General features: G+C 61.5%; 53 protein-coding genes (2 of these 53 only partly in view). 28 read left to right on the forward strand and 25 right to left on the reverse strand.

What is annotated here, in order from left to right; all coding sequences use genetic code 11:
* The 4 genes from ACFOZ5_RS17010 to ACFOZ5_RS17025 form a co-directional block, all read left to right on the forward strand.
* Positions 1-681 carry the 3' portion of a DUF484 family protein gene (locus tag ACFOZ5_RS17010; protein ID WP_379889512.1) on the forward strand. The gene continues 42 nt to the left of window position 1, outside the view, so the window shows 681 of its 723 coding nt (coding positions 43-723); its start codon lies beyond the left edge, outside the window; its stop codon occupies positions 679-681.
* A 66-nt stretch (positions 682-747) separates the two neighbouring features.
* Entirely contained in the window at positions 748-1,728 is a 981-nt protein-coding gene (xerC, locus tag ACFOZ5_RS17015) for a tyrosine recombinase XerC (RefSeq protein ID WP_379889514.1), read from the forward strand.
* An 81-nt stretch (positions 1,729-1,809) separates the two neighbouring features.
* On the forward strand, positions 1,810-3,480 hold the full coding sequence (locus tag ACFOZ5_RS17020; protein WP_379889516.1) for a diguanylate cyclase: 1,671 nt from the start codon (positions 1,810-1,812) through the stop codon (positions 3,478-3,480).
* On the forward strand, positions 3,480-6,269 hold the full coding sequence (locus tag ACFOZ5_RS17025) for an ATP-binding protein (RefSeq protein WP_379889519.1): 2,790 nt from the start codon (positions 3,480-3,482) through the stop codon (positions 6,267-6,269). Before ACFOZ5_RS17020 ends, ACFOZ5_RS17025 begins: the two co-directional genes overlap by 1 nt.
* Positions 6,270-6,287: 18 nt before the next feature.
* Here ACFOZ5_RS17025 and ACFOZ5_RS17030 read toward each other — a convergent pair whose 3' ends face one another.
* Entirely contained in the window at positions 6,288-6,653 is a 366-nt protein-coding gene (locus ACFOZ5_RS17030) for a hypothetical protein (protein WP_379889521.1), read from the reverse strand.
* 460 nt (positions 6,654-7,113) lie between these two features.
* On the opposite strand from ACFOZ5_RS17030, the gene ACFOZ5_RS17035 reads away from it, so the two are divergent.
* Entirely contained in the window at positions 7,114-7,728 is a 615-nt protein-coding gene (locus ACFOZ5_RS17035) for a hypothetical protein (RefSeq protein WP_379889523.1), read from the forward strand.
* Positions 7,729-7,769: 41 nt separating this feature from the next.
* Positions 7,770-10,025 carry a patatin-like phospholipase family protein gene (locus ACFOZ5_RS17040; RefSeq protein ID WP_379889525.1) on the forward strand — a complete coding sequence of 752 codons (2,256 nt, stop codon included), beginning with the start codon at positions 7,770-7,772 and terminating at the stop codon, positions 10,023-10,025.
* A gap of 26 nt (positions 10,026-10,051) precedes the next feature.
* Here the strand turns inward: ACFOZ5_RS17040 and cls are convergent, their stop codons facing one another.
* Positions 10,052-11,482, reverse strand: coding sequence for a cardiolipin synthase (gene cls / locus ACFOZ5_RS17045; RefSeq protein WP_379889527.1), 1,431 nt, complete (start codon positions 11,480-11,482; stop codon positions 10,052-10,054).
* A gap of 123 nt (positions 11,483-11,605) precedes the next feature.
* On the opposite strand from cls, the gene ACFOZ5_RS17050 reads away from it, so the two are divergent.
* The 4 genes from ACFOZ5_RS17050 to ACFOZ5_RS17065 all read left to right on the forward strand — a co-directional run bounded on the left by ACFOZ5_RS17050 (position 11,606) and on the right by ACFOZ5_RS17065 (position 15,147).
* Positions 11,606-12,397 (forward strand): alpha/beta fold hydrolase, encoded by a 792-nt coding sequence (locus ACFOZ5_RS17050; protein WP_379889530.1) that lies wholly within the window; start codon positions 11,606-11,608, stop codon positions 12,395-12,397.
* A gap of 46 nt (positions 12,398-12,443) precedes the next feature.
* A complete protein-coding gene (locus ACFOZ5_RS17055) occupies positions 12,444-13,553 on the forward strand; it encodes an SMP-30/gluconolactonase/LRE family protein (protein ID WP_379889532.1) in 1,110 nt (369 codons plus the stop codon).
* 20 nt (positions 13,554-13,573) lie between these two features.
* Positions 13,574-14,056: an acyl-CoA thioesterase gene (locus ACFOZ5_RS17060; protein ID WP_379889534.1), complete on the forward strand. Its 483-nt coding sequence runs from the start codon at positions 13,574-13,576 to the stop codon at positions 14,054-14,056.
* Between the two features lie 119 nt (positions 14,057-14,175).
* Positions 14,176-15,147 (forward strand): NADP-dependent oxidoreductase, encoded by a 972-nt coding sequence (locus ACFOZ5_RS17065; protein WP_379889536.1) that lies wholly within the window; start codon positions 14,176-14,178, stop codon positions 15,145-15,147.
* Positions 15,148-15,195: 48 nt separating this feature from the next.
* Here the strand turns inward: ACFOZ5_RS17065 and tcdA are convergent, their stop codons facing one another.
* The 4 genes from tcdA to speA form a co-directional block, all read right to left on the reverse strand.
* On the reverse strand, positions 15,196-15,993 hold the full coding sequence (gene tcdA / locus ACFOZ5_RS17070) for a tRNA cyclic N6-threonylcarbamoyladenosine(37) synthase TcdA (RefSeq protein WP_379889539.1): 798 nt from the start codon (positions 15,991-15,993) through the stop codon (positions 15,196-15,198).
* 118 nt (positions 15,994-16,111) lie between these two features.
* Positions 16,112-16,747, reverse strand: coding sequence for a ChrR family anti-sigma-E factor (locus ACFOZ5_RS17075; RefSeq protein WP_379889541.1), 636 nt, complete (start codon positions 16,745-16,747; stop codon positions 16,112-16,114).
* Entirely contained in the window at positions 16,744-17,343 is a 600-nt protein-coding gene (locus ACFOZ5_RS17080) for a sigma-70 family RNA polymerase sigma factor (RefSeq protein ID WP_379889649.1), read from the reverse strand. The genes ACFOZ5_RS17075 and ACFOZ5_RS17080 overlap by 4 nt, the downstream gene beginning before the upstream one ends.
* Positions 17,344-17,492: 149 nt before the next feature.
* Entirely contained in the window at positions 17,493-19,394 is a 1,902-nt protein-coding gene (gene speA / locus ACFOZ5_RS17085) for a biosynthetic arginine decarboxylase (RefSeq protein WP_379889544.1), read from the reverse strand.
* A gap of 159 nt (positions 19,395-19,553) precedes the next feature.
* Here speA and speE point away from each other — a divergent pair, with 159 nt between their 5' ends.
* Complete coding sequence (speE, locus tag ACFOZ5_RS17090) at positions 19,554-20,435, forward strand: polyamine aminopropyltransferase (RefSeq protein WP_379889546.1); 882 nt, start codon at positions 19,554-19,556, stop codon at positions 20,433-20,435.
* A 107-nt stretch (positions 20,436-20,542) separates the two neighbouring features.
* Here the strand turns inward: speE and ACFOZ5_RS17095 are convergent, their stop codons facing one another.
* Together ACFOZ5_RS17095 and glnK are read right to left on the reverse strand one after the other, a co-directional pair.
* Complete coding sequence (locus ACFOZ5_RS17095) at positions 20,543-21,811, reverse strand: ammonium transporter (RefSeq protein ID WP_379889548.1); 1,269 nt, start codon at positions 21,809-21,811, stop codon at positions 20,543-20,545.
* A 73-nt stretch (positions 21,812-21,884) separates the two neighbouring features.
* Positions 21,885-22,223, reverse strand: a complete 339-nt coding sequence (gene glnK, locus ACFOZ5_RS17100) for a P-II family nitrogen regulator (protein WP_004578958.1) — start codon at positions 22,221-22,223, stop codon at positions 21,885-21,887.
* 420 nt (positions 22,224-22,643) lie between these two features.
* Here glnK and ACFOZ5_RS17105 point away from each other — a divergent pair, with 420 nt between their 5' ends.
* The 3 genes from ACFOZ5_RS17105 to trmB all read left to right on the forward strand — a co-directional run bounded on the left by ACFOZ5_RS17105 (position 22,644) and on the right by trmB (position 25,280).
* Positions 22,644-22,910: an accessory factor UbiK family protein gene (locus tag ACFOZ5_RS17105; protein WP_379889550.1), complete on the forward strand. Its 267-nt coding sequence runs from the start codon at positions 22,644-22,646 to the stop codon at positions 22,908-22,910.
* Positions 22,911-22,982: 72 nt separating this feature from the next.
* Entirely contained in the window at positions 22,983-24,521 is a 1,539-nt protein-coding gene (locus ACFOZ5_RS17110; protein ID WP_379889552.1) for a YifB family Mg chelatase-like AAA ATPase, read from the forward strand.
* A 33-nt stretch (positions 24,522-24,554) separates the two neighbouring features.
* Entirely contained in the window at positions 24,555-25,280 is a 726-nt protein-coding gene (gene trmB, locus ACFOZ5_RS17115; RefSeq protein ID WP_379889554.1) for a tRNA (guanosine(46)-N7)-methyltransferase TrmB, read from the forward strand.
* 22 nt (positions 25,281-25,302) lie between these two features.
* Here trmB and ACFOZ5_RS17120 read toward each other — a convergent pair whose 3' ends face one another.
* The 10 genes from ACFOZ5_RS17120 to ACFOZ5_RS17165 form a co-directional block, all read right to left on the reverse strand.
* Positions 25,303-25,839 (reverse strand): hypothetical protein, encoded by a 537-nt coding sequence (locus ACFOZ5_RS17120; RefSeq protein WP_379889556.1) that lies wholly within the window; start codon positions 25,837-25,839, stop codon positions 25,303-25,305.
* Positions 25,836-26,984: a radical SAM family heme chaperone HemW gene (hemW, locus tag ACFOZ5_RS17125; protein WP_379889558.1), complete on the reverse strand. Its 1,149-nt coding sequence runs from the start codon at positions 26,982-26,984 to the stop codon at positions 25,836-25,838. Before hemW ends, ACFOZ5_RS17120 begins: the two co-directional genes overlap by 4 nt.
* A complete protein-coding gene (rdgB, locus tag ACFOZ5_RS17130; protein ID WP_379889560.1) occupies positions 26,981-27,577 on the reverse strand; it encodes an RdgB/HAM1 family non-canonical purine NTP pyrophosphatase in 597 nt (198 codons plus the stop codon). Before rdgB ends, hemW begins: the two co-directional genes overlap by 4 nt.
* Positions 27,578-27,596: 19 nt before the next feature.
* Positions 27,597-28,046 (reverse strand): DUF4426 domain-containing protein, encoded by a 450-nt coding sequence (locus ACFOZ5_RS17135; RefSeq protein WP_379889562.1) that lies wholly within the window; start codon positions 28,044-28,046, stop codon positions 27,597-27,599.
* Positions 28,047-28,048: 2 nt separating this feature from the next.
* The gene (gene metW / locus ACFOZ5_RS17140; RefSeq protein ID WP_379889564.1) at positions 28,049-28,648 is read right to left on the reverse strand and encodes a methionine biosynthesis protein MetW; all 600 of its coding nucleotides are present in this window, start codon (positions 28,646-28,648) and stop codon (positions 28,049-28,051) included.
* Positions 28,645-29,793 (reverse strand): homoserine O-succinyltransferase MetX, encoded by a 1,149-nt coding sequence (metX, locus tag ACFOZ5_RS17145; RefSeq protein ID WP_379889566.1) that lies wholly within the window; start codon positions 29,791-29,793, stop codon positions 28,645-28,647. The genes metW and metX overlap by 4 nt, the downstream gene beginning before the upstream one ends.
* A gap of 195 nt (positions 29,794-29,988) precedes the next feature.
* Positions 29,989-31,953 carry a dynamin family protein gene (locus ACFOZ5_RS17150; protein WP_379889568.1) on the reverse strand — a complete coding sequence of 655 codons (1,965 nt, stop codon included), beginning with the start codon at positions 31,951-31,953 and terminating at the stop codon, positions 29,989-29,991.
* A gap of 249 nt (positions 31,954-32,202) precedes the next feature.
* On the reverse strand, positions 32,203-32,772 hold the full coding sequence (locus ACFOZ5_RS17155; protein WP_379889570.1) for a YggT family protein: 570 nt from the start codon (positions 32,770-32,772) through the stop codon (positions 32,203-32,205).
* Positions 32,773-32,820: 48 nt separating this feature from the next.
* On the reverse strand, positions 32,821-33,657 hold the full coding sequence (proC, locus tag ACFOZ5_RS17160; RefSeq protein ID WP_379889572.1) for a pyrroline-5-carboxylate reductase: 837 nt from the start codon (positions 33,655-33,657) through the stop codon (positions 32,821-32,823).
* 72 nt (positions 33,658-33,729) lie between these two features.
* Complete coding sequence (locus ACFOZ5_RS17165) at positions 33,730-34,434, reverse strand: YggS family pyridoxal phosphate-dependent enzyme (RefSeq protein WP_379889574.1); 705 nt, start codon at positions 34,432-34,434, stop codon at positions 33,730-33,732.
* Positions 34,435-34,546: 112 nt separating this feature from the next.
* On the opposite strand from ACFOZ5_RS17165, the gene ACFOZ5_RS17170 reads away from it, so the two are divergent.
* The 3 genes from ACFOZ5_RS17170 (at position 34,547) to ACFOZ5_RS17180 (ending at position 38,384) form a co-directional block, all read left to right on the forward strand.
* Positions 34,547-35,581 (forward strand): type IV pilus twitching motility protein PilT, encoded by a 1,035-nt coding sequence (locus ACFOZ5_RS17170; protein ID WP_379889576.1) that lies wholly within the window; start codon positions 34,547-34,549, stop codon positions 35,579-35,581.
* 71 nt (positions 35,582-35,652) lie between these two features.
* On the forward strand, positions 35,653-36,774 hold the full coding sequence (locus tag ACFOZ5_RS17175) for a PilT/PilU family type 4a pilus ATPase (protein ID WP_379889578.1): 1,122 nt from the start codon (positions 35,653-35,655) through the stop codon (positions 36,772-36,774).
* A 236-nt stretch (positions 36,775-37,010) separates the two neighbouring features.
* Entirely contained in the window at positions 37,011-38,384 is a 1,374-nt protein-coding gene (locus ACFOZ5_RS17180; RefSeq protein WP_379889580.1) for an OmpP1/FadL family transporter, read from the forward strand.
* A gap of 67 nt (positions 38,385-38,451) precedes the next feature.
* On the opposite strand, the gene ACFOZ5_RS17185 is transcribed toward ACFOZ5_RS17180, so the two are convergent.
* Both ACFOZ5_RS17185 and polA read right to left on the reverse strand, forming a co-directional pair.
* Positions 38,452-38,826 (reverse strand): hypothetical protein, encoded by a 375-nt coding sequence (locus ACFOZ5_RS17185; RefSeq protein WP_379889582.1) that lies wholly within the window; start codon positions 38,824-38,826, stop codon positions 38,452-38,454.
* 225 nt (positions 38,827-39,051) lie between these two features.
* Positions 39,052-41,775, reverse strand: coding sequence for a DNA polymerase I (gene polA / locus ACFOZ5_RS17190; protein ID WP_379889584.1), 2,724 nt, complete (start codon positions 41,773-41,775; stop codon positions 39,052-39,054).
* A 136-nt stretch (positions 41,776-41,911) separates the two neighbouring features.
* Here polA and ACFOZ5_RS17195 point away from each other — a divergent pair, with 136 nt between their 5' ends.
* On the forward strand, positions 41,912-42,259 hold the full coding sequence (locus ACFOZ5_RS17195; protein ID WP_379889586.1) for a DUF2782 domain-containing protein: 348 nt from the start codon (positions 41,912-41,914) through the stop codon (positions 42,257-42,259).
* Positions 42,260-42,309: 50 nt separating this feature from the next.
* Here ACFOZ5_RS17195 and ACFOZ5_RS17200 read toward each other — a convergent pair whose 3' ends face one another.
* Positions 42,310-43,035 carry a fibronectin type III domain-containing protein gene (locus tag ACFOZ5_RS17200; protein ID WP_379889588.1) on the reverse strand — a complete coding sequence of 242 codons (726 nt, stop codon included), beginning with the start codon at positions 43,033-43,035 and terminating at the stop codon, positions 42,310-42,312.
* 382 nt (positions 43,036-43,417) lie between these two features.
* On the opposite strand from ACFOZ5_RS17200, the gene ACFOZ5_RS17205 reads away from it, so the two are divergent.
* Positions 43,418-43,969, forward strand: coding sequence for a hypothetical protein (locus ACFOZ5_RS17205; RefSeq protein WP_379889590.1), 552 nt, complete (start codon positions 43,418-43,420; stop codon positions 43,967-43,969).
* Positions 43,970-44,080: 111 nt separating this feature from the next.
* Here the strand turns inward: ACFOZ5_RS17205 and ACFOZ5_RS17210 are convergent, their stop codons facing one another.
* A complete protein-coding gene (locus ACFOZ5_RS17210; protein ID WP_379889592.1) occupies positions 44,081-44,731 on the reverse strand; it encodes a DUF4124 domain-containing protein in 651 nt (216 codons plus the stop codon).
* A 126-nt stretch (positions 44,732-44,857) separates the two neighbouring features.
* Positions 44,858-45,496, reverse strand: a complete 639-nt coding sequence (gene pyrE / locus ACFOZ5_RS17215; protein WP_379889595.1) for an orotate phosphoribosyltransferase — start codon at positions 45,494-45,496, stop codon at positions 44,858-44,860.
* Positions 45,497-45,578: 82 nt separating this feature from the next.
* Between pyrE and ACFOZ5_RS17220 the strand changes: the two genes are divergently transcribed.
* Positions 45,579-46,388: an exodeoxyribonuclease III gene (locus tag ACFOZ5_RS17220; protein WP_379889598.1), complete on the forward strand. Its 810-nt coding sequence runs from the start codon at positions 45,579-45,581 to the stop codon at positions 46,386-46,388.
* A gap of 92 nt (positions 46,389-46,480) precedes the next feature.
* Here the strand turns inward: ACFOZ5_RS17220 and rph are convergent, their stop codons facing one another.
* A complete protein-coding gene (gene rph, locus ACFOZ5_RS17225; protein ID WP_379889600.1) occupies positions 46,481-47,197 on the reverse strand; it encodes a ribonuclease PH in 717 nt (238 codons plus the stop codon).
* A gap of 179 nt (positions 47,198-47,376) precedes the next feature.
* Here rph and ACFOZ5_RS17230 point away from each other — a divergent pair, with 179 nt between their 5' ends.
* The 5 genes from ACFOZ5_RS17230 to ACFOZ5_RS17250 all read left to right on the forward strand — a co-directional run bounded on the left by ACFOZ5_RS17230 (position 47,377) and on the right by ACFOZ5_RS17250 (position 52,199).
* Complete coding sequence (locus ACFOZ5_RS17230; protein WP_379889602.1) at positions 47,377-48,243, forward strand: YicC/YloC family endoribonuclease; 867 nt, start codon at positions 47,377-47,379, stop codon at positions 48,241-48,243.
* A 142-nt stretch (positions 48,244-48,385) separates the two neighbouring features.
* Positions 48,386-49,027, forward strand: a complete 642-nt coding sequence (gmk, locus tag ACFOZ5_RS17235; RefSeq protein WP_379889604.1) for a guanylate kinase — start codon at positions 48,386-48,388, stop codon at positions 49,025-49,027.
* Between the two features lie 101 nt (positions 49,028-49,128).
* Positions 49,129-49,341, forward strand: a complete 213-nt coding sequence (gene rpoZ, locus ACFOZ5_RS17240) for a DNA-directed RNA polymerase subunit omega (protein ID WP_379889606.1) — start codon at positions 49,129-49,131, stop codon at positions 49,339-49,341.
* 193 nt (positions 49,342-49,534) lie between these two features.
* Positions 49,535-51,700 (forward strand): RelA/SpoT family protein, encoded by a 2,166-nt coding sequence (locus tag ACFOZ5_RS17245; RefSeq protein WP_379889609.1) that lies wholly within the window; start codon positions 49,535-49,537, stop codon positions 51,698-51,700.
* 112 nt (positions 51,701-51,812) lie between these two features.
* Positions 51,813-52,199 (forward strand): RidA family protein, encoded by a 387-nt coding sequence (locus ACFOZ5_RS17250; protein ID WP_379889613.1) that lies wholly within the window; start codon positions 51,813-51,815, stop codon positions 52,197-52,199.
* 15 nt (positions 52,200-52,214) lie between these two features.
* Here ACFOZ5_RS17250 and ACFOZ5_RS17255 read toward each other — a convergent pair whose 3' ends face one another.
* A complete protein-coding gene (locus ACFOZ5_RS17255) occupies positions 52,215-53,111 on the reverse strand; it encodes an NAD-dependent epimerase/dehydratase family protein (RefSeq protein ID WP_379889616.1) in 897 nt (298 codons plus the stop codon).
* Positions 53,112-53,163: 52 nt separating this feature from the next.
* On the opposite strand from ACFOZ5_RS17255, the gene ACFOZ5_RS17260 reads away from it, so the two are divergent.
* The 3 genes from ACFOZ5_RS17260 to ACFOZ5_RS17270 form a co-directional block, all read left to right on the forward strand.
* Complete coding sequence (locus ACFOZ5_RS17260) at positions 53,164-54,126, forward strand: hydrogen peroxide-inducible genes activator (RefSeq protein WP_379889619.1); 963 nt, start codon at positions 53,164-53,166, stop codon at positions 54,124-54,126.
* A gap of 9 nt (positions 54,127-54,135) precedes the next feature.
* Complete coding sequence (gene recG, locus ACFOZ5_RS17265; protein ID WP_379889622.1) at positions 54,136-56,211, forward strand: ATP-dependent DNA helicase RecG; 2,076 nt, start codon at positions 54,136-54,138, stop codon at positions 56,209-56,211.
* A 129-nt stretch (positions 56,212-56,340) separates the two neighbouring features.
* Positions 56,341-56,465: the beginning of an HDOD domain-containing protein gene (locus ACFOZ5_RS17270; protein ID WP_379889625.1), read on the forward strand. It continues 1,243 nt past the right edge of the window; only the first 125 of its 1,368 coding nucleotides appear in the window; the start codon lies at positions 56,341-56,343; its stop codon lies off the right edge, out of view.

Here is a 56,465-nt window from a genome sequence, read left to right on the forward strand (position 1 = left end):
CAGAATAATCCGGATTTCTTTGTTGGCCGGGACGAGCTGCTGCGCTCCCTGACACTGCCCCACGACAGTGGTCGGGCGATTTCCCTGGTGGAACGTCAGGTGCACCTTTACCGTGAGCAGCGGGATACCCTGCGCCATGAACTGGTGGAACTCGTGTCCATTGCCCGTCATAACGACCGCCTGTTCGAGAAAAGCAAGCGCCTGCTGATGCAGGTAATCGAAGCCCGCAACCTGACGGAGATGGCCTCCGCCATTGATGACAGCATCCGCGGTGATTTCGGCCTCGACGCTGCCTCCCTGATGCTGGTGGGAGATTCGCTGCCGGCGGGCAGTACCACCGGTGCCCTGCATGTGGTGACCGAGGAAGAGGCGGACAAGCAGCTGGGTTCCCTGCTTGGTGGTGAGCGTGCGGTTTGCGGTCAGTTCCGCGAGACCGATCGCAACTTCCTGTTTCCCGGTCGCGATGAGCCGGTGGCCTCGGTGGCGCTGGTGCCCCTGCGTACGGATCGCCTGGTGGGTGTGTTCGCTGTGGGAAGCTGCCAGCCTGGCTATTTCGACCAGAGCATGGGGTCCCTGTTCCTGAGCTATATCAGCGACACCCTGAGCCGTCTTCTGCCACCATTGCTGCAACGCCACCGCCAGGTGGAGCCGGTACTGGATGCGGTGGCCGAATCCCGCTGATATCTGCCGGGCGGTGGCCTATGCCCGGTGGTTCCAGATCTGGGTGCCGGGCATCCGGAGGACACGATGAGCCGCAATGAATCCGGCAACGATTCCCTGCCTGACAGCCTGACCGGCGCCGTGGCTGCCTTCCTGCACTACCTGTCTGCCGAACGTCGTCACTCTCCCCATACCCGCGAGGGCTATCAGCGGGATCTGACCCGGTTGATGCACTGGGCCACGGTTCAGTCGCCGCCGGTGGAACAATGGGAGCAGCTGACCGTCCCGGATGTGCGCCGTTACGCGGCCACCCTGAACCGGGATGGGCTGTCCGGCCGGAGTATTGCCCGGGCACTGTCGGCCATCCGGCGGTTCTACGACTACCTGATACGGGAGTATCGTGTCAGGAGCAATCCGGCCCTCGATGTACGTGCCCCGAAAAGTGGTCGCCGGCTTCCGGTGGCAGCGGATGCCGACCAGCTTGGCTACCTGCTGGATGCCCGCCCTGGAGATCCCCTGGAAGTGCGGGACCTGGCCATGTTCGAGCTGTTGTATTCTTCCGGTCTCCGTCTGGCGGAGCTGACCGGACTCGACCTCAGCCACCTCGATCTGCGCAGTGGCGAGGTGCGGGTGCTGGGCAAGGGCAACCGGGAGCGGGTATTGCCGGTGGGCCGCAAGGCCGGTAAGGCACTGAGGGATTGGCTGGCACTACGCCCTGCACTGGCGGCGACCGGTGAGAGTGCCGTATTTGTCAGCCAGCGGGGGCAGCGGCTCAGTGCCCGCAGCGTGCAGCAGCGGCTGGACCGCTGGGGCCGGCACCATGGAGCCGACCAGCACCTGCATCCGCATCTGTTACGGCATTCATTCGCCAGCCACCTGCTCGAATCCAGCGGCGACCTCCGCGCCGTGCAGGAGCTGCTCGGGCATGCCGACATTGCCACCACCCAGGTCTATACCCACCTCGACTTCCAGCATCTGGCGAGGGTATACGACGACGCCCATCCCAGGGCAAGACGGAAGAAGGCGATAGCGTCGGCTCAAGGCGATGGTAAAGGGGATTCGCTATAGTGTTCTTGCAACCTCCTGTGTTTCCGGCGTGACGGCGCCTGGAGACAGATTGCACGGAATTCAACCAGAACGGGACAGGACATGACATCCAACAAGAGCGGTCCGCAGTTTTCCGCCAGCGATGAGGCCGAGCTTCGGTATCTGGTCGAGCGTCTGCTGGCCCGTGCCAGCCTGGTATCGGAAGGGCAGGACGAGCGTCTGGACATGCTGTTGTCGGAGTTGCGCCAATACCTGCGAGGTCAGCAGCGGGACCCGGCGAGTCTGCGGGAGTTTCTTGAGCGCCTTGATGATGAACTTGCTCGTCTGGATGACCAGGTAACCAGTGAGTCCCGGGAGGCGGGGCGGATACTGTCGGGGCTGGTATCCTCTGTGGAACGCAGCGACCTGTTTCATGACGCCTCTTCCGAGCTGAAACGCCTGCGCCGGGAGTTGGGTCCCGGGGGGCTGCCCCGGCAGCAGTTGTTGCCCTGGCTTGAAACCTTTGCCCGGGTCACCGAGCAGGCCGTGGCCGGCGCGGACAGCGGATCAGGTCGCGAGCGGGGGCTATTCGGCCGACTCTTCCATCGACGTGACGACAGCGAGGTGGAAACCAGTAAGGACATGCCCGCGGAGCCACCGGGCCCGTTGCCCGAGCTCGACCTGGCCGTCAGGGGAGCAACCGCTGGTGCGTCTGAGCAGGCTGACGACGGGCAGCGTCTGCGGATTGCCCGGCGGGTCGGCGAGCTGATGGATCGGGTTATCCAGCAGGTCGAGCTACCGCCGGATACCCACAAACGCGCCATTTTACTGAAGTCGCGGCTGACTGACGAGCAGGACTGGGCCATGCTGCGACAGAGCCTGGACGAGACCGCCGACCTGGTGATTGCCGTCGTTACCCACAGCCAGCGGGAGTTCGAAAGCTTTCTTGAGCGCCTGGATGAGCGGCTGTCCTCGCTGCATGGCCACTTCAGCGATCACGCCGATGTCATGGCGGGCCGACGCACCTCGGCCTCGAAGCTGGAGGAAACCGTGCAGGCGGAGCTGTCGGAGCTGGGAGGCAGCCTGCACAGCAGCTCGGACCTGTCGCAGCTGCGCACGTCGGTGTCACGCCATATAGAGCGGATTGCCGGCACGGTCGAGGCCTTTCGCCGCCAGGAGGATGCGCGGGAACAGCAGTTGACGGATCAGATGGAGGCCATGCGGGAGAAGCTGGTGGCCATGGAAACCCATTCGGAACAGGTCCGCAAACAACTGGAGCAGGAGCGCGCCAGGGCGCTGACGGATATCCTCACGCAACTGCCGAACCGGGAAGCCTGGGACGAGCGGCTGCGTTTTGAGTATGACCGCTGGCAGCGTTACGGGCGCCCGGTAGCACTGGCCGTCATCGACATTGACCATTTCAAGCAGGTGAACGATTCGTTCGGACACAAGGCTGGTGACCGGGTGATTCAGCTGGTGGCGAAGGCGCTGCAGGCGCGCCTGCGGGCTACGGATTTCGTGGCCCGGTACGGCGGCGAGGAATTCGTTGCCGTGCTGCCGGAAACGACCCTCGATCAGGCGGTTGGCGTCGTCGATGACCTGCGTCGCCACGTGGCCGATATGCCATTCCACTTTGAGGGCCAGCCGGTGCGGGTGAGCGTTTCTGTCGGTCTGTCATGCTTCCGTGAGGGCATCGAGCCCGATGTCGTGTTCGATGAAGCCGACAAGGCTCTGTATACCGCCAAGAGCAACGGTCGTAACCGTGTGGAAATGGCCAGGGGGCTCAAGCCGTAGTGAGACAGGTTCTTTTCCTTGCACTGATACTAAGCGTACTGTTTCTGCCCCAGGCCAGTGCCGACCCGGATACTCCGTTGCCCTGGCCGGTACTGGGGGCTGATGAACTGGCCCTGCTGGAGGGTATCGACGAGCTGGCGGTCGGCGTGCGCGCCGGTCAGCCACCACTGGCCTTTACGACTGCCGAAGGCTGGCTGACCGGCACCTACGTGGATTACCTGAAGCTGATCGCCGGCAAGCTGCGGATCGGTCTTGATGTCCAGGTTCTGGGGACTACGGCCAGTGACCGGGACGAGCAGGAGACTGCCGGGCCGGAGGTGCGGGTCAGCATCCGTCGCCCCGAGGAATCGGGGCAGGAGAACTGGTTGCGATCCCGCCCGATCATGCAGCTGACCTACGGTGTCTTCGCCGACCCGGGTGACGCCGGTATTCGCCGGCTGTCGGATCTGGAGCGCCGGCGGGTCGCGCTGGTGGGCAAGGACAGCAACCAGTATGCGCTGCTGGATTCGGTCAACAACTTCACCCCGGTGCCCGTAGCCACCATCAGTGAAGCGGTCAGCATGGTCCTGTCCGGGCAGGCCGATGCGTTCGTGGCGCCAGTGCCGGTCGTGTCGGATTACCTTCAGTCGGCGCTGATCAATGGGGTGGGACTGATTGAGCTGCTGGACAGCAATCCCGTCGATGTGGTGCTGGAGGTAAAACAGGATCGGGCCGAACTGGTGCCCATACTCAACCGCACCATAGAGTCCATCAGCCACAACGAGCATCGGCGTATCCGCGCGTCCTGGTTGCCGGACCCGGTTGTAGAGCAGGGTACGGAGGAAGGCCTGGCCCTCAGTTCCATCGAAAGGGAATGGCTGCGGCAGCATGGTCCGTTACGCATAGCCTATCGCGGGAACTGGCCGCCGTTCGAGTTCACCGAGAATAACAATCCGCGGGGCCTGGTGCCGGATCTGGTGCAGCGGCTGGCGACCGGGCTGGGCACAAATGTTGACAGCCGATCGGTGTCGGACTGGGCCACGGCCGAGAAGATGCTGCGCAACGGCGATATAGACGTGCTGCCGGCTCTGCCACGAACTCCCCGCCGGGAAGAGGATTTCCTGTTTACCCGGGCCTACCTGACCCTGCCTATCGTCGTGGTGATCCGTGAAGACGGCCGGTTTATCGGTGATTTGCGGGAGCTTCGCCAGGAGCGGGTGGGGGTGGTCAGCCAGCATGCGGCCCACGATTATCTGCTGATCAACCATCCGGATCTCAACATCTACCCGGTCAACACCGTTCAGGATGGGCTGCTGGCATTGTCCAATGGCGATCTGGACGTGATGGTAACGCATATTCCGGGGGTCAGTTACACCGTCGCCAAGCTGGGGCTGTCGAACCTGCGCATTACCAGCATCACGCCCTACGAATATGAGTTCCGTATGGCGGTGAACCGCGAACGGGGGCAGCTGGTGCGTATCCTCAACAAGGGGCTGGGCACGATTGATACCACCGAGAAGGATGCCATCTACAATCGTTGGGTGTACCTGGATATCGAACAGGACCGTGACTATACCGCCATCAAGCGGGTGGTGCTGATCGCGGTAGTGGTGGTGCTGATCTTCCTGTACTGGAACCGCAAGCTGTCGCGGGAGGTGGACGAACGTATTCGCTCGGAACACGCACTGCGGCGCAGCGAGGATGAGCTCAGGGCCGCCAAGCTGGAGGCCGAGCGACTGGCGCGGGAGGCGGAGAGCGCCAATCGGGCCAAGAGCGAGTTCCTGGCCAATATGTCCCATGAGATACGCACGCCCATGAATGCGGTGATCGGCTACAGCGACCTGCTCAGCAAGACGGTTACCGACCCACGCCAGAATCACTACCTGGACGCCATACGCGCCAGCAGTCGCAGCCTGCTGATGCTGATCAACGACATCCTCGACCTGTCCCGTATCGAGGCCGGCAAGATGCGTCTGGAATACGGCCCGGTCAGTCTGCGGCGCCTGTTGCAGGACGTGCGCCATATTTTTGATCTGCGGGCCCGCGAGCACAATGTCAGCCTGGAAGTCAGCGTGGCACCGGACATGCCCGGCGGGATGATTCTGGACGAAACCCGCCTGCGCCAGGTGCTGTTCAACCTGGTGGGTAATGCTATCAAGTTCACCCATGAGGGTGGGGTTACGGTTCGGGCCGAAGTGTCGGCTACGGAGCCAGTGGGTGAGGACGAATTCTGCCGCCTGTCCATCGCTGTCACGGATACCGGCATCGGCATTGCGGACGACCAGCGGGAGCGGATCTTTGATGCCTTTGAGCAGCAGGAAGGCCAGAGCAGCCGCAAGTATGGTGGTACCGGGCTGGGCCTGGCCATCAGTCGCAAGCTGGCCCACATGATGGGGGGCGAGCTCAGTGTGGACAGTGTCCATGGCGAAGGCTCCACATTTGTACTTGTGCTGCCGGATGTCCAGGTGGTGCCCATGGAGGACGAGCCGGAGGATGAGCCGGAGGAAAACCGTGCGCCGATGACTGAAACCCTCGACATGCAGGAGCGCAGCTGGCTCAAGGAGCAGTTGCGGGAGGACTTTGGCGACGAATGGCGGACCGTGCGCGAAAGCGGCGACCCGGAACAGATGCGCTATTTCGCTGCGCGGGTGCTCACCTGGGGGCAGCGGTACCGGTCACGGGCGGTGACGCGCTATGCGGAAAAACTGATGGCCGACGTGGATGCCTTCAACCTGGATGCCGTCAACACGGCGCTGGAAGCGTTTCCCGATCTGTTGGGCAGCGAGCCGGATGCGAGAGAAGAGCCGTAAAATGCGGCTCCGGGGTTCTCAGGGGATGCAGTCGTACTGGTAGTGGCGGTCGAAGGCCACGCTTACCATGTCGTAGCCCTGCTGGGTCAGGTCACGGATCAGGTCCAGGTTGCCCAGCAGTGTCATGCAGATCTCGTGGACCCGGGCAACCTGGGTTTCGCGGGACTCGTCCCGATTGCTGCGAAAGTCGACGATCAGGTATTTGCGATCGACTCCGGATGTTGTCGGAATGTCGGTACGTTCCACGCTGTCGAAGCCGATGTAGGTGAGTTCATCCTGCGGAAACAGCCGGTTCATCAGCATGTCGATATTCTCGGCACTGGCCAGCAGGGGCATCAGACCAAGCAGCAATCCTGTCAGGTAGGTCAGTGAGCGGTTGACCATGCCGTATCTCCCGGAGTTAGTGTCCCGTCTGGTCCATTCGTTGCGGCGAATGAACCAGATGGGACACCGGCTGTTACATTCTGTTACGGAAATTATCTCAGAAAAATACGGGTAACGTCGGCAAAACGGGCCGCATTTTTCAACCTTTAACAAACTAGTGTCCCGTCTGGCTAATTCCTTAACCTACTGCTTGCCTCTGAGGGCTCTGACCAAGGCGCCAGTCTGCAGGTGTGGTGGTTCCACATCAAAGACTGGCAACACAGGCTCAGAGTCCTCAGAGGCAAGCCCTTCGGGAGCTCAGTAGGTTAAGGAATTAGCCAGACGGGACACTCGGGCCAGTTTGGCACGGCACGTGCCATTTCCGGGCGTGGAACGCTAAACTACAGTAACGGGGGCCATCAGTCATTATCGTCTGCTGGCTGGCCTGGATACGATCGACGGCAATCGCAAGGATCAGACCATGTTTCAGTTGATTTTCCGGGGCGAGTGTCAGCCCGGCACCGACATTGATACCGCCCGTAGCAACGCACGCACCCTGTTCAAGGCGTCCGTCGAGCAGGTCGACCGCATGTTCAGTGGCAGCCCGGTGGTGATTCGCAACCGGCTTGAGGAGGATCAGGCGGAAAAGTACCGTGCGGTTCTGGCCCGTCACGGCATGACGGCGTATGTGGAACCCATGCCGGAGAGCAAGCCGGCCAGCCCACCGCCAGGTCCGGAGCCGGAGGCCGCTCGGCCAGCCGGGTCTGCGGCCCAGCCTGCCGGGGCGGAAACGAGGGAGCGTCCGGCGTCCGGTGCCGGTCCACAAGTGGAGCCCGGCGATCGTCTGCCGGTTGCCGGTGACAAGGTGGATGATCTGCTGGCAGGCTCCAGCCTTGGCCTGGAGCCCACTGGCTCCAGGCTGAGTGAGGAAAGGCACGACCCGGCCCCCATGTTCCAGCATCTCGATGAATGGACCCTCGCGCCGGCCGGCACCGAGCTGGGCGTCAGGCGTGATGCGCCGCCACCGGTGGTGCCGGATGTCAGTCACCTGTCGCTGGTGGATGAGCCGAATGAGAAAGGGTCGACCGGCCAGTAGAGGAATCTTTCAGGGAAGGAACCTGATCAGGGAGTGATACCGTGCGTCATTGTTTTCGTCTGTCTATCGCCTGCGTTCTGCTGCAGTCGCTGAGTCTTTTCGTACCTGTGATCGCCCTCGGGGCTCCGGTGGCCGCCTCCCCGCCACCGGATCTGCCGGATCGGGGAGAACGGCCGGTGGTCGGACTGGTACTCAGCGGGGGTGGCGCCAAGGGCTTGGCCCATGTTGGCGTATTGCGGGTTCTGGAGGAGGTCCAGGTGCCGGTGGATATGGTGGTCGGCACCAGTGCCGGGGCCGCCGTGGGGGCTCTCTACGCCCAGGGCCTGTCGGTGGAGGAGATCGAGGACCGGTTGCTGGAGGTGGACTGGGTCTCCAGTTTTCAGGACACGCCGGGCCGCACCTATGAGCCGGTGCACCGCAAAGAGGAAGGCTGGCGATTTCCCATCCGCCCCGGCCTCGGGGTAGGCCTGGACGGGTTCCGGGTCGGGCGTGGCCTGATTTCCGGACAGAACCTGGGGTTTATTCTTAACGGTCTGACACAGGAAACGGCACTGGTCCGTAATTTCGACCAGCTTCCCATCCCCTTTCGTGCCGTAGCCACCGACCTTGAGACCGGTGAACAGGTGGTGCTCTCTGACGGCAACCTGGCCGAGGCCATACGCGCCAGCATGAGTATTCCGGGGGTTTATGCGCCGGTGTCCCTTGACGGGCGTCTGCTTGTGGACGGGGGCGTGGCCAATAACCTGCCTGTCAGCGTCGCCCGGGAGATGGGTGCTGATGTGGTGATTGTGGTGGATATTTCCGAGAAACCGGGTGAGGAGCAGTCCCTGGATCAGGCGTTCTCGGTGGTCCGTCAGCTTACCACATTGATGACCCGACGCAGCGTGGAGGAACAGCTGGCATCCCTTGACTCGGACGACGTGCTGATCAAGCCGGAACTGAGTGAGCTGAGCTCGGCGGATTTCTTTGAGGCGCCCCTGTTGATGGAACTGGGCGCCACCGCTGCCCGTGAGCAGGCAGGTGCATTGAACCGACTGGCGGTTGATGATGAGCCCTGGCGCGACGTAAAGGCGCTGCGGACCGAGCGGAGTTTCCGGCCCGGGGTCATCAGCGATGTGGTGATACGTCAGGACAGCCGCCTGGCCGACCGTTTCCTGCGGGACAGGATTCGCCAGCAGCTGGGAGAGCCACTGGATGTGCAACAACTTGAGGAAGATCTGAACCGCATCTATGGCCTGGGCTATTACGAGACCGTCAGCTACAGCCTGGCGCCGGGCGAACACGGCACGGTACTGGAAATTCTGGTGCGGGAGAAAAGCTGGGGGCCGAACTATCTGAGCTTTGGTCTGGGCTACGAGGAGAATTTTGAAAGTGATACCCGGTTCAATGTGGCTGCCTCGCTGCGCATGACAGAACTCAATCGCCTCGGCGGCGAGTGGCAGACCGGTCTGCAGCTGGGGACCCAGCCCTGGGTGAGAACGGACTGGTTCCAGCCCCTGGACTATGGCTATCGCCGGTTCCTGGTGGCGGGTGCCGAGTACAAACAGGATCAGTACAGCGTGTTCGACTCGAATGGCGACCGGACGGCGGAAGTGGATCTTACCAGCCGTCAGGTGGATCTGGCCCTGGGCAGCGAGCTGGGCGCCAACGCTGAGATCAGGGCCTCCCTGAAACGGGGTTACGCCAGCGTGGATGATCGGGTTGGCAACAGTGACGCTGGCGGCGACCGTATCCAGCAGGGTAGCTGGAACCTGCGTTATGTCTACGATTCCCTCGACGACCCGTTCCTGCCCGAGAATGGCGCCTTCGCCGGTCTTCGCGGCCGCTTCGAGCGCCCGGGGCTGGGTGCCGACAGTGATTTCGACCAGGCGGTGTTACGGCTGGCCAGCGCCGGCAATCGCGGTGACTGGGTGGTGTCCGGCGAGTTCTTTGCCAGTGTGGTGACCCGAGGGCAGGCCGGACTCGAGAACAATATATTGCTGGGCGGTTTCCGCAGGCTGTCAGCCTATGGCCAGGGTGAAATAAGCGGGCAGGATGCGGTGCTGGGCTCGGTGGTGGGGTACCACAAGTTTGGCGGTCCCATCGTACCGTTTTTCCTGGGCACCGGCGTGGAAGCGGGCAACGCCTGGGAGGATATCGGTGACGCCGGCTGGGACGATGTGCTTATGTCCGGCACTGTGTTTGCGGGCATGGACACCGTGATTGGTCCCGTTCAGGCGGCGGTTGCCTATAACAACGATGACCGCTGGGGTATCTACCTGAACGTGGGCTATTCCCTGCGGCAGCTGTTTGACTGATCACGCCCGCCAAGGCCACACCAGGGTTACAGTAGTGGCGCCATCAGACGGGCTGAGCGGCAGGCCAGCCGGAACAGCAGGGAGCGGTCCTCATAATCCGCCCGTTCCAGCACCCGGCTGCTGGCCAGGTCAGCTTCCAGCATGGCCTCCACGTCCGCTACGAAATCCGGTGCGGTGGTGAGGGCGGCAATCTCGAAGTTCAGTCGCATCGACCGGTTGTCCAGGTTGGCCGTACCCACGGCGGCATATCGCTGGTCCACCAGCACCACTTTCTGGTGCAGGAAGCCAGGCTGATACTGACAGATCTTGATGCCGCACTCGTTCGCACTTACCAGATAGGAATAGGCTGCCAGGGTGATCAGCAGATGGTCCGACTTCTCGGGAATCAGGATTCGCACGTCCACCCCGCGCATGGCGGCCAGCTGCAGGGCGTTGATGATCTGGAAATCCGGCACGAAATAGGGCGATGCGATCCACAGGCGCTCGCGCGCGTTATTGATGCAGTTGAGGAAGAACAGGGTGCAGGTTTCCCAGCGGTCAGCGGGACTGCTGGGTAAAATCAGCACCTGCTGGTCGCCCGTATCGGCACGCTGGGGCTGCCAGTTCAGTTCCGGATTCCTGTCGGCCGCCCAGTTCCAGTCCTCCAGCCAGGCCAGTTGCAGCCCCAGCACCGCCGGGCCGGAAACCCGACAGTGGGTGTCCCGCAGCATTTCCTCACCAGGCTCCGTGGCCAGGTATTCGTCGCCCAGGTTGATGCCGCCGACGAAGCCGATTCGACCATCACACACCAGAATCTTACGGTGATTACGGAAGTTGATCTGTAACCGGCGGCGGCGTACGTTGCCATTGCCGAAGGAAGCCACATTGGCGCCGGCGGTTTTCAGGGCGTTCAGGTAGCGGCCCGACAGAAACAGGCTGCCAATGTCGTCGTACAGGAAATAGACCCGCACGCCCTGGGCGAGCTTGCGGCGGAGGATGTTGAGAATCCGGGTTCCGACCCGGTCGGACCGAACAATGTAGAACTCCAGCAGTATGTAGTCAGTGGCGTTTTCCATGGCATCGAACAGGGCTTCGAAGGTGGCCTCGCCATTCTTCAGGAGCGTGCAGTGGTTGCCGCCGGTGAAGGGTTGTCTGCCCAGTTTGCTCAGCACCTGCAGTTCATCAACGCCATTGGGAAACTCCGGGTATGGAATGCCCTCGGCCTGATGCTCGTACTGGCTAAGCAGGGGCTCCAGTGTCTGGTCGTTCAGGCGCCGGGCTCGCACATAGCCCGAAAACCGGTTTCGACCGAACAGCAGGAACAGGGGCACGGCGATCCACGGCATGCCGATCAGGCTGATGACCCAGGCGATGGCACCCTGGGCGGTACGGTAGCTGAGCAGGATGCGGTAGACGCAGACCAGGGCCACGCCGTAGAACGCCGTGACAACAACGGCCAGCAGTGAAAAGTCGGGCATGTACTGTACTCTTGCGAACGGACCCTGCAACAATAGCAAACCCGGGCAGGTCCTGTATGGCCCCGTTGTATGCGATGGGTCAGCGCCGGTCCAGTCATCATCAACAGATTGAACGAGGTATCCATGAGCGTCAGGTTACACCACCGGATCACCGGCGAAGGCAGGCCACTTCTGCTGCTTCACGGGTTGTTTGGCTCCCTGGAGAACCTGGGCGGTGTCAATCAGAGGTTGCAGGCTGACTGGCAGATCCACGGGCTGGATCTGCGTAATCACGGTCGGTCGCCCCACACCGACAGCATGGATTACCCGGCCATGGCCGAGGATGTGGTTGCCTATCTGGACCAGCAGGGCATCGACCGGGCCTGCCTGCTGGGTCATTCCATGGGCGGCAAGATCGCCATGCAGGTGGCCCTTACCCACCCGGAGCGGGTGGAGCGGCTGATTGTGGCGGACATCGCCCCGGTCACTTACCGCCCCCGCCATGACGCCATCCTGGAGGGTATGAAGAACCTGGATCTCTCCACCATCAACTCCCGCGGCGACGCAGACCGGGCCTTACAGGACTACGTGGAGATCCCGGAGGTTCGCATGTTCCTGCTGAAGAACCTGATACGGGTACCAGCCGACGAGAAGGAAGACAATCCTGACAGTTTCCGCTGGCGCCTGAATCTGCCGGTCATCGACGCGTGCTACCAGAATCTGGCCGACGCCCCGGAGGGTGAGGGGCCGTATGACGGGCCGGTGCTGTTCATCAAGGGCTCTGATTCCGCCTATATCCAGCGCAAGCACCACGAGCGTATCAAAACCCTGTTTCCGGCGGCCCGAATCGAGGAAATCGAGGGGGCAGGGCACTGGCTGCATGCGGAGAAACCGGACGAATTCGCCCGACTCTGCCGGGAGTTTCTGACATCCTAGACGGGACATCCCTGGTCGCTCTTGCCATTGGTACAGGAACCGTTTCATGAAATGGCTGCTGATACTGCTACTGATCGTCTTTCTGTTGTCGGGAAGCTTCCTGCTGAGCCCTTCACCCATCGAAAGTCATGGCTGGCAGCCGCCATCGCCACCCGCCATGAACGGCCCGCTGTCTCCCAATGAGCGTCTGAGGCTGGCGGATATTCTGGCCAAAGGGCAACTGGAGCACCCCGAAGATACGGCGATGGATAGCCAGGGCCGGTTGTATACCGGTACTGCAGACGGCTGGATCCTGCGGTTGGACCCGGACAGTGGTGGTGAGCCGGAGCGCTGGGCGGATACTGGCGGACGCCCGATGGGTCTGGTGTTTGACCAGGAAGGCAACCTGATAGTGGCGGATGTCGAAAGGGGCCTGCTGGCGGTTACCCGTGCCGGCGACGTACAGAGGCTGACCCGGGAGGCCGAGGGCCTGCCGTTCAGCCTGACGGACGGGGTGGACGTGGCTCCGGACGGGATGATCTACTTTACCGATGCCAGCTCCCGTCATTCCCTCGACGACCACCAGCTGGATATGCTGGCCATGCGCCCCAATGGACGTCTGCTCAGTTACCATCCGGAAACCGGCAGGACCCGGGTTTTGCTGCGTAACCTCTATTTCGCCAATGGGGTGGTCGTATCCCCCGACGGCGCCTTTCTGCTGGTGTCAGAAACGCCTCGATACCGGTTGTTGCGGTTCTGGCTGAGCGGGCCGGAAGCAGGGCGAGCGGAAGTTTTTGCCGACAATCTGCCCGGTTTTCCCGGGAATCTGGACGTAGACAGCAAAGGACGCTACTGGGTGGCCCTGCCATCACTGCGGCGGCCATCGCTGGATTTTCTGCACCGTCAGCCCTGGCTGAAGGATGTGGTGGCACGCTTGCCTGAGCCCCTGCGGCCTGGTGCCGGCCAATACGGTCTGGTGCTGGCACTGGATAGCGATGGCAGGATCATCACCAGCCTGCAGGATACGCGGGGAGATTACCTGTGGGGTCTCACCTCGGCCCGGGTCCATGACGGCGAGTTGTTCTTCGGCAGCCTCTACAGCCAACGCCTGGGCCGGCTGCCCCTGTCCGCGGTACCGGGTCTGGAAGAGGCCACGCCGCAAACCGACAATCAGTAATCGGAAGGAGCAAACCGTTCATGACAGACGAGAAGGCCCCCCTGGCCTGGGATCTGCCCGACCCGTTCACCCTGGACATCGATGTCCGTGACGAGGATACCGATCGGCTGGGCCATGCCAACAATGTGGTCTATGTGCGCTGGCTCGAAGAGGTCAGCTGGGCCCATATCGAGAGTGAAGGCATGACCTGGGCCCTACACGAGCAGACCGGCAAGGCCATGGCCATCACCCGCACGGAAATCGACTACCTGGCCTCGGCCAATGCCGGCGACAAGCTGGTGCTGGGTACCTGGTTCACGGATTTTGATGGCCGTATCCGTTCAGCGCGGCAGTTTCAGCTGATCCGGCCGGCGGATGGCAAGACTCTGGTGCGGGCCGTCTCTACCCATGCCTGCGTCAATATGGCCTCCCAGCGACCATCCCGGGTGCCGCCGGAGTATGTGGAAATTTTCCGCCGCATACGGGTCGACGGGGGTTATACCTTCGGCGGAGCCGCGCTCTGACCGGGTTTCTGCTAGTCTGACAGATCAGGGTGCCCGGCAGGCCATCGCCAGGGTGCCAGCCCGCTCCGGCTGCGGCCAGAGTGTCATTCGATCCGGGGTATACCGGTTGGGAGGCTGTCATGGACCCACAAGATGTAACGACCATGAAACACCTGGTCTATCACCAGTTTGGCGAGCCCGACGTGCTGGCGGTGGAAGAGGCACCTGTACCGGTGCCCGGGCCCGAGGCGGTCCTGGTGCGGGTGGTGGCAGCCGGTCTCAACCCCATCGACTGGAAGACCCGGCGGGGCCTGGGTTTTGCCGCCCGCCAGATCGAGAACCGCCTGCCCTGGACGCCGGGTTACGATATGGCGGGCGAGGTGGTTGCGGTCGGGGACAAGGTGGCCACCCTGGTCTCCGGTGACCGGGTCATGGGCATGATCGGCTTTCCCGCCGACGGCGGTGCCTGTGCCGAGTACCTGGTGGCGCCCTCGGCGGAGCTGGCCATCGTGCCTGAGGAACTGGAGCTGCTATCGGCTGCGGGACTGCCGTTGGCCGGCCTCACCGCCTGGCAGGCGCTGTTCGATGTGGGCGAACTGGAGCCCGGGCAGAAGGTGCTGATTCATGCCGGTGCCGGCGGTGTCGGTCACCTGGCGGTTCAGTTTGCATTGGTGCGTGGGGCTCATGTGATCGCCACCGCATCTGCCGATAACCGCGACTTCCTGGCCGGCCTGGGGGTGCATGAGGTTATCGACTACCACCAGCTGGATTTTGCCGACGAGTGTTATGGCCTGGACCTGGTCATTGACCTGATCGGTGGCGACACCGGCCTGCGGTCACTGCATACGCTCAGCGAACACGGCGTACTGGTCACCATTCCCACGGTTACCGCCGACGAGATTGTCAGCGAGGCGGAACGCATGGGGCTGAAAGCCCATGGCATGACGGTACGGCCGGACGTGTTCCAGCTCGAGGAAATCCTGGAGCTGATCGAGGACGGCGATGTGAAGGTCCATGTGGATGGCGTTTTCCCGCTGGCTGATGCCGCTGCGGCCCACCATCTGCTTGAAGGTGGCCATGTGCGCGGCAAGTTGGTGCTAAGTGTGCCGTGAGGTTAATTCACTGACCTACTGCGAATTAACCGCACGGCACACTAGCCTTCAGGACGACTGAGCGGCCTTGCGGGCAATACGGTTGATCAGCCGTGAGGCGGCAATGAACCCGAAGCTGGCGGTAACCGGTGACGATGCGCCGAATCCCGTGGCGCAGTCGAGACGCACCGGGCCGGCGGTGTCCGGTTTCTGGTGGCAGACTTCGCCGTCCGCCGCCGGATAGATAAGCTGCTCGGTGGAATAGACGGCTTCCACCCCGAAGCGACGTTTGGGGTTGCGGGAAAAGCCGTACTCCCGCCGCAGCAGGTTGCGGATCTTGGCCAGCAGCGGGTCCTGGGTGGTGCGACTGAGGTCTGCCACTTCAATCCTGGTGGGATCGATCTGGCCACCAGCGCCACCAGCCACCACCAGTGGTATCTTGCTGCGCTTACAGTGGGCAATCAGCGCCGCCTTTGATTTGACGCTGTCGATCGCGTCCACCACGCCATCCATGTCACCGGTAATCAGGTCTGTGACATTCCTGACCGTCACGAAACCGAAGTGAACCCGGATATCCGCCATCGGATTGATGGCCCTCAACCGTTCCGCCATGACGTCGGTCTTGGTGCGGCCGTACTGGCCTTCCAGGGCATGGAGCTGGCGGTTGGTGTTGGACACACAGACATCGTCCATGTCGATCAGGGTAATGGTACCAATACCGCTTCGGGCCAGCGCTTCCGCCGCCCAGGAACCCACGCCCCCAAGGCCGGCCACCGCGATGTGGGACCGGCGGAAAGCCTCGCTGGCCCGCTGGCCGTACAGGCGTTCAATGCCGCCAAAGCGGAAGCTGTAGTCGTCACTGCTCATGGGAATGCCGTATTAACCGTTTCGTAAAAGCGCGTATTCTACAGCATGAGGGGGAGGTAACTACCGGGGATTTCACGGAGATGGGCTGGCCCCACGGTAATGGAGCCAGCCCGGCCGTTCAGCGGATGAACGGGTTCAGCAGCCGGCCAAAGGTGCCGGTGAGCTTGAGCGGGGCGCTGAGCACCGACAGTGTAATGCAGTCATCGCCTTCCAGCGCTACCGGCTTGTGCTCGTCTTCCTGGCCCAGTACCACGAAATCCCACTGGTTGAATATGCCCCGGTTGTCGGAAAAGGCGCCCTGCAGCACCACGGTGGTTTCCTCTCCGCGGTGGGTATGAGCCGGTGCCTTGCCGCCGGCGCACAGTTTCTGCAGTATCACCTGGTCTTTCTGACCGGGGAAGCGGTCGGTGATGTCCAGTACACTGACATCCCGAAGCTGACGCTTCCAGGGCAGCCCATCCAGATCGTCGCCCAGCAGCTTGCTGAGGGGAGAGCGGTGGGGAGTGTGGGGAACCGGTTTCGGCTCAGGTTCACTGTCGATCCGTGCCATGATGCTGTCAAAGGTCGAGGCCGACACGCTTACCTGAGACTGCTGCTCCATGACCACGGCCCCGAGACTGTCCAGCGCATCCACACGGCTACGACAGTGGGCGCACTTGTCCAGGTGAAGCCGGATGCACAGGGCATGGGGCTCGCTCAGGTTACCGGCGCTGTATTCCATTAACATCAGGCTGTCAGGGTGGTGGCGAGTCATACGTTCTGGTCCTGCAGTATTACCTTGAGCTTGCTCAGTGCCAGTCTGACGCGGCTTTTTACCGTACCAAGGGGAATGTCGAGTTCGTCGGCCACCATCTGGTGGGACTTCTGCTCCATGTACACCTTGGCGATCACCGTGATCTGTTCCTCGGGAAGGTGACGAAGGGAGTCTCTGACCCGGCGCTCGGACATCAGCCGGTGCAGCGAGGTCACTGGTTCGTCTTCATTGTCGCCGGGGATCTGCCACAAGTCTTCGGTTTCCACCTGCATCTCGGCACTGGTGCGCTTCATCTTGCGCAGCATGTCGATGCGCTGGTTACGGGCGATGGTGAATATCCAGGTGGATGCTGCCGCCTTGCGCCAGTCGTACAGGCAGGAACGGCGCCAGATAGATACGAACACTTCCTGCACCAGTTCCTCGGCATGGCTCGACATACCATTGGCCATGGCATAGTACTTGATCTGCGGGGCAAAGTGCTCGAACAGGGCATGGTACGCCTGACGGTCCTGGTTCTTGCCGACCTTCTCAAGAAGCTGGCTCCAGGGATCCTTACGACCCTCCGCCCGCGAAGGTTTTTGGTCCAGTGTGGTCACCGGGCGCTCCTTGACGGCATGAGCTGAAGTGTTATTCATCATGATTGTAGCACTCGTCCAGCGATTGTCAGTGACGGTTTGTACGTCATGATCTTCGTGCCGGATCAGGACAGCGACCGGATTTTACAATTCATCGTCCCGGAGGCGATCTATTCCTCCAGGTAGGTATAGCCCTGCAGCCCGGCCTCCAGTTCCTGCAGCAGCGACGCCTGTTCGTCTGCAGGCAGCCCGCTGGCCATGAAGTGGCTGCGGTAGGCCCTGATCAGGGCCTGGGGGTCGAAATTCACATAGCGCAGGATATCAGCCACGGTGTCGCCCTCCGTGGGCTGGCTGACTTCGTAACGGCCCCCACCGGTCAGGCGGACATCCACCGAGTGCGTGTCGCCGAACAGGTTATGCATATCGCCCAGGATTTCCTGGTAGGCCCCGGTCATGAAAAACCCGATCAGCAGTGGCTCAGTGTCGTCATGCTCCGGCAGGGGCAGGGTGGTTTCCACGCCCTGACCGTCCACGTAGCGATCGATACGGCCATCGGAGTCGCAGGTGATGTCCTGGATAACCCCGCGCCGGCTGATGGGCCGATTGAGGCCGCTGATGGGCAGTACCGGGAATATCTGGTCGATGCCCCAGATATCGGGCAGGGACTGGAACAGGGAGAAGTTCACGAACAGCTTCTCGGCCAGTTTTTCGTTGAGTTCATCAAGGATTTCCCGGTGGGCGCGGTTCGCACTGTTCAGCTGTTGCTGCAGCTGGCGACAGCTGGCGGTGTAGATGCGCTCGGCCTCAGCCCGGTAGGCCAGCGACAGCACACCATGGGCAAACTGGGCGTGGACGTCACTCATGGCATGCAGCAGGTCGTGGTAGATCTCGATACGGGAGCGGGCGCTGCTGTCATCGGTCAGGTGCCGGTAGTCCCGCCACAGGTCGTGCAGGGGCCCGGGGGCGTCCTCTGCCGGCTCGGAGGGAACCCGGGATTCCGGCTGCTCCCGGTCAATCACGTTGGTAACCAGTACCGCGTGGTGGGCGGTCAGGGCGCGTCCGGATTCGCTGATCAGGTCAGGATGGGGCACGCCGGCCCGGTCGCATTCTCCCTGCAGGGTGTGAATCACGTTCCAGGCGTACTCACGCATGCTGTAGTTCATGGAGCAGCTGCTGCGTGAGCGGGTGCCCTCGTAATCCACCCCCAGGCCGCCGCCGATGTCCACGGTGCCCACCGGTGCGCCGAGCTGACGCAGCTCGCTGTAGAAGCGGGCACATTCCCTCAGACCGGTCTGGATGTCCCGTATATTGGCGATTTGCGAGCCCAGGTGGAAATGCAGCAGCTGCAGGCTGTCGAGCGCGCCGGCGGCCCGCAGTCGCTCCACCACATCCAGTACCTGGCCTGCAGACAGGCCGAATTTCGATTTCTCGCCGCCCGTATTCTGCCAGTTGCCCTTGCCGATGGTGGCCAGTCGCGCGCGGACCCCTATCAGTGGCGTCACCTGCAGGCGTGCCGCCTCGTCCAGGATCAGTTTCAGTTCGGAGGGTTTCTCCACCACGATAAAGACCCGGTAGCCCAGTTTCTGGCCAATCAGGGCGGTACGCACATACTCCCGGTCCTTGTAGCCGTTGCACACGATCACGGCGCCGGCTGCTGACATCGCCAGTACCGCCATCAGCTCCGGTTTGCTGCCGGCTTCCAGGCCTATCTGGCCATTGTCTGCCGCTGGCTGAGCCTGCAGCAGTTCTTCCACCACGCCCCGCTGCTGATTTACCTTGATCGGGTAGACGGCGGTGTACCGGCCGCCATAGCCATGTTCGGCGGCGACATCATTGAACGACTGGCAGAGGGTATTCACCCGGTCATGAAGAATGTCCGTGAAGCGGATCAGTACCGGCAGCGCGATACCCTGGCCAGTCAGCTGGCGGATCAGGTCCGGCAGGCAGATATGGCTGTCCCGGGCCTGTCGATGGGGCTGGACAAGCACCTCGCCATCATCGCTGACATTGATATAACCGTCGCTCCAGTGGGGAATGTTGTAGACCTGGCTGGCGGTGGTTCTGGTGGTCATACTGATATCCTGAATTGCAGAAAGGGCATCGTTGCCGGCGCGCCTATTGTAGGCTTCATGCCCGCGCCGTGGAAACCGGGAAAGGCCGGCACCGAATTAGTGCTTTGGCTGGCGGGCGCCCGACAATACAATGGCGCCATCGATCAAGGGAGGTTTGGCATGAGTACACTGGACAACAACTGGTTCACTGAGGTCTTCCAGGACCAGGGCACGGCGTTTTCCCTGCAGGTTAAACGCAAGTTGCATGAAGAGCAGACATCGTTCCAGAAGCTGGAGGTCTGGGAAACGGAAACCTTCGGCAACCTGATGGTGCTGGATGGCTGTGTCATGCTGACCAGTCGTGACAATTTCCTCTATCACGAGATGATGACACACCCGGCACTGTTCACCCATCGTGATCCGAAGAAGGTGGTGATTATCGGCGGTGGTGACTGTGGCACCCTCAGGGAGGTGCTCAAGCACCCGGATGTGGAAGAAGCCTGGCAGGTGGAAATCGATGAACGGGTGACCAGGGTGTCCGAGAAGTACTTTCCCGAGCTGTGTGAATCCAACCGGGATCCCCGGGCCAACTTCTTCTTTGGTGACGGCATCCAGTGGGTGCGTGACCAGCCCCCGGGAACGGTGGATGTGATCATTGTTGACAGCACTGACCCGGTGGGGGCGGCGGAAGGGCTGTTTGCCCTGGATTTCTACCGTGACTGCATGATTGCGTTACGCGAGGGCGGCATCGTCGTGCAGCAGAGCGAGTCGCCACTGCTACACACGAACAGCATCATCCGCGACATCCATAGTGACATGAAGGAAGCCGGCTTCGATCATGTCCAGACCCTGGCGTTCCCGCAGCCGGTGTACCCCACCGGCTGGTGGAGCTGCACCATGGGGGGCAAGGATGTGCACACCAGCTATTTCCGGGAGGAAGACGCCGCCGACCGCCCGTTCGTGACCCGCTATTACAACGAAGGCGTTCATCGGGGTGCCCTGGCCATGCCGCAATTCATGCTGGAAGCCCTGGAGGATCCGGTCAGGCCAGCAGAGGGCTGACTCGGGACGCCCACGTTGTCGGACCGTTCCGTACACAGAAAAGGGCAGCCCGAGGGCTGCCCTTTCTGGTTGGATCCCCGGGAGGGGATCCGGCCGATCGTGCAATCTTACTGCTTGCCGGAAACGAACTCCGGATAAGCTTCCATACCGCACTCGGACAAATCGACACCTTCGTACTCTTCCTCTTCGGTGACGCGGATGCCCATGACCGCCTTGAGGATGCCCCAGACAATCAGGCTGGCCACGAAGACCCAGATGAAGATGGTCAGGGCGCCGATGATCTGGCCGCTGAATGTGGCCCCGTCATTGGTGACCGGCACCAGCAGCAGACCCAGCAGACCACAGACACCGTGGGCGGAAATCGCGCCGACGGGGTCGTCGATGCGCAGCTTGTCCAGGGTGACGATGCTCAGTACCACCAGGATGCCGCCCAGGGCGCCCCAGATGGTGGCGATCAGCGGGCTCGGGGTGGACGGCTCAGCGGTGATTACCACCAGGCCGGCGATGGCACCGTTCAGCAGCATGGTCAGGTCAGCCTTGCCGAACATCACGCGGGCGGTGATCAGGGCGGCAATGGCGCCACCGGCTGCTGCTGCGTTGGTGTTCAGGAACACCATGGCCACCGAGTGGGCGCTGGCGATGTCACCCAGCTTCAGCACGGAACCGCCGTTGAAGCCGAACCAGCCCAGCCACAGGATAAAGGTACCCAGGGCCGCCAGCGGCATGTTGGCACCCGGAAAGGCGCGAATTTCGCCGTTGGGGCCATACTTGCCTTTACGGGCGCCCAGCAGGATGACACCCGCCAGTGCTGCGGCCGCGCCGGCCATGTGCACGATGCCGGAACCGGCAAAGTCGGAGAAGCCCAGGTCGCCGAGGCTGTACATGCCAAATACCTCTGCGCCACCCCAGGTCCAGGCACCTTCCATTGGGTAGATGAAGCCGGTCATAACCACCGCGAAGATCAGGAAGGCCCAGAGTTTCATGCGCTCGGCCACGGCACCGGAGACGATGGACATGGCGGTGGCCACGAACACCACCTGGAAGAAGAAGTCGGAAGCGCCCGAGTAGATGGAGCCGCCTTCGAAGTCGCCGCGATCGACAAATTCGCCCATCACACCGCCAACGTCAATGTCGCCCATGCCGCTGAGGAAGATGTTGCCACCGTACATGATGGCGTACCCGCAAATGAGGTACATGGTACAGGCCACTGCGTACAGGGCCACGTTCTTGGTCAGGATTTCAGTGGTGTTCTTGGCACGAACCAGCCCGGATTCCAGCATGGCAAAGCCTGCTGCCATCCACATGACTAATGCGCCACACACCAGGAAATAGAAGGTGTCTATTGCGTACTGTAAATGAAATACACTGTTTTCCATTGGAAGCCCTCCGCACGAGGCTTAACAGGATGTTGGATTTTTTGCGTTGGCCTGACTGCTTAAGCGTCCGGAATCAGACGGCTTCTTCGCCGGTTTCCCCCGTCCGGATACGGATGGCCTGTTCCAGCTCGGTCACGAAAATCTTGCCGTCACCAATCTTGCCGGTATTGGCAGCCTTGGTGATGGATTCGATCACCTGATCCAGCAGGTTATCGCCGATGGCGACTTCCACCTTTACCTTGGGCAGGAAGTCCACCACGTACTCGGCTCCACGGTAGAGCTCGGTATGCCCTTTCTGGCGTCCGAAACCTTTTACTTCGGTTACGGTCACGCCCTGAACGCCAATCTCGGATAGTGCCTCACGGACATCATCCAGCTTGAAAGGCTTGATGATCGCTGTCACAAGTTTCATTGCTGTCTCCTTGGATTTAGCCGTCCCGGTTTTCTGACCACAATGTTGTGGGTTGACCGGGTTCGGGATGCTGCCACCTCGCACACCAATTGTGCGGATTGCGTGCAAGGCTCAAAGCATCGTGTGTGCCAACGCAAAAAAAGTCTTTTTAATCAGTGTATTGCAATAACGGTGAACCAAAATGGTTCCAAAGTGTGCGCCATAATGGCGCGTCGGGGTTGTGAGAGCTCCAAGTTGGTGCAAACGCTCAGAACAGGTGCGCCATCCTGGCCTCGGGCTCCCCGGCCCACACTTGTTCATAGTATGGCAGGGACCGGGCTGTGTTACACTCCCGGCAGACATATCCGGTCGCCGGAGAGGCGCCTGCGGGCGGGCTGACGGTCACCGGACAACCTCTGCGAGACATGGGAGAAACTAGCGGTGAAGATCCCCAACGATCTGCTGGGGCAGGTCCAGCAACAGTTTGGTCAGTTCGTTCCAGACATGGCGAAAGCCGCCCGGGAAGATGTTGAGAACCATGCCCGGGCCGCCGTGATGTCGGTTATCTCCAGGCTCGAGCTGGTTACACGGGAAGAGTTTGATGCCCAGCAGGCGGTATTGCTGCGCACCCGTGAGCGCCTGGAGCAGTTGGAGAAGCGGGTTGCCGAACTGGAGCAGAGTCCCGGCACCGAGTCCTCGCAGGGCTGACTCCTGCCCCACAGGACGGCACAGGCAGTACCGTCGGGGCCAATTACTGTCCTATCGTCAGGGAAGACCAGCATGCTTGCCACTATTCATACTCGTGCGCGGCTGGGTGTCAGTGCCCCGCCAGTGACCGTCGAAGTGCATCTGTCCAGCGGACTTCCGGCCCTGTCTATCGTCGGGTTGCCGGAAACCGCCGTGCGTGAGAGCAAGGACCGCGTCCGTAGCGCCCTGCTCAATGCCGGCTTCGAGTTTCCCGCCCGTCGCATTACCATAAACCTTGCCCCGGCGGATCTGCCCAAGGAGGGCGGTCGTTTCGATCTCGCTATCGCCCTTGGCATTCTGGTCGCCTCCGAGCAATTACCTCCCGACACCCTGCACCACCTGGAATGCCTTGGCGAACTGGCGCTGGACGGCACCCTGCGGCCGGTTCGGGGCGTATTGCCGGCGGTGATTGCGGCGCAGGATGCCGGCCGCCGCATTCTGGTACCGTCTGATAATGCCGCCGAGGCGTCCCTGGCCAGCGGTGATGACGTGCTGGCCACCGATCACCTGCTGCGGGTGTGCGAGCATCTGGCGGGTATCAGCAAACTGTCTCCGGTGCAGCCGATGGAGCCGGCCGACCGCCCGCCGGAGGCCCCGGACCTCGCCGACGTCAGGGGGCAGCACGTGCCCCGGCGGGCCCTGGAGATTGCTGCGGCGGGTGGTCACAACCTGCTGTTATTCGGTCCTCCGGGCACTGGCAAGAGCATGCTGGCAAGCCGAATTCCCGGCATCCTGCCGCCACTGGATGACCGCCAGGCCCTTGAGGTGGCCAGTGTGAGGTCAGTGGCCGGTCTGCCGGTGGGGGGTGACGGCTGGCGCCAGCCTCCCTATCGTTCGCCGCACCATACCGCATCAGCGGTAGCGCTGGTCGGGGGTGGCAGCAGCCCGCGCCCCGGGGAAATCTCCCTGGCCCACAATGGTGTACTGTTCCTTGACGAGCTGCCAGAGTTCGACCGCAAGGTGCTGGAAGTGCTGCGTGAGCCGATGGAATCCGGTGAGATCGTAATCTCCCGGGCGGCCAGCCAGGTCACCTACCCGGCCCGTTTTCAGGTGGTGGCCGCGATGAATCCATGCCCTTGTGGCTATCTGGGACATCCGACCATCGACTGCCAGTGCTCGCCGGTGCAGGTGTCGCGCTATCAGGCCCGCCTTTCCGGTCCGTTGCTGGACCGCTTTGATCTGCATGTGGAGGTGCCGGTGCAGGGGGGCGACGTGCTGTTGCACCCCGGCAAACCGGCGGAGAGTAGTGAGCAGGTGCGCGCCCGTGTAGAGAAGGTACGGCAGCATTCCCGTGAACGTGGTGTGGCCAACGCCGGCCTCAGTGGCCGTGCCCTGGATGAATACTGTGTTGTGGATGATGGCAGCAAGGCCATGCTGGTCAGCGCCATGGAGCGACTGGGGTTATCCGCCCGGGCGCTGCACCGGATATTGCGGGTGGCACGGACTATTGCTGACCTGGACGGACAGGCGGAGATCGGCCGGCAGCACCTGGTGGAGGCCCTGGGTTACCGCAAGCTGGACCGTAAGGCTGCCAGGAACCCCACGAATTCGACCGCCTCTGTTAAACTGTAGCAATTCAGCGAATTGGATAAACCGGGGAACATCATGACTGATCCAGACAAGACACCGGACAACGGCAACGGTGAACAGATTACCACCCGCCGAGGGGTGCGCAGTTTCGTCATTCGTCAGGGTCGCATGACCGAGGGTCAGAAGAGGGCTTACGAGGGCTTATGGCCGAAATACGGGCTTACCCGGGAGCATGGCGTGATCGACCCGCGGGAGATCTTTGGCCGCGAGGCCTGGCTGAACCTGGAGATCGGCTTCGGCATGGGTCAGTCTCTGGCAGACATGGCGGAAGCCGCTCCGGAGCAGGACTTCATCGGGGTGGAGGTGCATCTGCCCGGCGTTGGCGCCCTGCTCAAGGAAGTCGAGGAACGCGGCCTGGAGAATGTGCGTATCTATGCCATCGATGCCAATGATGTGGTTGACCTGTGCCTGCCGGATGCCAGCCTTGACCGGGTGATGGTCTTCTTTCCCGATCCCTGGCCCAAGAAGAAGCATCACAAGCGTCGTCTGATTCAACACGACTTTGTGCAGCGGTTGCGCCACAAGCTCCGGGTGGGGGGAATTCTGCATCTGGCCACCGACTGGGAAAACTATGCCGAGCACATGCTGGAAGTGATGGACGGCTCTGAAGGCTTCGTTAACAGCCAGGACGAAGGAGGGTATTCACCCCGTCCGGAGCACCGGCCTGTCACCAAGTTCGAGAAACGGGGCGAGAACCTCGGCCACGGAGTCTGGGATCTGGTTTACCGGCGGACGAATTGATCCGACACTCTCTTCGCAGCGATCAGACCCGGGAGGGATGCAGCGGGCGGCGGCGGGCCGCCCGTATCACCACCAGGCCGGCAATGCCCATCACCAGCGCCGTGTAGTTGATTAGTGCCAGCAGTGTGGCAGACAGGCTCAGCCGGTCGCTGGGGGCATCCAGATTCACCAGCATCAACGAATACTCAGCGATATGGGTCAGGCCCGCCGTGACAAAGAGCCCCCGTACCCATCGTCCGGTCTTGCGCTCCCGGATCCCGGGGCGGTCTGTCAGCAGGTGGTTGGTGAACAGGACCAGCAGCGCGCTGTACAGCATGGCGAACAGGAACCCGCTCCAGATCGAGGCCCTGGCCCAGCCCATGCCGGCATCGGCCCAGCTCTGGGCAATGGCGGCGGCATTCTCACCCGTGGTGGCCAGCTGGAAGTTCAGCATGCCCTGAGGCGCTGCCGAGGTCTGCAACGGCTGGTTCAGCCCCAGTTGCAGCGCCAGCAGGATGGCGGTGATGCCGCTCAGCCAGCGAATGTTCGCCGGGATCGGCGTTCGGGTGGTGTCGTTCATGACAGAAAGCGCTCCAGCACACTGTTCAGGTACTGTCGCCCCCGCTCGGTGGCCTGTAGGCGGCGGGATTCCAGTAGCCCTTCCTTGCGTAGTGTAGCAAGTATTTCAGCAATGGCAGACAGGGGCAAACCGGTGCGTTCCGTGAACAGGGATTCCATCACACCTTCCTGCAGACGCAGGGCATTCATCATGAACTCCAGTGGCCGTTCGTCGACCTCAACGGCCTGTGTGCCGGCGGTGCGGCTGCCGATTCGGTTCAGGTAGGCATCGGGCTGGCGGGTCTTCCAGTAACGGACGATCTCGCCACTGGCCAGCGAGGCCTTGCCATGGGCTCCGGCCCCGATCGCCAGGTAGTCGCCAAAGGTCCAGTAATTGAGGTTGTGCCTGGACGCCTGGCCGGGCCGGGCCCAGGCGGACACTTCGTAGTCCGAGAAACCGGCCTGTGTCAGCCGCTCCCGGCCAGCCTGCCAGATGGCCCAGAGGCTGTCATCCTCCGGCAGGGCCGGGGGGCGGCTGTAGAATTCGGTATTGGGTTCCAGGGTCAGCTGGTACCAGGACAGGTGCGGCGTCCGCCAGGACAGGGCCGCGTCCAGATCCGCCAGGGCCTGTTGCGGGGACTGATCCGGAAGGCCGTGCATCAGGTCAAGGTTGATGTTGTTGAACCCCGCCACGAAAGCCCCCTCGATGGCCCGGTGAGCCTCGCGGTCGTCGTGTATACGTCCGAGCCGTTGAAGCTGCTGCGGATTGAAACTCTGGATGCCGATGGACAGCCGGTTAATACCGGCTTGGCGGAAACCCCGGAAACGGGCCTGTTCCACCGTGCCCGGGTTGGCTTCCAGGGTGATCTCCGCATCCGGGCTGAAGGTCACCAGTTCGCCCAGCCGTTGGAACAGGGACTGGTAGAAGGTCGGAGACATCAGCGACGGTGTGCCGCCGCCAATGAAGACGGTGGATACCGACCGCTCCCGGACCAGTGGCAGATCGTGGCGCAGGTCCTCCACCAGGGCGTCCAGGTAGGCCTGCTCCGGAAGCTCACCGGTAAACGTATGGGAGTTGAAGTCGCAGTAAGGGCACTTGCGCACGCACCAGGGCACGTGGATATAGAGCCCCAGTGGGGGACAGGGAGCGCTGGCGTTGACGGTCACGGGTGTTCCAGCTGTTCCACCAGCTGGCGCAGGGCTCGTCCGCGGTGGCTGACCCGGCTTTTCTGTTCCCGGGTAAGCTCGGCTGCGCTGCAGCCATACTCCGGCGCGAAGAATACGGGGTCGTAGCCGAACCCGCCATCACCCTGCGCTGCGGTCAGGATGCGTCCCGGCCAGCGGCCATGGCAGATCACCGGGGTAGGGTCGTCGGCGTGACGCAGATAGACCAGCACACAGTGGAACTGGGCTGACCGTTCAGCTTCGGGTACGTCGACCAGGGCTTTCAGCAGTGCCTGCACGTTATCCCCGTCACTGGCGTCTGGTCCGGCGTAGCGTGCGGAGCGCACTCCGGGCTGTCCGTTGAGGGTATCCACGGCCAGGCCGGAATCGTCTGCCAGCGCAGGCAGGCCGGTTTCCCGGGCGGCGTGGCGGGCCTTGAGCAGGGCATTCTCCACAAAGGTAACGGCGGGTTCTTCGGCTTCGCCGACGCCCAGCTCGCCCTGGGATACCGGTTGCATCCCCAGGGGCCCCAGCAGTTCGCCGAGTTCACGAAGCTTGCCCTGGTTGTTGCTGGCCAGCACCAGTTTCCGGGTCATGTTGCCTCCGGCTCGGGAATCAGTCATTGAACAGGGCCTGGGAAAAGCGAACCTGCAGGTCTTCGTTATGCCCGCTGGGGCGCGCAGTGACATTGAAGGTCATCAGTTCGCCTTCACTGTACTGGTATTCGGCGATGAAATAGACCGCGTCGCCCTCACGGATACGTCGGAAACCCAGGAATTTCGGCTGGCCTACGTCATTGAGCGCCTTCCCCTCCACCTGGCCGGGCACCGTTGTCAGGCTGCCGTCATCGTCCCGGGTCATGATGGCGATATTGACGACACCGATGCCCCGACTGCGATTGAGGTTGTTGGCCTCGGCCACCTCGGCGGGCAGGAAGGTGCTCGGAAAGACGTTGTAATGCACTTCGTATTCTCCGAAGTCCACGTGTTTGTCGTCAGCCGTGGCGGTACCGGCCAGGCCTGCCAGCGTTATGCACAACAGCGTCAGCAAGGTGTTTGGCTTCATGATCAGTCTCCCCGTGTGATGCGGTAGATGGCTATCTGTCCCAACAGGTTTGGCCACAGGCGGCTAAGCCAGCGGTCCTGGTGGTCACCGTCCACTACCGTGCGATTACGGATACGGAAGTTTTTCTGATGACACAATGCCTCAAAATCCCTGAACGTGCACAGGTGGATATTCGGGGTATCGTACCACCGGTGTGGCAGGGTCTCGGATTCCGGCATTCTTCCCCGCCATATCAGATACCAGCGTAGACGCCAGTAGGCAAAATTGGGAAAGGTGACGATCCCCTCGCGCCCCAGTCGCATCATTTCGTCCAGTACAATATCCGGGCGCCGGACGGCCTGCAGTGCCTGGGTCATCAGCACGGTATCGAAGCTGTCGTCTTCGAAATTGGCCAGCCCCTGGGCGTCCAGGTTCTGTTCGATGACCGGCACACCCTTGCCCATGCATTCGGTAATATGGTCCGGGTTGATTTCCAGGCCAAAGCCGGTGGTCTGCTTCTCCTGTCGCAGGTACTGCAGCAGGGTGCCGTCCCCACAGCCCAGGTCCAGAACATGGGCGCCGGGGCTGATCCACTGCTGGATGATCTCCAGGTCGGCTCTCATGCGCCCACCTCCCTTGCTACCCGGTTCATGTAGGCGGTGAAGGCTGCCCTGTAACGGGGCGTTGGTATCAGGAAGGCGTCGTGGCCCCAGGGGGCATCGATCTCCGCGTAGCTGACCCTGCAGCGGGCCGCGATCATGGCATTGACGAGCTCTTCCGAGCGGGCGGGGGTAAAGCGCCAGTCGGTGCTGAAGGACAGAACCAGGAATTCACAGCGGGCTTTCGCCATGGCCTTGACCAGATCATTGTCGGTTTCGTAGGCCGGGTCAAAGTAGTCCAGTGCCCGGGTCATCAGCAGGTAGGTGTTGGCGTCGAAGGTTTCGGAAAAACGCTCGCCCTGGTAACGCAGGTAGCTCTCTACCTGGAACTCCGCATCGTAACCGAACTTGTAGGCCTGGTCCCGCAGTTCACGGCCGAACTTCTCCCCCATGGAGGCGTCGGACAGGTAGGTAATATGGCCCACCATTCGCGCCAGCATCAGGCCATTTCTGGGGAGGGTGTTATGTTCGTAGTACCGGCCACCATGGAAGTCCGCGTCGGAGGTGATGGCGCGGCGCGCTACCTCATTGAAGGCGATGTTCTGGGCGGTGAGTCGCGGCGTCGAGGCAATCACCCCCGCGTGTCTGAGACGGTCAGGGTAGCTAATACTCCATTGCAGCGCCTGCATGCCTCCCAGGGATCCACCGACCACTGCTGCCCAGCACTCGATGCCCAGCCGGTTGGCGAGTATCGCCTGGCTATCGACCCAGTCCCGCACGGTCACCACAGGGAAGTCCGGCCCGAAGGGTTCGCCGGTTTCCGGGTTCACGGTATTGGGGCCGGTGCTGCCGTGGCAGCCGCCAAGGTTGTTGATGCTGACCACGAAGAAGCGATTGGTGTCGATGGGCTTGCCGGGCCCGATGCAGCTATCCCACCAGCCCGGCTTTCGGTCGTCCATGGAGTGGTAGCCGGCGGCATGGTGGTGGCCGCTCAGGGCGTGACATATGAGCACGGCGTTGCTGCGTTTTTCGTTCAGGGTGCCATAGGTTTCCACCACCAGGTCCCACTGCTTGAGGGTCTGGCCACAGGCGAGCGTCAGCGGCTCGTCAAAATGCAGTGTTTGTGGGGTAACGAGGCCTACAGAATCCGAAGGCAGGGAATCGGGCATCGATGCGGCAGAATCCTTGATTGGTCATCTCTGGGCGTATTCCGGCCCGGTTCGGGGCTGGTGTCCCGTTTGGTCAATTCGCTGACCTACTGAGTGACTCAGTGAATTAATCGAACGGGACACTAGTGCAAGCCCTGCAGTTTAAAGGGGCCCCGGCGTTGCTGCAACCGCGCCGTGCCCCCTCCCCCGCAGGATTCAGGCAATGCCGGAGATGTTGACCACCTTCTGCTGGCTCAGGGTCGGGGCAGGGCGGCGAATCTGCCGCTGCATGGTATCGGCCAGTTCCAGCTGCTTGCGCAGGTCGGTGATGGTGTTGGTCAGCCGCTCCCGTTCCGCCTTGCTGTCACGGTCGCTGCGGACCATGTCGCGGATGCGGCGCACCTGGTGCTCCAGCAGCTGCTTCTGCTCCATGGAGTATTGCATGATGGGCAGCAGGGCTTCCCCCGGCCAGCGTTCCACATCACGGCACACCCGCTCGTGGAGCGTGCGTGCCTCGGTGACCATGACCTGGAAGAAGCGGCGGATCAGCTGGTTCTGCTCACGCAACAGGTTGCCCGGAGCGCGACGGAAACGGGCCGCACGCTTGCGCAGTTCCCGAACGGCGATAACGTGCCGGCCCGCCCGGAGGGGGATGGGTTCCAGGTGGCGGGCGCGGGTGTCCTGGTTATAGCGACGGTAGATGGCCTCTACCATGCGCTCTGCCAGGCGGCCTTCCGCAAGCAGGTTTTGAAGATCGTTTTCCAGCAGTTCGAAGAAGTGGTCCATGGCCTGGCTCATGCCGGCGGAGGTCCAGCTTTTGGTCATCATCTTGCGGACCGTGGCGGCATGCGCATCGAAGCGCTCAGGGCTCACCATTTCCATCAGGATGTCGCCCTGGGACTGCATCAGGCGTCGGCTGGAGCGCAGGGTGATGAGCTTGCGGTAGTAGAAGTCATAGTCCGTCTGGGCGCGGTCCGCCAGCCGGCGCAGGGCCTGCCGGTCAACGGCGTTACCGGTGCAGGCCTGGCGCTCCTCATCCAGGCTTGCCAGCCGGGACTGCATGGCCGCCTGACTGTTCTGCAGCATGCCCAGCAGATCATTGATCAGGCTCTGGGTGATCAGCTCTTCTTTCTGTTTCAGGATACGCCCCACCAGCAGTCGCTCCAGGCCGGGCAGCTCGCTGCGCCTGAGCAGGGCATCGTCTCCGCGGGCCTTGGCAGTCAGGCCCTGCTTGGCGGAAACGGGGATCACATCCTCATCTTTCAGGCCCAGCTGGTTGGCGGTGTAATGCTGTATCCGCGCAATGCTTTTCTGGACCTCTTCGTCCGGGCGCAACTCATCCCATAGTGAGTCGATCTTGTTGAGTACCGCGAACCGACCGGCGCGGTGATCGGCGTCCTCGGTGTCGATATGGTCCTTCCAGATGGTCATGTCACTGGCGGTGACGCCGGTGTCGGCGCTAAGCAGGAACAGGATGGCGTGGGCTGCCGGTAACAGGCTGACGGTCAGCTCCGGCTCGGAACCCAGCGCATTGAGCCCTGGAGTATCGAGAATGCGCAGACCGCGTTCGAACAGCGGGTGGCGGATGCTGATACGGGCACTGCGCCACGCCGGGATCAGCACCTGGCCGGGGTTGTCCTGGTCTGCCTCGAGCATGGACTCGCTGAATCCGTAACGGCGGGCCTGCTGGGGACTGACACTGCGTACACGGGCCACTTCGGCAAGAACGGTGCGCATGGTGTCCGGATCATTTTCGTCCAGCTCGTGACGGATCCAGTGTTGGGGCTGACGGCGCAGTTCCTGCAGCGACAGGTCGCCTTCACGGGTCTCTATGGGCAGCAATTGCAGATAGTTGCTGCCATTGGCCCGGTCGAAGAACAGTTCGGTGGGGCACATGGTGGTGCGGCCCGCTTCGGAGGGCAGCATGCGCTGGCCGTATTCAGCGAAAAACAGGGCGTTGATCAGCTCGGTCTTGCCACGGGAGTACTCGCCCACAAAGGCGATGGTGAGCTCATCCTCGACCAGCAGTTCCACACCCCGGCGGATGCGTTCACTGACATCTTCGGAGTACAGGTCATTGTCCTGCAGCCAGAGCCGGTACCTGCCGATCTGGCGAATGAGTTCCTTCTTCCACTGATGGTAGGCTTCAACCTGGTGCGCCAGGATGGCTGGTCCGTTCATGGTACGTGCCCTGTCCGCTTGGCAGGCGCCGGCTTGGCGGCTGCGATGTCTGGTAACGCCCCCGGTTCCTGGCCGGGCGGGTGTCAGGCGCCCCCGCAGCGAGTTATGGGGAAGTGCCCGGAAAACTGCGCATGGAATTATCGCAGATTAACAATCGATAAGGATTAGAGTATGTCCGTTTTGTTGTCAGATCTGTTAAGTGGGTCACAGGCGCTCAAGCGGACGCCGGCGCCCGTGACCGTGTCGTGATCAGATCGGCATGCCGACTGCGCGCCCCAGATGATCAACGACCTGGCGCAGCACCGACAGAATCAGGAACACAAAGATGGGAGACAGGTCCAGCCCGCCCAGGGGTGGCACGATATTGCGGACCGGCCGCATGACCGGCTCGGTGATCTGTGCCACCAGGGCAATGGCGGGGTGGTCACTCTGGGGGGCGACCCAGCTGATAATGACCACCGCCAGCACGGACCAGAAGTAGATGCTCAGGATCAGGTCCAGCACATGGACGCCCGACCAGGCAAGCAGGGCTACCGGATTAAGCCCGGTAATGGGGAACCCGTTGGCAACCCATAACAGGGCGAAGAACAACGCACTGACCAGTACCGCCAGCACCAGTGAGGCGCCGTCGACGCCACCAATGCCCGGAATGACCCTGCGCAGGGGGCGTAAGGGCGCGTTGGTGGCCTTGACCACAAACTGCGAAATGGGGTTGTAGAAATCAGCTCGTGCCAGTTGCAGCATGAACCGCAGCAGCACCACGGTGAGGTAGAACATCGACACAAACTGCAGCACGGTGATGAATATATCGGCCAGCATTGGGGCAGTCTCTCCGTTAAGCCTTGGGGTCAGGGTGGTTGCCGGTCATTATTGCTTGCTGTCGGCCAGCTCTCTGGCCATATCCCGGGAGCGGCTCATGGCGGCCTTGTAGGCTTTTTCCACGAGCGGGCGCAGGCCGCCATCCTCAAAGGTATTGATGGCCTGTTCCGTGGTGCCGCCGGGTGACATGACATTGCGCTTGAGCTGGGCCGGATCGTGCTCGCTGCGGGCCGCCATCTCGGCGGCACCGGCCATGGTCTGGATGGCCAGGCCGCGGGCGGTTTCCGCGGGGATGCCGGCCACAGTCGCGGCCGCTTCCAGCGCTTCCAGCATCAGGAAGAAGTAGGCGGGGCCGCTGCCCGAGAGTGCTGTTACTGCGTGCAGCTGGTTTTCATCGTCCAGCCACAGCGCCTTGCCAATACTGTTGAAAATGGACTCTACCGTCTGTTTCTGGTCGTCGCTCACCTCGTTATTGGCGAACAACCCGGCGGCGCCCATGCCTACCAGTGAAGGCGTGTTGGGCATGACCCGTACCAGGGGCAGACCGCCTCCCAACCAGTTGTCGAGGGTGTCTGCGGTGAGGCCGGCGGCGATGGACACCATCAGTGGCCGGGTGTTCTGGACGACGGGCGCGATGTCACTGCATACGTCGGCCATGATCTGGGGCTTCACTGCCAGAATCAGCACATCGGCCTGCTGGGCGCAGTAGCGGTTATCGGTGGTGACACTGACGCCGAACTTGTTGCGGATGGTCTGCAGGTGCGCGTCGTCCGGGGCGCTGACCCAGATGCCACCGGCCCGGAAGCCGCTGTCCAGCATGCCGCCAATAATGGCGCTGGCCATGTTGCCCGCGCCGATAAAGCCGATCGTCGGTGATGTACTCACAGTTCACTCCGAGTCATAAAATTGTGATGAGAAATCATACCAGTAAAATCGAACGCTTACCCGCCGTGCCCGTTATCGGCTGTCGTCCCTGGCACCGAACATGGCGGTACCCACCCGCACCAAAGTGGCGCCTTCGGCAATAGCCAGCTCCAGGTCACCGGACATGCCCATGGACAGGGTGTCGAGCGGGCCGTTGACGTTTTCCTGCTGGCGCAGTTGATCCAGCCCGTTGGCCAGGGCCCGGAAGCTGGCGCGCAGGCGGTCCTCCGGCTGGTCAGGGTCGGGTATGGCCATCAGCCCCCGCAGGCTCAGCCGGGGCAGCTCGCTGACCGCGGCCGCCAGCTCAGGCAGTTCCTCCAGGCGGCAGCCGCTTTTGCTGTCTTCATTGTCAACGTTCACCTGCAGGCAGATGTTCAGGGGCGGCAGGTCCTGCGGGCGCTGCTCGCTCAGGCGCCTGGCGACCTTGAGCCGGTCCACGCTGTGAACCCACTGGAAGTGTTCGGCAATGGCTCGGGTCTTGTTGGACTGGATGGGGCCGATAAAGTGCCACTCCAGCCCGGGCAGGTCGGACAGGGCGCTGATCTTGTCGAGGGCTTCCTGCAGGTAGTTTTCACCAAACGCAAGCTGCCCGGACGCGGCCGCTTCACGGAGATCTTCCGCAGGCCGGGTCTTGCTGACTGCGAGCAGGCTCACACTCCCGTCAGCCCGTGCGGCCGCCTTTGTTGCTTTTTGTATGCGTCGGGTTACGCTCCTGATGTTGTCTGCTATGCTGCTCATATTGATTTCTGACTGCCGCTGAGTCTGCTGTGATAGGGGTCTCACGTTAACCCCGGGGTGGTAAAAAACCAAGCGGGCCAGGGTATAAAAGAACCGCCTTCCGAGGAACTCTATGGACATTACTGAACTGCTGGCCTTCTCGGCCAAACAGGGCGCATCTGACCTGCACCTGTCCGCCGGGCTGCCCCCCATGATTCGTGTCGATGGTGATGTACGCCGGATCAACCTTCCGCCGATGGAGCACAAAGAAGTCCACGGCCTGATCTATGACATCATGAACGACAAGCAGCGGAAGGATTTCGAAGAGTTCCTGGAAACCGACTTTTCCTTCGAGGTGCCCGGCGTGGCCCGTTTCCGGGTCAATGCCTTCAACCAGAACCGTGGTGCAGGCGCCGTATTCCGGACCATCCCATCGAAAGTGCTTACCATGGAAGATCTGGGCATGGGCCAGGTTTTCAAGGACATCTCATCCGTCCCCCGGGGCCTGGTGCTGGTGACGGGGCCCACCGGTTCCGGCAAGTCCACCACCCTGGCGGCGATGATCGACTACATCAATGAATCGCGCTACGAGCATGTGCTGACCATTGAGGATCCCATCGAATTCGTTCACGACTCCAAGAAGTGCCTGGTCAACCAGCGTGAGGTGCACCGTGACACCCTGGGCTTCTCGGAAGCCCTGCGTTCGGCGCTGCGGGAAGACCCCGACATCATCCTGGTGGGCGAGCTTCGTGACCTGGAAACCATCCGCCTGGCGTTGACCGCGGCGGAAACCGGCCACCTGGTATTCGGCACCCTGCACACCACCTCCGCTGCCAAGACCATCGACCGGGTGGTGGACGTATTCCCGGCGGAAGAGAAGTCCATGGTCCGCTCCATGCTTTCCGAGTCGTTGCAGGCGGTCATTTCCCAGAGCCTGATGAAAAAGATGGGCGGCGGCCGGATTGCGGCGCACGAAATCATGATCGGTACCGCAGCAATCCGTAACCTGATACGCGAAGATAAGGTGGCGCAGATGTACTCCGCCATCCAGACCGGTGGGTCGTTGGGCATGCAGACCCTGGATCAGTGTCTGCAACGGCTGTTGCAGAAGGGGCTGATCAGCCGTGAGGCGGCCCGGTCCAAGGCCAAGATTGCGGATAACTTCTGACACTGACTTTGAATCAGGGCACCGGATAAGACTGGTGCCGGCAAACGCGACTGAATGCTGGAAGTACACTCATGGAACTCGAAAAACTGCTGCGATTGATGGTAGAGAAGGGCGGCTCCGATCTGTTTATTACCGCCGGGGTGCCGCCGAGCATGAAGGTTAATGGCAAGGTGCTGCCGGTGACCAAGAACGCCCTGACCCCGGAGCAGACGCGGGAGTTGGTCTATGGTGGCATGAACTCCAAGCAACAGGCCGAATTCGAGGACAGCCACGAGTGTAACTTTGCCATCAGTGCCAGGGGCATCGGGCGTTTCCGGGTCAGTGCGTTCTTCCAGCGTAACCTGTGCGGCATGGTACTGCGGCGTATCGAGACCAATATTCCACAGGTCGATGATCTCAGCCTGCCGGAAATCATCAAGGATCTGGCCATGACCAAGCGTGGCCTGATTATCTTTGTGGGTGCCACCGGCACCGGTAAGTCCACCTCGCTGGCAGCCATGCTGGGGCATCGTAACCGCAATAGTCGCGGTCATATCATCTCCATCGAGGACCCCATCGAATTCGTGCACCAGCACCAGGGGTGTATCGTCACCCAGCGGGAAGTGGGTATCGATACCGACAGCTTCGAGACCGCCCTGAAAAACACCCTGCGTCAGGCGCCGGATGTCATCCTGATCGGCGAGGTGCGCACACGGGACACCATGCAATACGCGTTGCAGTTCGCGGAGACCGGCCACCTGTGCCTGTGTACCCTGCACGCTAACAATGCCAACCAGGCCCTGGACCGGATTATCCAGTTCTTCAACCCGGACCAGCACAACCAGACCTGGATGGATCTGTCCCTGAACCTCAAGGCCATTGTTGCGCAGCAACTGATTCCCACACCGGATGGCAAGGGTCGGCGGGCCGTTATCGAGGTGCTGATCAACACCCCGCTGGCCGCGGACATGATTCGCAAGGGGGAGGTGCACAAGCTCAAGGCACTGATGACCAAATCCACCGAGTCCGGCATGCGGACCTTCGATCAGGCTCTCTATGACCTGTATTCGGAAGGCGCCATCACTTACGAGGATGCCCTTGCGCACGCCGACTCCGCCAACGACCTGCGTCTGATGATCAAGCTGGGTGCCGATGCTAAGGGGTCTGACCAGCTGTCGTCGTCGGTGGACAAGCTGTCGATCCAGAACGACTGACCTTTCTTCCGGTGTCCCGTCTGGTTCATCTCCCGGCCAGAAGGGAGACCAATGAATCGCCGCGCTCCTGTTCAGGGCGCGGGTGCTTATCCTGTTCCGCCCCCTGTCTTTTCCCCTGGCCAGTGCCTGGTTAAGAGCTAATTCATTGATAATCCGTATGTTTGATATAAGCTGGCGGTATTAGAGGTGGCTCAGTGGTGCTCCGTATACTCCTCGCGAGATAAAGAGGAGATACCATGCACAACAAAGCCAGACCTATTACTCAAGCTATCCGTATCGTGTCGTTGACCGGTGCCCTGGTGCCGACCGCTGTCCTGGCGGGCGGCTTCTCCCTCAACGAGCAGAGCGCCAGCGCCATGGGTACGGCCAATGCCGGCGCCGCGGCGAACCCGGAGAATGCCACCATCGTGTTGTTCAATCCGGCTGGCATGAGCCAGTTGTCGGGAACCAACCTGTCGTTCGGTGCGGCAGTGCTCGACATTGATGCCGAGGCCAGGGGCGATTCCATTGCCGTGACACGAAAGAACCCCTCGGTGCCGGTAAGGCCGGCTTCTGATGGCGGTGACATCGCCGACCCGGCGGTCCTGCCCAACCTGTACCTGAGCCATGAAATCAATGACACAGTGGACGTGGGTTTCGGCATCCATGCCCCCTATGGCCTGGCGGCTGACTATGACAACGACTTCGCCGGACGCTACTTTGCAGACAAGACCGAGCTGAAAGCCATTGCCTTTACCCCGGCCATCTCCGTCAGCAATGGTGAGGGGCTGTCCATGGGGGCGGGGCTCAACATCATCTATGCAGAAGGGCGACTGAGCCGCTATCAGGACCTGAGCGCGACGGCGGGCCCGGCGTCACTGGCGCTGCCGGAGCCCTATGCCGATATCGAGGGCGATGACATTGGCGTCACGGCCCGCGTCGGTTTCCTGTACGAGCTCTCTGACAGGACGCAGTTCGGGCTGACCGCCCAGACCGGCACGGAGCTGGAGTTGAAGGGTGAGGCCGAGATCAGCAACGTACCGGTAGCACCAACGTACACTCGCACCACAACCCTGACGGAAAAGGTAACAGTCCCCCTGGCGATTCCGGAAACCATCACTCTCGGGGCCAGGCATCGCCTGACGGATGAGGTCACCCTTCTGGCAGGGGCGACCTACGCCAAATGGAGCCGCTTTGAGGAACTGGATATCATCAGCCGCGACCCCGATGGCGAGATCGCTGGCGTGCCGGGTGCCACCATTACCCACATCACGGAGAAGTGGAAAAACACCTGGCAGTTCAATGTGGGTGGCATCTGGCAGGCGACACCGGCGTGGGCCTTGAAGGCCGGCTATGCCTGGGACGAATCGCCGGTGGACGACTATGTGACTGCCCGGATCCCCTCCGAGGACCGTCACTGGCTGACCCTGGGCACCCAATGGAAAGATGTTCGCAGTGGCTGGGCCGTTGACGCGGCGGTAGGTACCCTGATCTTTGCGGACGACGCCGAGGTTAACGACCGGGAATACCAACACGCCAGTCCAACCGTTCCAGCGTCGCCTGCGAGCTTTGAGGGGGCCTACGAATTGAGTGCCTGGAGCGCTTCGGTCCAGGTTAGCAAGGCCTTCTGAAGCCCGGGGTTCTGGTGTCCGGTCTGGTCAACGAACTGACCGGACCGGACACGAGTGTCAAGGTACACTAGCCAACAACCCGCCCACGGTAGATAACCTTTGACTTGCGGGGCTGGGCTGGTGGTTCATCAGACGGGGGCGTGCTCGCTGATGTTTCGGCATCCGGTACGGCCTGCCCCCGATAGGAACGCTTGCTGGTTGCTTCGTTCTGGACCAGGACATCCGCGAGTTCCGGTACGGCCTCTTGCAGCTCGCCCCAGGTCCGGCTCAGGGTATCGGAGCGTGACTTCCCGGCATAACTGGCCAGTTGTTCCACCAGGGCTTCTTCGGTCAGGTGCACCTTGACCCCGAACTCCATCTGGATCAGCCGGCGGCATTGCTGCACCTTTTTCATGATAGCCGGGTTAAATAGCCAGTTACGTTCACTTGCCAGAGATGCCATGGAAGCCTGCCTCATGTCTGGAATCGGATAAGTGGCTATTTTCTAAGCGAGAATCGTGCCACAGACCGGACTTGCCCCGACATCATTGGCTATGGTCACCCGGGCGACACAGCGGCGGTACAAGGTGATCCAGACCGCTGGGGAGGTGCCAGACTTTGGTGCATGCCGGCACGGCCCGCACCGGGCCAGTGCCGGCCCGCTGCCTTCGATCCATGGCCTCTGCAGTCAGTGGGCCTCGTCCCAGTTGTCGCCCACGCCGGCCTCCACCAGTAACGGCACCTTCAGGTCCGCAGCGGCCGACATGCGCTTCTCCAGACCATGGCAGATGGTGTCGAGGGCCGATTCCCTGACCTCCAGAATCAGTTCATCGTGCACCTGCATGACCATACGGGCCTCATCGGCATGCTCCGACTGCAGCCAGTCTTCCACGGTAACCATGGCCCGCTTGATGATATCGGCGGCGGTGCCCTGCATGGGCGCGTTGATGGCAGTGCGCTCGGCAGCCTGCTGCATCTGCTTGTTGCGGGCATTGATTTCCGGCAGGTACAACCGGCGTCCGGCGAGGGTTTCCACGTATCCGTCGTCGTGGGCCTGTTTGCGGATCCGGTCCATGTACGCCAGTACCCCGGGGTAGCGCTGGAAATAGCGATCGATGTAATCCTGGGCCACCTTGCGCTCCACCTCCAGCTGGCGTGACAGCCCGAACGCCGACATGCCGTAGATAAGGCCGAAGTTGATGGCCTTGGCGCTGCGGCGCTGGTCGGAGGTGATCTCATCAACGCTGGTCCCGAAGACTTCGGCGGCGGTGGCCCGGTGGATGTCCTCGCCCTTTTCGAACGCGGTCAGCAGCCCCTTGTCACCGGAGAGGTGTGCCATGATCCGCAACTCGATCTGCGAGTAGTCCGCGGCCACCAGTTTGTAGCCCTCAGGCGCCACGAAGGCCTGCCGGATACGCCGGCCCTGTTCGGTGCGCACCGGGATGTTCTGCAGGTTGGGTTCCGACGATGACAGGCGTCCGGTCGCCGTGACTGCCTGATGGTACGACGTGTGAACGCGACCTGTGCGGGGGCTGATCAGTTCCGGCAGGGTGTCGGTATAGGTGGACTTGAGCTTGCTGAGGCTGCGGTGCTCAAGAATAAGTCGCGGCAGCTGGTGCTCGTGGGCCAGTTCCTGCAGGACAGGCTCCGCTGTGGATGGCGCACCCTTGGGGGTCTTCTTGACGACCGGCAGCCCCATCTTGTCGTAGAAGATGGCCTGGAGCTGTTTGGGAGAGCCGAGGTTGAAGGCTTCGCCGGCCTCTTCGTGGGCTGCCTTCTCGAGCTCAGCCATGCGCTCGGCCAGTTCCTGACTGTGCTGTTTCAGGGTGGAGGCGTTGATCATCACGCCGCGCTGTTCGATGCGTGACAGTACCGGCACCAGTGGCATATCGATGTCCTGATAGACGGTTTCGAGCTGGCCGGTCGCCGCGAGCTGGGGGCGCAACGCCTGGTGTAGCCGCAGGGTGATGTCTGCGTCTTCGGCGGCGTATTCGGAGGCCTGCTCAAGGTCAATCTGGTTGAAAGTCAGTTGTTTGGCACCCTTGCCGGCAATATCCTGGAAACTGATGGTCTTCTCGCCCAGATATTTCAGGGCCAGACTGCCCATGTCATGGCGGGTGGCGGTGGAGTTCAGTACGTAGGACTCCAGCATGGTGTCCTCGGCGATGCCCTCCAGCGAGATACCGTGGTTGGCCAGTACGTTCTTGTCGTACTTGAGATTCTGTCCCACTTTCCGGTGGTCGGTACTTTCCAGCAGCGGCTTGAGTCTTTTCAGGGTGGCGTCCCGGTTCAGTTGATCCGGTGCCCCCATATAATCATGGGCCAGGGGCAGGTATGCAGCCTTGCCGGGTTCGATGGCGAAGGACATGCCGACAATGTCCGCTTCACTGTAACGAAGGCTGGTGGTTTCGGTGTCGAAGGCAAACAGGTCGGCCTGTTCCAGTCGGCCCAGCCAGTCATTCAGCTGCTCTTCAGTGAAAATGGTGTCGTACTGCCGTTCGGGGGAGCTGTCAGCCGGGTTGTGGGATGGCTGCCGGTCATTGCTGCCATTGTCGCCGGAATACTCTGCAATCCAGCTTTTGAATTCGTACTCTTTGAACAGCTCGAGCAACTGTTCCTCGTCTTCCGGTTCCGGGGAGACTTCCTCGATGCCGAAATCCAGATCCACATCCGTTCGAATGGTTGCCAGCTGGCGGCTGAGTGGCAGATGATCCAGCGCATCCCGCAGGTTGTCGCCAATCTTGCCACCGATCTCGTCGGCATGGGCCATCAGGTTGTCCAGGTCATGGTACTGCTGCAGCCATTTTACCGCCGTCTTGGGGCCACACTTGGTGACGCCGGGAATGTTGTCCACGGTGTCACCCACCAGCGCCAGGTAATCCACGATCTGCTCCGGTCCGATGCCGAATTTTTCCACCACACCGTCCCTGTCCATGGGGATTTCAGTCATGGTGTTGATCAGTGTGACATGGTCGCTGACCAGTTGGGCCATATCCTTGTCGCCGGTGGAGATGACCACGTCGACCCCTTTGCTGGTGGCCTCCGTTGCCAGCGTACCGATGACATCATCGGCTTCGACATCCGGAATGATCAGCAGTGGCAGACCCATGGCGCGGACAATCTCGTGGATGGGGGCGATCTGCACTCCCAGGTCTTCCGGCATTGGTGGACGGTTGGCCTTGTACTGGTCATACAGGTCGTGGCGGAAGGTCTTGCCTTTGGCGTCAAACACCACCACTACCCTGGACCCCGGGTAGTCCTGCTCAAGCCGTCTGAGCATGCTGATCACGCCCTTGATGGCTCCCGTGGGGTGACCCTTGCTGGTCGTTAGCGGGGGCAGGGCATGGTAGGCCCGGAACAGGTAAGAGGAACCGTCGACGAGAACAACGGGTGGCGTCTTCTGCTGACTCATATCAAGGGGAATCCGGAATCTGTTTGAAGGTTCGAGTGGCTTGTGTAACGCTTTCTGATGTCCCGTCTGCTCAACGAATCAGCCAGACGGCACACTGAATGTCGCCATAGCGACCGGTCTGAACACAGAGGTTACCATGAAAACGCTTTCCGTCTCCCTGTTGACGCTATCCCTGCTGGTGGCTTCTAACGCTGTCCTGGCGCAGGACACTGCGGGCTCGCCCCTCGATGAAAAGCCCGAGATGCCGGCCGAACCGGTGATCACGCCCGATTATGAGCCGGCGGCAACCGGATCGGAAATCGTGATCCGCCCGGGAGAAGACGTGGTTTACTACGAGTATCGGGTAAACGGCGAAATAAGGGAGATCAAGGTAGTGCCGGATATTGGCCCCTCCTATTACCTGGTGCCAGCCGAGGGTGGTGGCTGGATCAGGGAGGGGGAAACCTCCCTGCTGGTGCCAAGCTGGGTGCTGTTCCGCTGGTAGGTCCGGTGCCCGCATGCCCGGCAGGACTTCCGGGCATGCGGTGGAGTGGGTCAGATCAGGTCCACGGCAACCGGGTCAGACCGACGGCTTTCAAGACCGTCCACATCCAGTGTGCTGACCGCAAACTCGTAAGCTCCGGGATCGAAATTATCCAGTGCCAGGCTGTCCGAGTCCGGCCCTTCTATAATGATGGATTCAAATTCTTCCTGATGCCTCAGGCGATAGTACACCCGGTAACCGCTGATCTCGCCGGGATACAGCTTGCTACCGTCCACCCGGGTAAGCGGTGAATCCCACTGCAGGGTGGGTCGCTCCGCCACGGGCTCGGGTTCTTCGGGCTTCGGTTCCGGTGCGGGCTCCGGCTCGGCGACCTCTGGCTCGCCATCACTGTCCGCCGGTTCGTCCCGGGGCTGCCCGGTATCGCTATCGCTCGTGTCGGAGTCCGGCTGTTCTCCCTCGGGCACCGGCACCGGGATCGGGTCGGCAAAAATCGGGTTCTCGATAACGTCGCCCGGCTGGGCAATCTGGGGAGGGGGGGTATCCTCATCCTCAGCGATCGACTTGTCCGGCTCGCCCGGTGTAGCGGTCTGATCCTGGGCGGTGTCGACGGGATCCTGGTGCGTTGTCCTGGTCTCCTGACTGGTTGTGCCGGTCTGGCTGCTATCTGCTTTTTCGGTACCGGAGCTTCCCGATTCTCCGCCACAGCCGGCAATGGCCAGGCTGACAACGACCATCAGACTCCATGACAGTCGCTTGCGTTCGTCCTGAAACGCCATGATGTTCCCTCGCACGATTTTCCGGACCCACCCGGATAAATGCCGGTTATGGTGGCTGGTGTCCCGGCTGGCCTGGGTGGGTTGTCGGTGCTGCGCTGATGATTGTTGACGTTTTTCAGCGTCCTGGTCACCGAGCATGGTCGGGAAGTCGGCCCCCCGGATGCCACTGCGTACGAAACAGTTCCGGATTATGAAGGCTGGGCAAGTCGTCTCAAGTGACCGTTTTGTAAAATGCCGGCTGGTTCACCAAATTGGCATCTGACCGAATCCTGCCGATTAGTATGAACACTCTAACTTCCCTCTCTACACTGGCTGTGAAATCGCCGGAGAACCCGATTCCCGGCAGGACTGTTTACCGGACACACATTAAGGGAGTGCCGACATGAGCAAATTGAGAACCTGGCAGGAACAGCTTCAGGATATGGTCGACAAGGGTATCGATGCCGCCGAGAACGCGCAGAAGCAGATTGCGGCGAAGCCCTTCCAATTGGCGGAAAGGGTGGAAACGGAAGTTCGCCAGCATCGGGTCAAGAATCTGCGCAAACGTTATGATGGTGCCAGCGGTGCGCTCTTTGACCAGCTGAGAAGCTTCAATAGTCGTGTTGGTGATTTTGCAGCGGATATGGTGGCTCGTCTGGAAAAGGAAACCGCCGAGACGGCGCGTTCGGTCAGCAAGACCGCTGATGAAGTGGCCGATGAGGTTTCCGCTACCGCAAAAACCACCGCCAGCGACGTGTCCGATACGGCTCAGAAGAGTGCCAATCGTGCTTCCAGGGGCGCTCAGGCTGCCGCCAAGGATATTTCCAGTGCTGCGGATTCAGCCAACAAGGAAGTGTCCAAGGCTGCCCAGAGTGCGCAGAAGACAACGTCTCGCGCCAAGTCTTCCAGTACGCGAAGCCGTTCTTCAGGCGCCAAGAGTACAACCAGCGCCTGAAGCGGTCACTGTTAATGCCATGGTAAGGGGCCCGGGCCACTGCCGCCGGGCCACTAAAAAGGCCACCTGTCAGGGTGGCCTTTTGCGTCTGGACATGCGAACCCGGTACGCCTATCGGTTTGCCCCGGCCGACTCCGTTTCCAGCGGTAAGGTACGCTCTTGCTCGGTAATGACTTCCAGCCGCTCGATATCTTCCCGGAAGCTTTTCCGGATCTGTTCGATCTCCCGGTTCTGGACAGCGATTTCGGCCTCGATATCCTGGATCTGTGATTGCAGGCGTTCGATCTTGCTGAGGGTGCCCTCGGGAATTTCCCTGCCCGACCGTTCCAGGTCGGCCGCCCGGGACTGCTCGGCGTCCAGCTGGGATTCAATCACCGAGATATTGCCACGCTTGAGCTGAATCAGGCCCTCAAGCTCATCGATCTTGCGGTGAAGGGCGCGGACGGCATCGTCCGGATGGCGATACCGGCGCAGCAGGGCCTTGTCGCGTACCCGCTGCTCTTCGGCTTCCTGCTGCCGGCGCTCTTCCTCGGCGCGCTGGCGCAGCTCCTCCTCCGTGGGGGCCGGTGCGATGCGTTCGACCACCCGTCCCTGATTGTTGAGGATTTCGTAACCGCGGGTGGAGGCTTCCTGGGGAACGGTATTGCTGATCACCATCCGCCCGTTGTCGTCCTTGTAACGATACATTCTGGCATCCGTCAGGCTGGACATCAGCAGGCAGCTGGCAGCGAGAATACAGGTTGTCAGTTTTTTTGCTTGCACCGGTTACACCGTTTCTGAATCACCATCTGTATTGAACAAAAGCATACCAGAGATGGCGATGGTTATTTCGGGTTGTTTCACAAGCCTGGAAAGTGACATTGGCCCGGCCGAATGCTTACGGCCCGGTCAGACGCCGTACTGAGCCCGGTAGGCCGCTATGCTGTCTGCATGACCGGCAAATTCCGGGTGCCCCTGGATATACTCAAGCACCTGTTCCAGCCGGATGATGCTTATGACAGGGATGCCGTAAGTCTGTTCCACTTCCTGGATGGCCGACAGTTCGCCCTTGCCCCGCTCCTGACGGTCCAGGGCGATCAGTACGCCGGCCGGAGTGGCGCCGGCGGCCTCGATAATGGCCATGGATTCACGAATGGCGGTGCCGGCGGTAATGACGTCGTCGATAATCAGCACCTTGCCCTCAAGGGGGGCGCCCACGATATTGCCGCCCTCGCCGTGGTCCTTGGCTTCCTTGCGGTTGAACGCCCAGGGCCGGTTCTGTCCCTGTTGCGCCAGTGTCATGGCCGTGGTGGTGGCCAAGGGAATGCCCTTATAGGCTGGACCGAAAATAATGTCATAATCCAGCCCGCTCCGGGTGAGAGCAGCGGCGTAGGCTTCACCCAGTTGCAACAGGTCATTGCCGCTGTTGAAGAGCCCCGCATTGAAAAAATACGGACTGGTACGTCCCGACTTGAGGGTGAACTCCCCGAAACGGAGCACCTGACGGTGAATGGCAAACTCTATGAAATCGCGCTGGTAGTCGTGCATGGCAAGGCTTCTGGCGGGGTCTGGTTCTTTCAAATACGTGTAAAACCGGTATCATACACTCAAACTGAATCAGGGAATACGTATGCGTGTAGTATCAATCAGCGTCAGTGGCCTGGAACAGGCGATTGAGAAAGGTTTTTTTGACTGGATCGCCGACCAGGACGCCGACGTCATCTGTGTTCAGGACCACCGCATGCGGGTCTACGAAATAGAGGACCGAAACCTGATTCCGGAAGGTTATGAAGCCTACTTTATTGATGGCGAACTGGATGAGCATGGCGGTGTGGGTATCTACACCCGTCACTTCCCCAAGGCGATCATGTACGGCTTTGCCAGCGAGCAGGCTGATCGCGAGGGTCGTTTTATCCAGGCGGATTTCGACCGGGTCAGTGTGGCCAGCGTACTGGCTCCCTGTGCCCTGGGGCGCGAGGATGAGCTGCTGGGTGACGAGAATGACCTGACCGTTCTGGATCACAAGGATGAATTTATGGACGCTTTTGGCCTGCACATGCAGAAAACCCTGCGCAAGCGTCGCCAGTTTATCTTCTGCGCCAACCTGCAGACTGCCCAGCATGTGACCGATGCCAGCCCCATCTACCATCAGCTGGATGTATCCGGCTTCCTGCCCCACGAACGGGCCTTTCTCGACCGGTTGTTTGATGAAATGGGGGCCATCGATGCCTTCCGCGAGATCAACAAGCAGAGCAACCAGTTCACCTGGTGGCCGGAATGGGATGGCGGCGAACGCAAGAATGTGGGCCTGCGGGCGGACTACCAGATGCTCACCCCCGGCATTCGCAAGACCATCCAGGATGGCTGGATTGATGAGGCCGCCCGCTTCTCGGATCATGCGCCACTGATCATGGACTACGATATCGACGTCGGCTTCTGATCAGATCTGAAGCAAAAAAAGCGCGCCGGGTCTGCCCCGTCGCGCTTTTTTTGTGATCGCCATTCCCTGGCGAACCGGCAATGCTGCCGCGGCTACTCGGCCAGGGCGGCCTTCTGGATCTCGAACAGCTGCTCAATTCCCTGTTTTGCCAGATTGAGCATGCTGTCCAGTTCTTCCTGAACAAACGGCGCACCCTCGGCGGTGCCCTGGATCTCGATGAAGCCCCCCTGGTCCGTCATGATAACGTTCATGTCGGTTTCGGCTGTGGAGTCTTCCGGGTAATCCAGGTCCACAACCGGGGTGCCCTGGTAGACGCCGACAGACAGGGCCGCGACCATCTGTTTCAGTGGCGACCTTGCCAGTCGACCCTCTTTTACCAGATAGTTCAGGGCGTCCACCAATGCCACGCAGCCGCCGGTGATCGCGGCGGTTCGGGTGCCGCCATCGGCCTGAATGACGTCGCAATCAATGGTGATGGAGTGTTCGCCAAGGGCCTTCAGGTCGACGGCGGCCCGCAGTGACCGGCCGATCAGGCGCTGGATTTCGACGGTGCGCCCGCCCTGCTTGCCGCGGGCAGCCTCACGGCCCATGCGGCTGCCGGTGGAGCGGGGCAGCATGCCATATTCGGCGGTGATCCAGCCCTGGCCTTCACCGCGCAGAAAAGGCGGCACCTTGTTTTCCACAGAGGCGGTGCAGATCACCCGCGTGTCGCCGAACTCCACCAACACGGAGCCTTCCGCGTGGCGGGTAAAGTGGCGGGTGAGCCTGATGTCTCTGGGCTGTTCGGGCTGTCGTCCGCTCGGTCGCATAGTTAGTCCTTCTGGAACTGGAAATTGAATGAAGCCGGCTGCGGTTGATGCTGCCGGTAATGCGGAAAAGGAGCGGGAGTATAACACGGGCAAGGTGCCCGGGCTTGTCAGGGGCAGGATTTCCGCAGCCATGAACTGGTAGACTGTCCAAACGTGTTACCGACCAACCCGGAGCCACCATGATCAGAAGCATGACTGCCTTCGCGCGCCAGGAGACCCAGGGAGAGTGGGGTTGCCTGACCTGTGAGATCCGCACCGTTAATCATCGTTACCTTGAGCCGTCCTTCCGGTTGCCGGAGGCATTGAGGGAGCTGGAAAACGGGTTCCGCGAGCACCTGCGCAAGACCCTGGGGCGCGGCAAGGTGGATGTCGGTATGCGCCTGCAGTCATCCGACACCGCCGATACAGGGCTGGTGGTCAATGAGCGGCTGGCCGGCAGCCTCAACGAGGCCATCAACCACGTCAACCGTATGCTGGACAACCCGGCCCACATCAGCGCCATTGACGTGCTCCGCTGGCCGGGTGTGCTGGAGCGGGAGGAGCCGGACCTGAGCCCGGTCAAGGCGGCCGCTGATGAGCTGTTCCGCCGTGCCGTGGAAGATCTGGTGCAGGTACGGGAGCGGGAAGGTGAGCGCCTGCGGCCGCTGTTCGAGCAGCGGCTGGATGCCATGGCTGAGCTGGTTGGTCAGGTGCGGGAGCGGATGCCCCAGCTGCTCAGTGCGCAGGCGGATGCGCTGCGGGAGCGGTTCCGGGCGGCATCGGTTGAGCTGGACCCGGACCGGCTCAGCCAGGAAATGGTGATGCTGGCACAAAAGTCCGATGTGGCCGAGGAGCTCGACCGCCTGGACGCCCACCTGAGCGAGATCCGTGACACTCTGCAGCGCAACGACGCCATCGGACGCCGGCTGGATTTCCTGATGCAGGAGCTCAACCGGGAGGCCAATACCCTCAGCAGCAAGTCCATTGATGCCGATGTCACCCGAATAGCCGTCGACATGAAGGTCTACATCGAGCAGATGCGGGAGCAGGTGCAGAACCTGGAGTGACGAAGCTGCGGACACCCGGTCAGACAGACTCCCCCGCCGCCGGGGTGGGCGAGCCAGTCCTGAATCCGTATAATTACGCACGCTTTTAACCGGGGGTGCGCAGGCGCACCTCCCCATGCCCGTTCAACAGCAGTGCAACCCTATGAGTCAGCCCGTCGAGAAAGGCACCCTGTATGTAATTTCCGCGCCCTCTGGTGCCGGCAAGACCAGCCTGGTGGGGGAGATGATCAGGGCAGACCATCGCCTCGGCGTTTCCGTGTCCCATACCACCCGGCCCATGCGGCAGGGCGAGCAGGACGGTATCAACTACCATTTTGTCAGCCGTGAGCAGTTCGAGGCCATGATCCTGCGGGACGAGTTCCTGGAACATGCCGATGTCTTCGGCAATTACTATGGCACCTCGCAGGTGTGGGTGGAGCAGATGCTGGCCAGGGGGCGCGATGTCATCCTGGAGATCGACTGGCAGGGCGCGGCCCAGGTACGGCGGCTGTTGCCGGATTGCGTCGGTATTTTTATCGTACCGCCATCCGCAGCGGTATTGCGTGCACGTCTGACCGGTCGTGGCACCGACTCGCCGGAGGTGGTGGAGCGGCGCCTGAGTGAAGCGGCTGAAGAGTGCCGCCATGCGTTGGAGTTTGATTATCTGGTAGTCAATGATGATTTTGGCGAGGCGCTGTCAGAGCTGCTGTCCATCGTCACCACCCAGCGGTTACGCATGGACCGTCAGGAAAAGCGCCACGCCAGGTTGCTCTCTGAACTGATGGACAGTGGCCGCCAGGAATAGTCTGTGTACATCCTGAGCGCTTGGCAGTAAACTACACGGTCTGGTAAACCCGCTTAGCCGGGCCACATCGCAATCGTTGATCGATCTAGTCGGGGAATGTAATGGCACGAGTTACCGTTGAAGATTGTCTGGAGAACGTGGACAACCGTTTCCAGCTGGTTATGCTGGCGACCAAACGCGCCCGCCAGATTGCCACCAAGGGCTACGAGCCACTGCTGCCGGAAGAAAACGACAAGCCGACCGTTATTGCTCTGCGAGAGATCGCTGAAGGCAAGATTACCCGTGACCTGTTGCGGGTAGAGGAAGAGGATTGAGGTCAGTCAGGTTACTGACCACTGGCTTCCGGCGAAAAGACCATTGAAATTCGCCCCGATGGATTTATAGTGGAAAAAGAGGCGTCTTTGTTACGCTCGATTTCCCGACGGGGTAAAGGAAAACCCGAATGTTCGCATTCGGGTTTTTTTGTCCGTCATCCATAGAAGACTCTACGGAGGCGCGGTGTCGCAAGTGGCTGCTGTAGCAGAGCAGGAACCGACGGTTGAAGACCTGACGGGCCGGCTCGGCGATTATCTGGACAACAGTCGCATCAACCAGGTGCGGCGGGCCTACTATTATGCCGAGCAGGCCCACGAAGGCCAGATGCGTCGCAGTGGCGAGCGATACATTACCCATCCCCTTGCGGTAGCCACCATCCTTGCGGACATGAAGCTGGACCATCAGAGCCTGATGGCGGCCATGCTCCACGACGTCATCGAAGACACCGGTATTCCCAAGGACGCCCTGATCGAGCAGTTCGGCGACTCGGTGGCGGATCTGGTGGATGGCGTCTCCAAGCTGACCCAGATTGAATTTCGCACCCGGGCCGAGGCCCAGGCCGAGAACTTCCAGAAGATGACCCTGGCCATGGCCCGGGATATCCGCGTCATCATCGTCAAGCTGGCGGACCGGCTGCACAACATGCGCACCCTGGGCCCTATGCCCTATGAAAAGCGCCAGCGCATCGCCACCGAAACCCTCGATATCTATGCGCCTATTGCCAACCGGCTGGGCATGCACCGGATGTGTACGGAGCTGGAAGACCTGGGCTTCGCGTCGCTGTATCCGATGCGGGCCAGGTACATTTCCAAGGCGGTTTCCAAGTTGCGGGGCAGTCACCGGGAGATCATCGACGACATCCGTGGCAGGCTGGAGGAAAGGCTGCAGGAGCGGGGGCTGCCCGGACGTATCCAGGGGCGGGAAAAGCACCTCAACTCCATCTACAACAAGATGAAGTTCCGCCATAAGTCGTTCCACGAAATCATGGATGTGTACGCGTTCCGGATCATAACCGACACGGAAGACGACTGTTACCGCATACTCGGGGCTGTGCACAGCCTCTACAAGCCGCTGCCAGGCCGCTTCAAGGACTACATTGCCATGCCCAAGGCCAACGGCTACCAGTCGTTGCACACCACCCTTTTCGGCATGCATGTGAACATCGAAATCCAGATCCGCACCGAGGAGATGGAGCAGATTGCCAACGACGGTATCGCCGCTCACTGGATGTACAAGCACCAGCAGTCTCCGGTAACCGCCGTCAACCAGAAGCGGGTGGACCGCTGGGTTCAGGGCCTTATGGAGATGCGGGAGCGGGCCGACGACTCGCTGGAGTTCATTGAGCACGTCAAGACCGATCTGTTCCCCGACGAAATATACGTGTTCACCCCCAAGGGCAAGATTCTGGAGCTGCCTTCCGGGGCTACGCCGGTGGATTTCGCTTACGCTATCCACACCGATATCGGCAATGCCTGTGTGGCCTGTCGCATCAACCGCAACCTGGGGTCCCTGAGTCAGACCCTGCAGAGCGGCCAGACCGTGGAAGTCATCACCGCCCCCAACGCCCGTCCCAACCCGGCGTGGCTGAGTTTTGTGGTAACCGGCAAGGCGCGCAGCAGCATCCGTCATGCACTGAAGGCGCAGCGTCGCAGCGAGTCGGTGGAGCTGGGCAAGACGTTGCTGAAAAAATCCCTGCATGGTTTTGGTCAGAAGCTTTCAGAGCTGGGGCAGGAGCAGATCAACGCCGTGGTGAAACATAACCAGGTGACGGATTTTGACGACCTGCTCAGTGATATCGGCCTCGGCAACCGCATGGCCTACCTGATTGCCCGCCAGCTGGTGGCCGGTGAACCCGGGGCCGAGACCAGTTCCCTGGATGTGGGCACGGTGACTGATCACGGTGACAGCAAGCGCGGCGCGGTTACCATTCGCGGCACGGAAGGGCTGCTGGTCCGTTTTGCCAGCTGCTGCAAGCCCATCCCCGGTGACCCGGTGGTAGGCGTGATGGATTCCGGTCACGGCCTGGTGATTCATAGCGACACCTGCCGGCGCCTGCCGGAGGCGACCGAAGACCAGGCTCAGTTGACCCACCTCAAGTGGGCCAAGGACATCTCTGACGAATTCTCGGTGGAGCTACGCGTGGAGCTGGAACGTCAGCGCGGAGTTATCGCTGAAGTGGCCAACGCCGTGGCGGTGGCAGATGGCAATATCGAGCGCATCAATGTGGAGGAGCAGAACGCCCGCCTCAGCGTTGTCAGCCTGGTAGTCCACGTAAACGGTCGCCGGCACCTCGCCCGGGTCATGCGCCGCATTCGCAATATCCGGGCGGTGACCCACATTACCCGTATCCGAAGCTGATCACGATCCACGCTTTGTCCTGCTGCTTGCGGGCGCGACCGCTGTCCTGTTGACAGTGTCAGTGCCCTGGCGGCAGCATATTCTTTTAACAGCAACGCAGGATTCACCTGACATGAGCAACAAGTCCATTATCCAGACAGATTCCGCCCCGGAAGCCATTGGTACCTATTCCCAGGCCGTGAAGGCGGGGGATACCGTGTACCTGTCCGGGCAGATTCCGCTGGATCCGGCAACCATGGAAGTGGTCACCGGTGATTTCGCCGACAAGACGCGTCGTGTCTTCGATAACCTCAAGGCCGTCTGCGAAGCTGCCGGAGGTCGCCTCCAGGATATCGTCAAGCTGAATATATACATGACCGACCTGGCCAACTTCGCCACCGTCAATGAGGTCATGGCGACCTATTTCCAGGAACCCTATCCGGCCAGGGCAGCCATTGGCGTTGCTGCGCTACCCAAGGGTGTGCCGGTGGAAATGGACGCGGTGATGGTCATCAGCTGATCAGATTCCTCTGGTCTATCCTTGCCCCTTCCGGGCCTCCCCCTCCTTCAGGGCCTGGATCATGGGGCGATACCCGGCCCGGAAATCGGGATAGGTGAAGTCGAATCCGCTGTCCAGCAGCCGCCGGTTGCTGCAGCGTTTGCTGCCACCCCGGCCCCCTCGTCGTCCGTCGGGGCGTGGGGGCTGGCAGGGTATCTGCCCGCGGATCCAGTCGACCACGTCATCAAGCCGCACCGGCTCGCAGTCACTCGCCAGGTAGCAGCTCTCCAGTTCGGTGCCCGCCAGCGATTGCCTGATCAGGTGAACGCACACATCGGCCGCATCCTGTTCATGAATACGGTTGGTATAGGGGCCTGGTGAGTCCGGGTTGAGTTCCCCTTCCCGAACCGATTCCAGGAATCGTCCCCGGCCTGGTCCGTAAATGCCGCTGAAACGGATCACCGTGGCGGGCAGTCCGCTGTCCAGTGCCAGTTTCTCCCCCTGCAGCACCCGTTCCCCACTGTAGCGGCGTGGTGCGACCGGGCTGAGCTCGTTGACCTCGGAGTCGTCATCCTGCCCATAGACACTGGTGCTGCTGATAAAGAGCAGTCGTTTCAGATTGCGGGTGTCGGTGACTGCGAGCAGGTTGGCCAGTCCGTCCACGTACGCGCCCCGATAGCCGGCATCGTCATAGGTGGAGGGTGTCAGGCAATAGAGGATGATGTCCGGTGCCTCCGGCACGGCCCGGGCGAGACCGGGCCTGTCCAGCAGGTCCGCCGGGGCCGGATGTACCCCCTGGGGGATGGCGGAAACGGTGCGCCGGATGCCCCATACTTCGCCAATGTCTGTCAGTGCGCTGGCGACGGCGCCTCCAAGGGCGCCGCAACCGGCTACCAGGATGTGGGGTGGATACTGGTCTGCAGAGATTGCCATAGTCAATTTCAATCCTTATGCTTGAGTTCATAAAGAGCAATTGGAGTCTGTCATGACCCTGACCGAATTACGTTACATTGTCACGCTTGCCAGGGAAAAGCACTTCGGGCGAGCCGCCGAGCGCTGTCATGTCAGCCAGCCCACGCTCAGCGTTGCGGTGAAAAAGCTGGAGGAAGAACTGGGTATCCCGCTGTTCGAGCGAAGCAAGAGCAGCATTCGGGTGACCGAGACCGGCCAGCGAATCATCGAGCAGTCCCAGCGGGTGCTGGACCAGGTCGGTGTTATCCGGGATATGGCCCAGGATGGCAAGAACCAGCTGAATTCACCCCTCAGAGTTGGTGCCATCTACACTATTGGGCCCTACCTGTTTCCTCATCTCCTGCCGGAATTGCGTCGCGCGGCACCGGATATGTCCCTCTATATCGAGGAAAACTATACCGGGAATCTCCGCCAGAAGCTCCGCCAGTCGGAGCTGGATGCCATCATCATCGCCTTGCCCTTCGAAGAGCCTGAAGTGGTCACCCTGCCGCTGTACGATGAGCCCTTCGTGATCCTGCTGCCCGGCGGGCACCCCCTGGCAAAGGAGAAATCCCTGTCTGCCGAACAGCTTGCCAATGAGCAGCTTCTGCTGCTTGGTCCCGGGCACTGTTTCCGTGACCAGGTGCTGGAATCCTGTCCGCCTCTGGTGGAAGCGGTGGCGGAACGCAACGCCGGAGCCCGCCGGCCGTCCCTGGTGACGGAAGGCAGCTCCCTGGAAACCATACGCCATATGGTTGCTTCCGGCCTGGGCGTCACCATCCTGCCGCTCTCCGCCGCCACGTCCATGACCTATGATGAAGACATCCTTGCCGTGCGGCCGTTTTCACCACCGGTGCCTTTCCGCACCGTGGCACTGGCCTGGCGGGTCACCTTCCCGCGCCCCAAGGCGATCGACGTTCTCTCGCTGGCTGCCAGCCAATGCCGGGTCATCGAAAAGGCGGAGCAGCAGAAACCGGCCCTGGTTGCCGGGGCCTGACCCGTTCCCATGGCGTCACTGGAAGACCTGCCCATAACCACCCTCAAAGGCGTTGGCGCTGCGCTGGCGGGCACGCTTGCCAAGCTGGGCATCCACTCGCTGCAGGACCTGCTGTTTCATTTGCCCCATCGCTACGAAGACCGTACACGGGTGATCCCCATGGGCAGCCTCAGGCTGGGGGACACCGGGGTGGTGGAAGGGGTCGTGATGCGCACGGACATGGTGATGGGGCGGCGCCGTAGCCTGCAGGTTACGCTCCGGGACGACACGGGCTTCCTGGTGATGCGTTTCTTTCACTTTTCCGCTGCCCAGAAAAACCAGTTGACCGAGGGCGCGCGGGTCCGTTGTTACGGTGAAGTACGCCCGGGGCGGGCGGGATTCGAGTTCTATCATCCGGAATACCAGGTCAACCCGTCCCCCATGCCGCCGCCGGGCGAAGCCACCCTGACGCCGGTCTACCCCCTCACCGAAGGCATCCAGCAACCCCGGGTCCGTAGCCTCTGTCATCAGGCTCTGAGTTATCTCAAGCGTTACCCGATCCGTGACTGGCTGCCGGAATCGCTGCTGGAGGACTACCAGCTGCCGGACATAACCGCTGCCGTGGCCCTGGTGCACGCACCACCAGCGGACGCCCCGGTTCACCTGCTGATGGAGGGCCGCCATCCGGCCCAGCAGCGGCTGGTTATGGAGGAGTTGCTGGCCCATCAGCTCAGCCTGTTGCTGGTACGCCAGCAGATCCAGCAGCGGGAGGCCCTGGCGCTACTGCCCACTGGCGACCTGGTTGAGCGTTTTCTGGATCAGTTACCGTTCAGTCTGACGCCGGCCCAGGCAAGGGTGGTGTCTGACGTTCGCCAGGACCTGAGCCAGCCGCTTCCCATGTTGCGCCTTGTACAGGGAGACGTGGGCTCGGGCAAAACCGTGGTGGCGGCTATGGCGGCCCTGCAGGCTGTTGCCGCGGGTGCCCAGGTGGCATTGATGGCACCGACTGAAATTCTGGCAGAGCAGCATTTCCAGAATTTTGTGCAATGGCTTGAGCCCCTGGGGCTTGAGGTGGCCTGGTTGTCTGGCAAGGTCAAGGGCAAGGCTCGCGCCGGGGCCCTGGAAAGACTGGCTACCGGACAGGTGAGCCTGGTCATTGGCACCCACGCGCTGTTCCAGGGGGATGTGGGGTTTGACCGGTTGGGGCTGGTGATCGTGGACGAGCAGCATCGCTTCGGCGTACACCAGCGTCTGGCTCTGCGGGACAAGGGTGCCGAGGGCCGCCTGGCACCTCACCAGCTGATCATGACAGCCACGCCAATTCCCCGTACCCTTGCCATGAGTGCCTATGCTGATCTGGATACGTCGTTGATCGACGAGTTGCCGCCGGGACGCAAGCCGATCGAGACCATCGTGATTCCGGATGCCCGCCGCGACGAAGTCATAGAGCGGGTACGTAAGGCCTGCGGTCAAGGCCGACAGGCTTACTGGGTGTGTACCCTGATTGAGGAATCCGAAGCGCTCCAGTGCCAGGCCGCCGAAGTGACCGCGGAAAACCTGCGGGAGCGGCTGCCGGAACTGGGTGTGGGGCTGGTCCATGGTCGCCTGAAAGCCACCGAAAAGGCGGGGGTGATGGAGCAGTTCAAGAACGGTGAGCTGGATCTGCTGGTGGCGACGACCGTTATCGAGGTTGGTGTTGACGTACCCAATGCATCGTTGATCATTATAGAAAACCCGGAGCGCCTGGGGCTGGCCCAGCTTCACCAGTTACGGGGGCGTGTCGGTCGGGGCGAGGAGGCGAGTTTTTGCGTACTCATGTACCAGGCGCCTCTCTCCCAGAACGGCCGGGCCCGCCTTCAGGCGTTGCGTGACAGTCAGGACGGTTTTGTCATTGCCGAGAAAGATCTGGAAATTCGGGGGCCGGGAGAGGTGCTGGGCACCCGCCAGACAGGCATGATGCAGTTCCGGCTGGCGGATTTCGAACGGGACCGGGGCTGGATTGAAACCGTCAGGGATATCGCCCCCGGTATCATGAAGCACCCCCGGTCCGTGGACGCGCTGGTGCGACGCTGGCTCGGTGAGCGGGTCCGATATGGCGATGTATAGCGTTTGCTGGCGGACACACATAACAGAAATTACCAGTCCGGGCCTGTAAGCAGGGCCGGTTTGGGCCACAATACAATAAAGGGTCTCTTGGCAGATCCAGACAACTGACACATGCGGCGGGAGAACAGCATGGAAATGGCCGGTGCGATCCGGAAACTGCTAGAAGCATCAACCATCAATGCGCACCCTGAAACCTCCGCGATGCCGGCGGAGGTGCCGATCCTGCGAATGGTGCTGCTGGGCGATAACCAGGG

This window comes from Marinobacter lacisalsi (assembly GCF_042651045.1).
Taxonomy (GTDB): Bacteria; Pseudomonadota; Gammaproteobacteria; order Pseudomonadales; family Oleiphilaceae; genus Marinobacter; species Marinobacter lacisalsi.

What these genes read in the sequence shown, in the direction of transcription:
- ACFOZ5_RS17255 (WP_379889616.1), bottom strand. Translation starts at nt 53,111, where the DNA reads ATGGCAATCTCTGCAGACCAGTATCCACCCCACATCCTGGTAGCCGGT.
- ACFOZ5_RS17220 (WP_379889598.1), top strand. Translation starts at nt 45,579, where the DNA reads ATGCGTGTAGTATCAATCAGCGTCAGTGGCCTGGAACAGGCGATTGAG.
- ACFOZ5_RS17065 (WP_379889536.1), top strand. Translation starts at nt 14,176, where the DNA reads ATGGACCCACAAGATGTAACGACCATGAAACACCTGGTCTATCACCAG.
- ACFOZ5_RS17250 (WP_379889613.1), top strand. Translation starts at nt 51,813, where the DNA reads ATGAGCAACAAGTCCATTATCCAGACAGATTCCGCCCCGGAAGCCATT.
- ACFOZ5_RS17165 (WP_379889574.1), bottom strand. Translation starts at nt 34,434, where the DNA reads ATGAGCAGCATAGCAGACAACATCAGGAGCGTAACCCGACGCATACAA.
- cls (WP_379889527.1), bottom strand. Translation starts at nt 11,482, where the DNA reads ATGCCCGACTTTTCACTGCTGGCCGTTGTTGTCACGGCGTTCTACGGC.
- ACFOZ5_RS17260 (WP_379889619.1), top strand. Translation starts at nt 53,164, where the DNA reads ATGACCCTGACCGAATTACGTTACATTGTCACGCTTGCCAGGGAAAAG.
- polA (WP_379889584.1), bottom strand. Translation starts at nt 41,775, where the DNA reads ATGAGTCAGCAGAAGACGCCACCCGTTGTTCTCGTCGACGGTTCCTCT.
- metW (WP_379889564.1), bottom strand. Translation starts at nt 28,648, where the DNA reads ATGAGAGCCGACCTGGAGATCATCCAGCAGTGGATCAGCCCCGGCGCC.
- pyrE (WP_379889595.1), bottom strand. Translation starts at nt 45,496, where the DNA reads ATGCACGACTACCAGCGCGATTTCATAGAGTTTGCCATTCACCGTCAG.
- ACFOZ5_RS17170 (WP_379889576.1), top strand. Translation starts at nt 34,547, where the DNA reads ATGGACATTACTGAACTGCTGGCCTTCTCGGCCAAACAGGGCGCATCT.
- ACFOZ5_RS17135 (WP_379889562.1), bottom strand. Translation starts at nt 28,046, where the DNA reads ATGAAGCCAAACACCTTGCTGACGCTGTTGTGCATAACGCTGGCAGGC.
- ACFOZ5_RS17120 (WP_379889556.1), bottom strand. Translation starts at nt 25,839, where the DNA reads ATGAACGACACCACCCGAACGCCGATCCCGGCGAACATTCGCTGGCTG.
- ACFOZ5_RS17200 (WP_379889588.1), bottom strand. Translation starts at nt 43,035, where the DNA reads ATGGCGTTTCAGGACGAACGCAAGCGACTGTCATGGAGTCTGATGGTC.
- rpoZ (WP_379889606.1), top strand. Translation starts at nt 49,129, where the DNA reads ATGGCACGAGTTACCGTTGAAGATTGTCTGGAGAACGTGGACAACCGT.
- rdgB (WP_379889560.1), bottom strand. Translation starts at nt 27,577, where the DNA reads ATGACCCGGAAACTGGTGCTGGCCAGCAACAACCAGGGCAAGCTTCGT.
- recG (WP_379889622.1), top strand. Translation starts at nt 54,136, where the DNA reads ATGGCGTCACTGGAAGACCTGCCCATAACCACCCTCAAAGGCGTTGGC.
- xerC (WP_379889514.1), top strand. Translation starts at nt 748, where the DNA reads ATGAGCCGCAATGAATCCGGCAACGATTCCCTGCCTGACAGCCTGACC.
- speE (WP_379889546.1), top strand. Translation starts at nt 19,554, where the DNA reads ATGAGTACACTGGACAACAACTGGTTCACTGAGGTCTTCCAGGACCAG.
- ACFOZ5_RS17155 (WP_379889570.1), bottom strand. Translation starts at nt 32,772, where the DNA reads ATGCTGGCCGATATATTCATCACCGTGCTGCAGTTTGTGTCGATGTTC.
- metX (WP_379889566.1), bottom strand. Translation starts at nt 29,793, where the DNA reads ATGCCCGATTCCCTGCCTTCGGATTCTGTAGGCCTCGTTACCCCACAA.
- ACFOZ5_RS17035 (WP_379889523.1), top strand. Translation starts at nt 7,114, where the DNA reads ATGTTTCAGTTGATTTTCCGGGGCGAGTGTCAGCCCGGCACCGACATT.
- tcdA (WP_379889539.1), bottom strand. Translation starts at nt 15,993, where the DNA reads ATGAGCAGTGACGACTACAGCTTCCGCTTTGGCGGCATTGAACGCCTG.
- ACFOZ5_RS17030 (WP_379889521.1), bottom strand. Translation starts at nt 6,653, where the DNA reads ATGGTCAACCGCTCACTGACCTACCTGACAGGATTGCTGCTTGGTCTG.
- ACFOZ5_RS17195 (WP_379889586.1), top strand. Translation starts at nt 41,912, where the DNA reads ATGAAAACGCTTTCCGTCTCCCTGTTGACGCTATCCCTGCTGGTGGCT.
- ACFOZ5_RS17175 (WP_379889578.1), top strand. Translation starts at nt 35,653, where the DNA reads ATGGAACTCGAAAAACTGCTGCGATTGATGGTAGAGAAGGGCGGCTCC.
- ACFOZ5_RS17185 (WP_379889582.1), bottom strand. Translation starts at nt 38,826, where the DNA reads ATGGCATCTCTGGCAAGTGAACGTAACTGGCTATTTAACCCGGCTATC.
- ACFOZ5_RS17050 (WP_379889530.1), top strand. Translation starts at nt 11,606, where the DNA reads ATGAGCGTCAGGTTACACCACCGGATCACCGGCGAAGGCAGGCCACTT.
- ACFOZ5_RS17020 (WP_379889516.1), top strand. Translation starts at nt 1,810, where the DNA reads ATGACATCCAACAAGAGCGGTCCGCAGTTTTCCGCCAGCGATGAGGCC.
- ACFOZ5_RS17230 (WP_379889602.1), top strand. Translation starts at nt 47,377, where the DNA reads ATGATCAGAAGCATGACTGCCTTCGCGCGCCAGGAGACCCAGGGAGAG.
- ACFOZ5_RS17150 (WP_379889568.1), bottom strand. Translation starts at nt 31,953, where the DNA reads ATGAACGGACCAGCCATCCTGGCGCACCAGGTTGAAGCCTACCATCAG.
- gmk (WP_379889604.1), top strand. Translation starts at nt 48,386, where the DNA reads ATGAGTCAGCCCGTCGAGAAAGGCACCCTGTATGTAATTTCCGCGCCC.
- ACFOZ5_RS17095 (WP_379889548.1), bottom strand. Translation starts at nt 21,811, where the DNA reads ATGGAAAACAGTGTATTTCATTTACAGTACGCAATAGACACCTTCTAT.
- ACFOZ5_RS17110 (WP_379889552.1), top strand. Translation starts at nt 22,983, where the DNA reads ATGCTTGCCACTATTCATACTCGTGCGCGGCTGGGTGTCAGTGCCCCG.
- trmB (WP_379889554.1), top strand. Translation starts at nt 24,555, where the DNA reads ATGACTGATCCAGACAAGACACCGGACAACGGCAACGGTGAACAGATT.
- ACFOZ5_RS17180 (WP_379889580.1), top strand. Translation starts at nt 37,011, where the DNA reads ATGCACAACAAAGCCAGACCTATTACTCAAGCTATCCGTATCGTGTCG.
- ACFOZ5_RS17205 (WP_379889590.1), top strand. Translation starts at nt 43,418, where the DNA reads ATGAGCAAATTGAGAACCTGGCAGGAACAGCTTCAGGATATGGTCGAC.
- ACFOZ5_RS17075 (WP_379889541.1), bottom strand. Translation starts at nt 16,747, where the DNA reads ATGACTCGCCACCACCCTGACAGCCTGATGTTAATGGAATACAGCGCC.
- ACFOZ5_RS17060 (WP_379889534.1), top strand. Translation starts at nt 13,574, where the DNA reads ATGACAGACGAGAAGGCCCCCCTGGCCTGGGATCTGCCCGACCCGTTC.
- glnK (WP_004578958.1), bottom strand. Translation starts at nt 22,223, where the DNA reads ATGAAACTTGTGACAGCGATCATCAAGCCTTTCAAGCTGGATGATGTC.
- rph (WP_379889600.1), bottom strand. Translation starts at nt 47,197, where the DNA reads ATGCGACCGAGCGGACGACAGCCCGAACAGCCCAGAGACATCAGGCTC.
- speA (WP_379889544.1), bottom strand. Translation starts at nt 19,394, where the DNA reads ATGACCACCAGAACCACCGCCAGCCAGGTCTACAACATTCCCCACTGG.
- ACFOZ5_RS17055 (WP_379889532.1), top strand. Translation starts at nt 12,444, where the DNA reads ATGAAATGGCTGCTGATACTGCTACTGATCGTCTTTCTGTTGTCGGGA.